The 54903-nt window shown below is 66.7% G+C and carries 60 protein-coding genes (2 of these 60 only partly in view); 23 read left to right on the forward strand and 37 right to left on the reverse strand.

What is annotated here, in order from left to right; translation table 11 throughout:
- The 4 genes from QQA13_RS10135 to QQA13_RS10150 form a co-directional block, all read left to right on the forward strand.
- Positions 1-82: the 3' end of an SAM-dependent methyltransferase gene (locus QQA13_RS10135; protein WP_234411370.1), read on the forward strand. The gene continues 677 nt to the left of window position 1, outside the view; the window shows 82 of its 759 coding nt (coding positions 678-759); its start codon lies beyond the left edge, outside the window; its stop codon occupies positions 80-82.
- Positions 83-150: 68 nt separating this feature from the next.
- Positions 151-444 (forward strand): hypothetical protein, encoded by a 294-nt coding sequence (locus QQA13_RS10140; protein WP_108472542.1) that lies wholly within the window; start codon positions 151-153, stop codon positions 442-444.
- A gap of 11 nt (positions 445-455) precedes the next feature.
- Positions 456-2228, forward strand: a complete 1773-nt coding sequence (locus tag QQA13_RS10145; RefSeq protein WP_108472541.1) for a GGDEF domain-containing protein — start codon at positions 456-458, stop codon at positions 2226-2228.
- A gap of 295 nt (positions 2229-2523) precedes the next feature.
- Positions 2524-2898 carry a hypothetical protein gene (locus tag QQA13_RS10150; protein ID WP_234411369.1) on the forward strand — a complete coding sequence of 125 codons (375 nt, stop codon included), beginning with the start codon at positions 2524-2526 and terminating at the stop codon, positions 2896-2898.
- A gap of 81 nt (positions 2899-2979) precedes the next feature.
- On the opposite strand, the gene QQA13_RS10155 is transcribed toward QQA13_RS10150, so the two are convergent.
- Positions 2980-3366 (reverse strand): hypothetical protein, encoded by a 387-nt coding sequence (locus QQA13_RS10155; protein ID WP_108472539.1) that lies wholly within the window; start codon positions 3364-3366, stop codon positions 2980-2982.
- Between the two features lie 282 nt (positions 3367-3648).
- Here QQA13_RS10155 and QQA13_RS10160 point away from each other — a divergent pair, with 282 nt between their 5' ends.
- The 3 genes from QQA13_RS10160 to QQA13_RS10170 all read left to right on the forward strand — a co-directional run bounded on the left by QQA13_RS10160 (position 3649) and on the right by QQA13_RS10170 (position 5709).
- Entirely contained in the window at positions 3649-4602 is a 954-nt protein-coding gene (locus QQA13_RS10160; protein ID WP_159082212.1) for a hypothetical protein, read from the forward strand.
- Between the two features lie 211 nt (positions 4603-4813).
- Positions 4814-5350 (forward strand): polymer-forming cytoskeletal protein, encoded by a 537-nt coding sequence (locus QQA13_RS16180; protein ID WP_108472537.1) that lies wholly within the window; start codon positions 4814-4816, stop codon positions 5348-5350.
- Positions 5347-5709 carry a hypothetical protein gene (locus QQA13_RS10170; protein ID WP_108472536.1) on the forward strand — a complete coding sequence of 121 codons (363 nt, stop codon included), beginning with the start codon at positions 5347-5349 and terminating at the stop codon, positions 5707-5709. The genes QQA13_RS16180 and QQA13_RS10170 overlap by 4 nt, the downstream gene beginning before the upstream one ends.
- 48 nt (positions 5710-5757) lie before the next feature.
- Here QQA13_RS10170 and QQA13_RS10175 read toward each other — a convergent pair whose 3' ends face one another.
- Genes QQA13_RS10175 through QQA13_RS10185 form a run of 3 tightly spaced genes read right to left on the reverse strand, consistent with a single transcriptional unit; the run spans position 5758 to position 8608 of the window.
- A complete protein-coding gene (locus QQA13_RS10175; RefSeq protein WP_108472535.1) occupies positions 5758-6948 on the reverse strand; it encodes an ABC transporter permease in 1191 nt (396 codons plus the stop codon).
- The gene (locus tag QQA13_RS10180; RefSeq protein ID WP_108472534.1) at positions 6948-7886 is read right to left on the reverse strand and encodes an efflux RND transporter periplasmic adaptor subunit; all 939 of its coding nucleotides are present in this window, start codon (positions 7884-7886) and stop codon (positions 6948-6950) included. The genes QQA13_RS10175 and QQA13_RS10180 overlap by 1 nt, the downstream gene beginning before the upstream one ends.
- Complete coding sequence (locus tag QQA13_RS10185; protein WP_108472533.1) at positions 7886-8608, reverse strand: ABC transporter ATP-binding protein; 723 nt, start codon at positions 8606-8608, stop codon at positions 7886-7888. The genes QQA13_RS10180 and QQA13_RS10185 overlap by 1 nt, the downstream gene beginning before the upstream one ends.
- A 147-nt stretch (positions 8609-8755) precedes the next feature.
- On the opposite strand from QQA13_RS10185, the gene QQA13_RS16185 reads away from it, so the two are divergent.
- Complete coding sequence (locus QQA13_RS16185) at positions 8756-8929, forward strand: hypothetical protein (RefSeq protein WP_199909867.1); 174 nt, start codon at positions 8756-8758, stop codon at positions 8927-8929.
- A gap of 46 nt (positions 8930-8975) precedes the next feature.
- On the opposite strand, the gene QQA13_RS10195 is transcribed toward QQA13_RS16185, so the two are convergent.
- From QQA13_RS10195 to QQA13_RS10250, 12 genes are all read right to left on the reverse strand, one after another.
- The gene (locus QQA13_RS10195) at positions 8976-9557 is read right to left on the reverse strand and encodes a hypothetical protein (RefSeq protein WP_199909866.1); all 582 of its coding nucleotides are present in this window, start codon (positions 9555-9557) and stop codon (positions 8976-8978) included.
- An 821-nt stretch (positions 9558-10378) separates the two neighbouring features.
- Positions 10379-11647 carry a glutamate-5-semialdehyde dehydrogenase gene (locus QQA13_RS10200; RefSeq protein WP_108472532.1) on the reverse strand — a complete coding sequence of 423 codons (1269 nt, stop codon included), beginning with the start codon at positions 11645-11647 and terminating at the stop codon, positions 10379-10381.
- The gene (gene proB, locus QQA13_RS10205) at positions 11644-12834 is read right to left on the reverse strand and encodes a glutamate 5-kinase (RefSeq protein WP_108472531.1); all 1191 of its coding nucleotides are present in this window, start codon (positions 12832-12834) and stop codon (positions 11644-11646) included. Before proB ends, QQA13_RS10200 begins: the two co-directional genes overlap by 4 nt.
- A gap of 15 nt (positions 12835-12849) precedes the next feature.
- On the reverse strand, positions 12850-14145 hold the full coding sequence (locus QQA13_RS10210) for an argininosuccinate lyase (RefSeq protein ID WP_108472530.1): 1296 nt from the start codon (positions 14143-14145) through the stop codon (positions 12850-12852).
- Between the two features lie 44 nt (positions 14146-14189).
- Entirely contained in the window at positions 14190-15092 is a 903-nt protein-coding gene (gene argC / locus QQA13_RS10215; protein ID WP_428998027.1) for an N-acetyl-gamma-glutamyl-phosphate reductase, read from the reverse strand.
- A gap of 220 nt (positions 15093-15312) precedes the next feature.
- Positions 15313-16632 (reverse strand): acetylglutamate kinase, encoded by a 1320-nt coding sequence (locus QQA13_RS10220; protein WP_108472529.1) that lies wholly within the window; start codon positions 16630-16632, stop codon positions 15313-15315.
- Positions 16619-17719, reverse strand: coding sequence for an acetylornithine deacetylase (locus QQA13_RS10225; RefSeq protein ID WP_199909865.1), 1101 nt, complete (start codon positions 17717-17719; stop codon positions 16619-16621). The genes QQA13_RS10220 and QQA13_RS10225 overlap by 14 nt, the downstream gene beginning before the upstream one ends.
- Positions 17716-18909: an argininosuccinate synthase gene (locus tag QQA13_RS10230; protein WP_108472528.1), complete on the reverse strand. Its 1194-nt coding sequence runs from the start codon at positions 18907-18909 to the stop codon at positions 17716-17718. The genes QQA13_RS10225 and QQA13_RS10230 overlap by 4 nt, the downstream gene beginning before the upstream one ends.
- 28 nt (positions 18910-18937) lie before the next feature.
- On the reverse strand, positions 18938-19411 hold the full coding sequence (locus QQA13_RS10235; RefSeq protein WP_108472527.1) for an OsmC family protein: 474 nt from the start codon (positions 19409-19411) through the stop codon (positions 18938-18940).
- Positions 19408-20031, reverse strand: coding sequence for an FMN-binding negative transcriptional regulator (locus QQA13_RS10240; RefSeq protein ID WP_108472526.1), 624 nt, complete (start codon positions 20029-20031; stop codon positions 19408-19410). The genes QQA13_RS10235 and QQA13_RS10240 overlap by 4 nt, the downstream gene beginning before the upstream one ends.
- Before the next feature lie 6 nt (positions 20032-20037).
- Entirely contained in the window at positions 20038-21045 is a 1008-nt protein-coding gene (locus tag QQA13_RS10245) for an N-acetylornithine carbamoyltransferase (protein WP_108472525.1), read from the reverse strand.
- Positions 21046-21415: 370 nt separating this feature from the next.
- A complete protein-coding gene (locus tag QQA13_RS10250) occupies positions 21416-21949 on the reverse strand; it encodes a glycine zipper 2TM domain-containing protein (RefSeq protein ID WP_108472642.1) in 534 nt (177 codons plus the stop codon).
- A gap of 190 nt (positions 21950-22139) precedes the next feature.
- On the opposite strand from QQA13_RS10250, the gene cysS reads away from it, so the two are divergent.
- The 3 genes from cysS (at position 22140) to QQA13_RS10265 (ending at position 26405) form a co-directional block, all read left to right on the forward strand.
- Positions 22140-23510 (forward strand): cysteine--tRNA ligase, encoded by a 1371-nt coding sequence (cysS, locus tag QQA13_RS10255; protein WP_108472641.1) that lies wholly within the window; start codon positions 22140-22142, stop codon positions 23508-23510.
- Positions 23511-23574: 64 nt separating this feature from the next.
- Entirely contained in the window at positions 23575-24009 is a 435-nt protein-coding gene (locus tag QQA13_RS10260) for a SufE family protein (protein ID WP_108472524.1), read from the forward strand.
- A gap of 299 nt (positions 24010-24308) precedes the next feature.
- On the forward strand, positions 24309-26405 hold the full coding sequence (locus QQA13_RS10265; protein ID WP_108472523.1) for a TonB-dependent receptor: 2097 nt from the start codon (positions 24309-24311) through the stop codon (positions 26403-26405).
- A gap of 111 nt (positions 26406-26516) precedes the next feature.
- Here QQA13_RS10265 and dksA read toward each other — a convergent pair whose 3' ends face one another.
- Complete coding sequence (gene dksA, locus QQA13_RS16210) at positions 26517-27701, reverse strand: RNA polymerase-binding protein DksA (protein WP_234411368.1); 1185 nt, start codon at positions 27699-27701, stop codon at positions 26517-26519.
- Positions 27702-27846: 145 nt separating this feature from the next.
- Between dksA and yidD the strand changes: the two genes are divergently transcribed.
- Positions 27847-28089, forward strand: coding sequence for a membrane protein insertion efficiency factor YidD (gene yidD / locus QQA13_RS10275; protein ID WP_211004307.1), 243 nt, complete (start codon positions 27847-27849; stop codon positions 28087-28089).
- A gap of 111 nt (positions 28090-28200) precedes the next feature.
- Here the strand turns inward: yidD and folE2 are convergent, their stop codons facing one another.
- The 7 genes from folE2 to efp form a co-directional block, all read right to left on the reverse strand.
- Positions 28201-29148 carry a GTP cyclohydrolase FolE2 gene (gene folE2, locus QQA13_RS10280; protein WP_108472521.1) on the reverse strand — a complete coding sequence of 316 codons (948 nt, stop codon included), beginning with the start codon at positions 29146-29148 and terminating at the stop codon, positions 28201-28203.
- A gap of 109 nt (positions 29149-29257) precedes the next feature.
- Positions 29258-30112 (reverse strand): phytoene synthase, encoded by an 855-nt coding sequence (locus QQA13_RS10285; protein ID WP_108472520.1) that lies wholly within the window; start codon positions 30110-30112, stop codon positions 29258-29260.
- Positions 30109-30789, reverse strand: a complete 681-nt coding sequence (gene gph / locus QQA13_RS10290; RefSeq protein ID WP_108472519.1) for a phosphoglycolate phosphatase — start codon at positions 30787-30789, stop codon at positions 30109-30111. The genes QQA13_RS10285 and gph overlap by 4 nt, the downstream gene beginning before the upstream one ends.
- Positions 30786-31490 (reverse strand): bifunctional 2-polyprenyl-6-hydroxyphenol methylase/3-demethylubiquinol 3-O-methyltransferase UbiG, encoded by a 705-nt coding sequence (gene ubiG / locus QQA13_RS10295; protein ID WP_108472639.1) that lies wholly within the window; start codon positions 31488-31490, stop codon positions 30786-30788. The genes gph and ubiG overlap by 4 nt, the downstream gene beginning before the upstream one ends.
- 163 nt (positions 31491-31653) lie before the next feature.
- Entirely contained in the window at positions 31654-31905 is a 252-nt protein-coding gene (locus tag QQA13_RS10300) for a YciI family protein (RefSeq protein WP_108472518.1), read from the reverse strand.
- 13 nt (positions 31906-31918) lie between these two features.
- Positions 31919-33250, reverse strand: coding sequence for a TRZ/ATZ family hydrolase (locus QQA13_RS10305; protein ID WP_108472517.1), 1332 nt, complete (start codon positions 33248-33250; stop codon positions 31919-31921).
- 136 nt (positions 33251-33386) lie between these two features.
- Positions 33387-33965 carry an elongation factor P gene (efp, locus tag QQA13_RS10310; RefSeq protein WP_108472516.1) on the reverse strand — a complete coding sequence of 193 codons (579 nt, stop codon included), beginning with the start codon at positions 33963-33965 and terminating at the stop codon, positions 33387-33389.
- Positions 33966-34052: 87 nt separating this feature from the next.
- On the opposite strand from efp, the gene epmB reads away from it, so the two are divergent.
- Positions 34053-35063 (forward strand): EF-P beta-lysylation protein EpmB, encoded by a 1011-nt coding sequence (epmB, locus tag QQA13_RS10315; protein WP_108472515.1) that lies wholly within the window; start codon positions 34053-34055, stop codon positions 35061-35063.
- A gap of 134 nt (positions 35064-35197) precedes the next feature.
- Positions 35198-37240 (forward strand): EAL domain-containing response regulator, encoded by a 2043-nt coding sequence (locus QQA13_RS10320; RefSeq protein ID WP_108472514.1) that lies wholly within the window; start codon positions 35198-35200, stop codon positions 37238-37240.
- A gap of 97 nt (positions 37241-37337) precedes the next feature.
- On the opposite strand, the gene rplS is transcribed toward QQA13_RS10320, so the two are convergent.
- The 5 genes from rplS to ffh all read right to left on the reverse strand — a co-directional run bounded on the left by rplS (position 37338) and on the right by ffh (position 40876).
- Entirely contained in the window at positions 37338-37739 is a 402-nt protein-coding gene (gene rplS / locus QQA13_RS10325) for a 50S ribosomal protein L19 (protein ID WP_056386474.1), read from the reverse strand.
- A gap of 30 nt (positions 37740-37769) precedes the next feature.
- Positions 37770-38555: a tRNA (guanosine(37)-N1)-methyltransferase TrmD gene (trmD, locus tag QQA13_RS10330; RefSeq protein ID WP_108472513.1), complete on the reverse strand. Its 786-nt coding sequence runs from the start codon at positions 38553-38555 to the stop codon at positions 37770-37772.
- Positions 38556-38588: 33 nt separating this feature from the next.
- Positions 38589-39104: a ribosome maturation factor RimM gene (rimM, locus tag QQA13_RS10335; RefSeq protein WP_108472512.1), complete on the reverse strand. Its 516-nt coding sequence runs from the start codon at positions 39102-39104 to the stop codon at positions 38589-38591.
- A gap of 3 nt (positions 39105-39107) precedes the next feature.
- Entirely contained in the window at positions 39108-39362 is a 255-nt protein-coding gene (rpsP, locus tag QQA13_RS10340; protein ID WP_108472511.1) for a 30S ribosomal protein S16, read from the reverse strand.
- Between the two features lie 134 nt (positions 39363-39496).
- On the reverse strand, positions 39497-40876 hold the full coding sequence (gene ffh, locus QQA13_RS10345) for a signal recognition particle protein (protein ID WP_108472510.1): 1380 nt from the start codon (positions 40874-40876) through the stop codon (positions 39497-39499).
- A 96-nt stretch (positions 40877-40972) separates the two neighbouring features.
- On the opposite strand from ffh, the gene QQA13_RS10350 reads away from it, so the two are divergent.
- Positions 40973-41770: a cytochrome C assembly family protein gene (locus QQA13_RS10350; RefSeq protein ID WP_108472509.1), complete on the forward strand. Its 798-nt coding sequence runs from the start codon at positions 40973-40975 to the stop codon at positions 41768-41770.
- An 8-nt stretch (positions 41771-41778) separates the two neighbouring features.
- Here the strand turns inward: QQA13_RS10350 and radA are convergent, their stop codons facing one another.
- The 6 genes from radA to QQA13_RS10380 form a co-directional block, all read right to left on the reverse strand.
- Entirely contained in the window at positions 41779-43164 is a 1386-nt protein-coding gene (radA, locus tag QQA13_RS10355; RefSeq protein WP_108472508.1) for a DNA repair protein RadA, read from the reverse strand.
- Positions 43165-43284: 120 nt separating this feature from the next.
- On the reverse strand, positions 43285-44679 hold the full coding sequence (locus tag QQA13_RS10360) for a replicative DNA helicase (RefSeq protein WP_108472507.1): 1395 nt from the start codon (positions 44677-44679) through the stop codon (positions 43285-43287).
- A gap of 219 nt (positions 44680-44898) precedes the next feature.
- The gene (gene rplI, locus QQA13_RS10365; RefSeq protein WP_108472506.1) at positions 44899-45348 is read right to left on the reverse strand and encodes a 50S ribosomal protein L9; all 450 of its coding nucleotides are present in this window, start codon (positions 45346-45348) and stop codon (positions 44899-44901) included.
- A 137-nt stretch (positions 45349-45485) separates the two neighbouring features.
- Entirely contained in the window at positions 45486-45716 is a 231-nt protein-coding gene (rpsR, locus tag QQA13_RS10370; RefSeq protein WP_007081973.1) for a 30S ribosomal protein S18, read from the reverse strand.
- Positions 45717-45730: 14 nt separating this feature from the next.
- Positions 45731-46159, reverse strand: a complete 429-nt coding sequence (gene rpsF, locus QQA13_RS10375) for a 30S ribosomal protein S6 (RefSeq protein ID WP_108472505.1) — start codon at positions 46157-46159, stop codon at positions 45731-45733.
- A gap of 235 nt (positions 46160-46394) precedes the next feature.
- Complete coding sequence (locus tag QQA13_RS10380; protein WP_108472504.1) at positions 46395-46721, reverse strand: HesB/IscA family protein; 327 nt, start codon at positions 46719-46721, stop codon at positions 46395-46397.
- A gap of 150 nt (positions 46722-46871) precedes the next feature.
- Here QQA13_RS10380 and asnS point away from each other — a divergent pair, with 150 nt between their 5' ends.
- From asnS to QQA13_RS10415, 7 genes are all read left to right on the forward strand, one after another.
- Positions 46872-48287, forward strand: coding sequence for an asparagine--tRNA ligase (gene asnS, locus QQA13_RS10385; protein ID WP_108472503.1), 1416 nt, complete (start codon positions 46872-46874; stop codon positions 48285-48287).
- A 14-nt stretch (positions 48288-48301) separates the two neighbouring features.
- Complete coding sequence (locus tag QQA13_RS10390; protein ID WP_108472502.1) at positions 48302-49126, forward strand: MalM family protein; 825 nt, start codon at positions 48302-48304, stop codon at positions 49124-49126.
- Positions 49123-49437, forward strand: coding sequence for a hypothetical protein (locus QQA13_RS10395; protein ID WP_108472501.1), 315 nt, complete (start codon positions 49123-49125; stop codon positions 49435-49437). Before QQA13_RS10390 ends, QQA13_RS10395 begins: the two co-directional genes overlap by 4 nt.
- Before the next feature lie 10 nt (positions 49438-49447).
- Positions 49448-50239 carry an SDR family oxidoreductase gene (locus QQA13_RS10400; RefSeq protein WP_108472500.1) on the forward strand — a complete coding sequence of 264 codons (792 nt, stop codon included), beginning with the start codon at positions 49448-49450 and terminating at the stop codon, positions 50237-50239.
- Positions 50240-50313: 74 nt separating this feature from the next.
- Positions 50314-51792 carry an aldehyde dehydrogenase gene (locus QQA13_RS10405; protein WP_199909864.1) on the forward strand — a complete coding sequence of 493 codons (1479 nt, stop codon included), beginning with the start codon at positions 50314-50316 and terminating at the stop codon, positions 51790-51792.
- 40 nt (positions 51793-51832) lie between these two features.
- On the forward strand, positions 51833-52498 hold the full coding sequence (gene can / locus QQA13_RS10410; protein ID WP_108472499.1) for a carbonate dehydratase: 666 nt from the start codon (positions 51833-51835) through the stop codon (positions 52496-52498).
- On the forward strand, positions 52495-52926 hold the full coding sequence (locus QQA13_RS10415; protein WP_108472498.1) for a RidA family protein: 432 nt from the start codon (positions 52495-52497) through the stop codon (positions 52924-52926). The genes can and QQA13_RS10415 overlap by 4 nt, the downstream gene beginning before the upstream one ends.
- 89 nt (positions 52927-53015) lie before the next feature.
- Here the strand turns inward: QQA13_RS10415 and QQA13_RS10420 are convergent, their stop codons facing one another.
- Both QQA13_RS10420 and hutG read right to left on the reverse strand, forming a co-directional pair.
- Complete coding sequence (locus QQA13_RS10420) at positions 53016-53279, reverse strand: hypothetical protein (RefSeq protein WP_199909863.1); 264 nt, start codon at positions 53277-53279, stop codon at positions 53016-53018.
- 188 nt (positions 53280-53467) lie between these two features.
- Positions 53468-54247: an N-formylglutamate deformylase gene (gene hutG / locus QQA13_RS10425; protein ID WP_108472497.1), complete on the reverse strand. Its 780-nt coding sequence runs from the start codon at positions 54245-54247 to the stop codon at positions 53468-53470.
- Positions 54248-54403: 156 nt separating this feature from the next.
- Between hutG and QQA13_RS10430 the strand changes: the two genes are divergently transcribed.
- Positions 54404-54903: the 5' end (the start) of a hypothetical protein gene (locus QQA13_RS10430; protein WP_234411367.1), read on the forward strand. 805 nt of this gene lie beyond the right edge of the window; 500 of the gene's 1305 nt are visible here — the first part of the coding sequence; its start codon is at positions 54404-54406; its stop codon lies off the right edge, out of view.

The following is a 54903-nucleotide window of genomic DNA, read 5'->3' on the forward strand; positions in this document are numbered from 1 at the left end:
ACCGCCCGCCGTGCCGTTGAAGCAGAATCAGGCCATGCGCGAGCGGCTGGCGGCGCTGGACAGGGAAACCGCGACCACCTGACACGTCAACGGTGATCGGCAGCACTCGCACAACGGATGCTTGGGGACCAAGGGAAACAGGGGGAAAACATGTCGGACACGATCGAACTTCTGGAAACCATCGGCCAGAACGCCGCACTGCGCCACGCCTCCGCCGACGAGCTTGCGCCCGTGCTCGAACAGGCAATGGCGTCCGGGGCTCTCCGGGCCGCCGTTGCCGCCGGCGATAGCTCGCTTCTGTTCAAGGAATTCGGGCACCAGCCGAATAAAGCACCGCAGATCACCAATGCACCAGGGCATGAGGAAGACGAGCCGGATCACGACGGTGACGACAAGCCGCACCATCCGCCCGAACCCGACCACCGCAAGCCACGCAGACAATAATTCCACACTCCATGCCCATCGGCTTGCAAGGCAGGGGAATGGGGGCCACCTTGGCGGCCCTGTTTCTCTGCGGCCTGATGCATGCAGGCCACGCCGCCCCTCCCAGGATCACCGACGCAAGCGCCTTCCTCGACCAGACCGAGGAGCTGCGCATCAAGGACCACCGGCAGTTCGCCGAACGGCTGGCGCAGATCCATCGCGAGTCACCCGCACTGACCACGGCCGAGCAATGGCGCCTGCGCTATCTCGACGCGCTCGAGTCTTCGCTTGAGGGCAACTACGCCGCTGCGGAGCAGCCGCTACGCGATGTGATCGGTCATTCAGGCGATCCGACACTTGCCACCAAGGCGTCGGCGCTGCTGATGAACAACCTGGCCGTCAGTCGCCGTTATAAAGACGCCTTCCAGCTGGCCCAGCAGCTCACGATCGACCTGCCCAGGATCCAGGACAAGGCAGTCCGCTTCCAGGTCCTCAGCTACCTGTCCCAGATGTTGAACCTGGCTGGGCAGACGGATCTGGCGATCAAGTACGCCCACCTGATGGAAAACGCTGTCCCCCCCGGCATGACCTTGTGCAACCCGCGCTCCAGACTGGTTGCCGCGCTCTGGAGTGCCAAGCGGCTGACCTCTTCCAGCCCGGAGCTGGAGCAGGCCGTCAAGACATGCGAAGCAGCTGGACAGCCGATCATGGCGACAACCATGCAGCTCATCCTCGGCACGCTCCACCTGGAAGAACACCAGCCAGTCAAGACATTGGCCCTGCTCGACCGGATAGCACCCGACATCCGGATCAATCATTACTACCCGCACACGCTGTCCGCGCAGGTGCAACGAGCCCAGGCGTACGCACAGCTGGGTAAAGATGATGACGCCCGGAAGGCGGCGCTCGCCGCCTTGGCCATGGCCGGCCCGAACGATGTCAACGACTACCTCAAAGATGCGTATGAAGTGCTCTACCAGGTTGCGAAGCGGCACGGCAACACAGCCGCCGCGCTTGCCTACTACGAACACTATGTCGCCCAGGACAAGGGCTCGCTCGATGATGCCACCGCACAGGCATTGGCCTATCAAACGGTCCAGCAGCAAGTCCTGACCCGCAAGCTGGAAACCGAAGAGCTCGGCAGGCAGAACAGCGTCCTCAAGCTGCAGCAGGCACTGGACACCAAGGCGGCGGAGACCAGCCGGCTCTACATCGCGCTGCTGATCGCCCTGCTGGCCGCCATCGTGCTGTGGCTGTACCGGCTCAAGCGATCGCAGCTTCGCTTCATGCGGTTGTCGCGCCGCGACGGACTCACCGGCATCCTGAACCACCAGCACTTCATCAGCGAGGCCGATCGCTTCTTGCGCCTGCTGGAGAAGAAACTCGGCCACGCCTGCCTGATCTCCATCGACCTGGACCACTTCAAGCAGGTCAACGACACCCATGGCCACGCCATGGGCGATGCCGTGCTGAAGCGGGCCGTGGCGATCTGCCAGCAGCACCTGCGCCCCAGCGACCTGTTCGGCCGGCTGGGCGGCGAGGAGTTCGGCATCCTGCTGCACGAGTGCTCCCGCGACCAGGGCCTGGACATCGCCGAGCGCATCCGGATCGCGATCGGCACGACGCCGATCGAGAAAGACGGGCAGCACATAGCGATTTCCGCCAGCGTCGGCCTGGCCTCCACCGACAGCTCCGGCTACGGGCTGCAACGGCTGTGCAAGGAGGCAGACGTCGCGCTGTACCGCGCCAAGCGCGCCGGACGCAACCGGGTCATCGCCGACGCCGGCAACCTGACCGAAGCCTGAAACCCCGCGCCGGAACAGCGGCATCGACGTGCGTGAAAGCCTGCCACCAGGCGGGGCACTCACGTTCCGACCCCGCACCCCTTCAGGAAACCGGCGCCGTGCCGATGACCGTAGCAAACCTGAAGGACCCATCGATGCCACGCCACGCCCAGATGCCCTCTAGCGCAACGACGCCACCTGCGGGAAACGGGGGCCGCCGGCCACGACCCGACGCGCCGGGCGCGCATTGCCGGCACCCGGGCGAACGTGGCGGATCCCGCCACGCCAGCGGTGCCCGCCCCGGCGGATGGCCGCAATGATGGTCGACCGCAGCAACCCCACCCGTGCAAGCAACCGCGTCGACTGGAGCGATCCCCAGTTGCAGAAGCTGCTGAGCAAGATCGAGGACTGGGACCTGGACAACCGCGAGAACTTCCCGCGGGAAGAAGTACAGGTGCAGATCGGCTGGAGCGCGGGCGGCGGGCGGACGGCAGTGCTGGTATGGAAGCGCGACAAGGTCATGGTGCTGGAAGCCGGCTTCCCGATTCCCACCGGTGAATACGTACGCGTGGACCGCTTCTACGGTGACGGCATGCGCAGCGTATGGGGGGTGCTGGTCGAAGGCCGCGCCGGCAGGCGTGCGGAAGACTGCAGCAACGGCGTGAGCATCTACTGGCTGCACGAGTGCTGACCGCTGGCGCTGCTCGCGCGATGGCGCCAGACCGGGACCGGGTACCGCCCGTGAGCGCGCACGGCGCGTGCCGCCCTGCCTTCAGCCGATGCGCAACTTGTTCAGGAACAGGCCGTGCTCGCGATCCTCGACTCGGTAACCCTCGCGTCCCTCGACGATCCAGCCCCACACGCTGCGCATGCCTTCCACATGCTGGCTATCCACGCGCACGTGATCGCCTTGCGCAACCGGAAACCGGGTCACCAGCACCATGGTCTGCTCATCCATCGAAATCAGCTGCGCCGGCTTGCTGACGACCGAATTGGCCGTCCATCCGGAGCTGACTTGGATCTGCACTTCCTGCAACGGCTGGCCACTGCGGTTGTCGAGCTTCCAGCCGTCGACTTTCTGCAGCAGTGCGTCCAGGTTCGGGTCACTCCAGTCGACGGCGCCGACTGAAACGCTCGAGCGTGACTTGTCGTGGCCCATGGGGCTGACCTCCCGCCGGATAGATGCGAATGGATAGGCAAACGCGTTCCCCGCAGCCAACATAGCAGAACTCCCGCCCGGCGGCCTGGCCCGGTAGCCACAAACCGCGCCACCGCGCGCGCCCGGCGCCGCGGGCTGCGCGGCAGTTGCATCGGGCACGGCTGGCAGCCTTCATCCATCGTGGCATGGGGCCGGGAAAGATGCCTGGAAAAGAGGCCACCTCACGCTGACTCCGTCAGCTTCCCTTTCCGGCACCGGTTCTGTCGGCTTCCCCCACCCGCTATGCTCGGCATTCACGGCGCGGGGAGCGCCGATCATCAGGGGAGTGACACCATGACGACACGATCCAGGGGGCCGCTGGCCGGCTTTGGCTGGCTGATGCGCGGCATCAACGTGGGCTACCGCCACCCGAAGCCACTGCTCGGTGGAGCAGCCTTCCTGTTGCTGGCGGCCTTCCTGCCGGCGCTGATCACGCTGCCGATGCAATTCCGCATGCAGCTGGCGGGCGTGCAGCCGAGCCCGGCCACTTTCGGCTGGATCATGGCGGGTTCCCTGTTGTTCGCCCTGCTGGTCGTGCCGCTCTACGCGGGCTATCTGCAGGTGGTCGACGCGGCCGAGCGCGGGCTGCCGGCCCGCGCACTCGACATCTTCAGGCCTTATCGACAAGGCGAGGCCTTGCGCCTGATCGGCTACGGGCTGGCGATGATCGTGGTCTACGTTGCCTTGCTCGGCGTCGTCATCGCAGCGACTGGCCGCGGGGTCGCCAGCTGGTACGCGCAAGTACTGGCGGCGCAGGCCAGCCACCAGCCGCCGCCGACGGCGTTGCCCGATGGCTTCGGGATCACCATGGCGCTGTTGATGCTGGTCGGTCTTTTCATGATGGGCTTCTATGCAATCAGCCTTGGCCAGGTCGCGTTGCGCGGCCGCAACGTGTTCGGCGCGATCGGCGACGGCATGGTCGGCGCGCTGAAGAACCTGCTGCCGCTGCTCGTGTTTGCACTGAGCGCCCTCCTTGCCTGGATCGTCGTGATCATTGCCCTGATGATCGCGGGCGCCCTGCTCGCCCTGCTCGCCAAACTCATCAGCCCGTGGCTGGTGCTCGTGGTGATCGTTCCGCTTTATATCGCCCTGCTCCTGGCGCTGTTCTCGATGATGTTCGGGGTGATGTATCACCTGTGGCGTGATGTGTGTGGCGACGACGTCGTGACCGACATGGATGCGGCGATCGCCGCCTGATCGTCGTCATCCGCTTCAATGCGAAGGCGGCCACGGCCGCCTTCGCCATTTGTGCCCAACCTGCAGCGACTTGCCGGACCCGGCGCAACCCGGGCTGGTGGATCTGGTGGGGCGGGCCAGCGCAACCTGAACCTTCCCGGTTTGCGCCTGTTCCCATCGCGGTCGCTTGAGGGGTACCCTCGACCTCCTTCTGACCAAAGTGGAGTCCCCCATGGCCCTGTGGAAAGAACCCGTCAAGACCGCCGCCACCTCAACGCCCGAAGCGGCGGAGCTGGCGCACCTCGGCACTCCGGAGCACAAGCCGGAGATCAGGCCAGAAGCGGAAAAGCCGGTGCAGCCCGCATTTCGTCCCACGCCCGCGCCGGGCAAGGCCGTGACCGAATCCCTGATCGCGCCCGACATCACCATCGAGGGCAAGATCGAAGGTGCGGGCCATGTGCGCATCGCTGGCAGCTTCAAGGGTGACGTCAATGTGCGCGGCGACGTCACCATCGAGCCCAATGCCAAGGTGACCGGCAGCATGCGCGCCGAGAAGGTGACCATCGCGGGCGAACTGATCGGCAACATCGAATCCGCGGTGCATGTGGAACTGCTGCAAACCGGTGCGCTGACCGGCGACCTGAAGGCCGGATCGCTGAGCGTGGCAGCCGGTTCGCGCATGCGCGGTCAGGTCGAGTTCGGCTGGGATGAGGTCAGGGATGGCCACAGCGCCCACAAGGCCAACCCGGGCAACGGCACAACTTCGTGACCACCGCACCCTCGGGCACGGCCGGGGCGACCCGCACCTGTCCGCACTGCCGCGAGACGATCCTGGAAAGTGCGGAAGTGTGTCCCGCGTGCCGCCACAAGCTGCGCTTCAGCGATTCAACCGGCGCGGTCACCACGCCGGCGTCCATACCACTGCGCGTGGAAGGCAGCTTCCGCAACCCGGTCGACAGCGGTGCGTGGGAATACTCGATGGTATTGACCATCCGCAACGAACGCGGCGAGGAGATCGCGCGCAAGCTGGTGGGCGTCGGCGCCATGAAGCCGGACGAACAACGCACCTTCACCCTGAGCGTCGAGATGAACCCGGCGGCTGCGGGTGGCAAGCGCACATGGCACTGATCAAGACAGTCCGGAGCCACTTCCGCCGGCGCGGCGCACGCCTTCGGCTCACCTCCCGGCAAACACCACCGCTGGCTGCAGCTTCACCACCGGCCGCACGCTGATCAGCGCGGCCGCCACGCTCACCAGCACGACGCCGAGCAGCCCCGCCAGCGGGGTGAACCACATCATCCGGAACGGGAAGCCCAGCCGCAGCACGACCTCGCCGGCGATGCCGCACAGCCCCAAGCCCATGCCGGTGCCCAGCAGGGCGCACATCGCGGCCTGCGCCAGCACCATCGCGGTCAGCGTTCCCGACGGCGTGCCCAGCGCCTTGAGCACGGCGTACTGGCTCTGGTGCTCGTAGGTGAACATGTAGAGCATGACGCCGGTGACGCCGAAACCCATGGTCATCGCCAGCGTGAGCATCGCCGCGATGTCGCCGACGTCCTCGGAGTTGACCAGGAACCAGCGCACCGTGTCGGACTTGAAATCCGCCGTGGTGCGCGCGCGCAAGCCGGTGCGCTGCTCGATGCGCGTGGCCACCTCGCTCGGCGAGGTACCCGGCACGGTCCGCACCATCACGAAGGTCAGTGTGTGCGGCTCCACCGGCAGGATGCGCAGCGCGTTGGACAGCGTGGTGTAGACCAGCGGCCGCGCCGGGTAGCGCGGCACGGTCGAGGACTGGCCCAGCACGCGCACCAGGTGCTCATTGACCAGCAGCTCGTCGCCGCCGCGCAGCTCGCGCGTCGGCGCATCCAGGTGCGCGCCGTCGTGCGGCCACTGGTCCCGCGCCAGCGCCGGCGTCTCCAGCTTGCCGCTGGTGCCGCCGGCGTCGACGATCACTGCATCGCGCGCGCGCAGCTCCTCCGGCTTGTGCCCGGGCACTGCTGGCGCGCCGGCCAGCGAGGCGTCGTCCACGCCGATCACCTGGAAGGTCTGGAACTGTCCGTTGGGAAAACGCACGTCTGCGTTGCCCAGCGCCAGCGGCACCGCGCGGCTGACGCCCTCGACGCTGCGCACCCGGTCCAGCGCGGAGGCCGGCATGTTGATGGTCTGCTCCACCGACTCCACCGCCGGGTCCATCACCCACACGTCGGTGGCGCCATTCTCGGAGATCAGCGCGAAGCCGTTGGTCATGAAGCCGCAGAAATACGAGGCGGCGAAGGTAACCAGGAAGGAAGTGAAGGCGATGCCGAACAGCAGCCCGATGAACTTTGCACGATCCGCCGCCAGCATCTTCAGCGCGATGCGGAACATCAGCGCTTTCCGCCCGCCGGCTGGCCCGGCGCGGGCGGCACCTCGATGAAGGCGTCCATCTGCTGGCCGAGATACACCGGCAGCGTGCCGCGCTCGAAGCTGTAGATCACCTGCAGCACGCGCACGTCGGTGCGCTCCGTGCTCAACCCGGTCAGCGAGGTCTTGGGCGTGATGTACGGCTCGATGTACTCGAAGCGCAGCGGGATGGACAGGCGGGGGTTGCCGCGCACGAACGCGCGCGCATGGGTGCGCGGGCGCACGCGCCACGCGTCGTTCTCGTCGATGTTCACGCGCAGGTACATGCGCTGGTCCTGGCCGATCAGCACCAGTGGCTTGGTCACCTCGCCTGCCGGCGCAAACTCACCCACCCGCAGGTTGACCTGCAGCACGCGCCCGGCAACGGGGGCATGCACCACCGCGCGGGCGATGTCGACCTCGATCTGCTGCTCGGTCGCCGCAGCCGTGTCCACCGCGGAGGCGGCCGCCTCCATGTCGTCCTTCGCGTTGGTCAGCGCCTCGACGCTGAGCGCGGCCTTGTCGAGCTGCCGCAGGTGGCTGAGGTAATCCAGCCGGTGCGCGGGCTTGGCCAGCGCCGCCCGGGACAGCCGGACATTGGCCTTCGCCACGCCGAGGCGCGCCTGCAGGTCGCGGTCGTCGATGCTGAAGAGTGGCGCGCCCGCCTCGACCTCGTCGCCCGGCCGCACATCGATCGCGCTGACCACGCCCGCCACGGCGGTGCCGACCGACACGTTACCCAGCCCGGTTTCGGTGATGCCGGTGCCCACCACGTAATCGGCGAACGGCACCTGCTCGACCGGTGCCGGCGAGGTCGTCGTCACCGACGATTCGCCGGAGCGCAATACCACCGCCACGGCGATGACCACGCCGATCAGCGCCAGGCCGACCAGCAGGTAGATCCGTTTCTCGAAGGACGCCATCACGTCGCCCCTCCCTGCCGCCCGCCCTCGCCGACCTCGACGATGCGCCCGTCCTCCATGCGCGCCATGCGGTCGGCGTAATCGAAGGTGCGGTTGTCGTGCGTGACCACGATGAGCGCCCGGTCGGGCGCACGGGCCACGCCGCGCAGGATGTCCATCATCTCGTGCCCCGTCTTCGCATCCAGGTTGCTGGTCGGCTCGTCGCACACCACCAGTTTCGGATCGTGCACCAGCGCGCGCCCGATGGCGACGCGCTGCTGCTGGCCGCCGCTGAGCTTGCGCGGCAGCGCATCGGCGCGCGCCCCCAGCCCGACTTCCTCAAGCACGGACCTGGCACGCTGCTCAGCCACCTCCCGCGCCACGCCGGACACCAGCAGCGGCACCGACACGTTCTCCAGCGCCGTGAGCGCAGGCAGCAGGTTGAAGGCCTGGAAGACGAAACCGACGGACTTGCCGCGAAAACGCGTGCGCTCGTCCTCCGTCATGCGGCCGATGTCGCGGCCCAGTACCGCGCAGCTACCGCCATCCTGGTCGAGGATCGTGGTGATGATCGAGATCAGCGTGGTCTTGCCGCAACCCGACGGCCCCACCAGCATCAGCAATTCCCCGCTGCGCACCTCGAGATCGACGCCGCGCAGCGCATCCACGCGCTCGTTGCCCGAACCGTAGTGCTTGGTCAGACCGCGGCAGCGCACGGCGGGTTGCTGGTCTGCGCCTGTCATCGATGGCCGCCGCCTTCAGGAGTATCAAGGCCGGATTGTAGCCCTCGACCATGAACGCGGAAGTCATGGGCCGCGCAAGAAATCTCGCGCAGCCACCGCGGCCGGCGACTCTCCAGCACGCCGATTCCTGCACTGGCGCCGCTGCGCATGGCGCTGCGGATCTTCCGCCGCGCCGGCATGGCGCAACTGCGCGAAAAGCTTCTTCAGCTCATCCGTGTGAGCGCTGGTCACGAGCGCGGCCGCGTCCTGTTCGACTGCAGTCTGACCGCCGACGCGCTCAACGCCAGACCAAGAAAAAGACTGAACTACCGAGCGCCCTAGGAGGGCTTCGATGAAGGCTGATCAGCCGTGCAGTTCAAACTTGATGCTACGCATGACTGCCCTCACTCCGCTCGATGACGACATAAGGGCAGGCGACGAAATTCTTTGCTCGGTCTGCGTACCACATGACGCGGGCCAAGCAGACGACAGGAATGCCGATGTTCACCTTCAGCACCTCCGATGCCGTGAGCATGCGCGCGAAGCCGGCGGAAAAGTAGGTCTCGTTCGCCAAGAAGACTGTTCTTTCTTCGCCCTTCTTCAGCTGGAAGAACTCATACCCAGGTTCTTGAGCTTCCGCTTTGCGCCATTCTCCCAGAGTCAGGTCGCCCGACATCCAAACCAGCTTCGTCCCGTTGTAGTTTTCGAAGCCTTCAAACTTCGGATAATCAGCTTCCAGCTGCTTCCATAGCGCATGAAGCATCTGACGGGAAGTGATGGAGTACGTCCGAGATTCCTGTGTCGAAACGCCTGCGTTTGCAAAATAGGCTGATATACCTGCGTTCCCGCCGCGTTGCTTTGTGATCTTCGCTTGCGGATCGGTTCCGAACTTCTCCTCATACTTGCGGGAGACGAAGTCGAGATCAAGGTATACGACGCAATCATCATTCAGACCGGGATCGGCGGGCACAGCTATCTCCCTAGTGGCTAACGCTGGAGTTAAGCAGCGGCAAAGCCGTCCGCCTTGAACGAACAGCTAGATTTCGCCGGTAGGTAGCCCGGAGACCTCTGCAAGTTTGCGCAAGACTACCCGGCAAGCATCAAGAAGTGCGGGTGTTTTGTCTTGTCCAAGGTATGTGCACTCGTGGACTAGCAGATTGCGATAGTGGACGGCGTGGCCAAATAGCTCCCAGACGCCAATCCCAAGAACCATTTCCGGGGTAGATGCGCATTTGACCTGAAAGTAAGCCTCCACCAGCGCGGTGGGGCCAGATTGGCGGAAAAGGTCATAAAAACTGAGCGAATCAGACTGCACTGAAGCTAGGTGATGTACCAGTAACGATCTGGCTAAAGCTTCCACCGCAGAAACGCGCGTGACTAATAGGTTTGGATCATGGTCAGCGTTGCTAATGCGCTGCAGCGCAACGCCCAAGCGCTGGCGCGGCGTGGACTGAACGTAAATGTCCCGAAGCTCTGCCCGGTGCTGTTCGAACCCGTCTGCAGTCATGGCTGTGAGATCTAACCCTCAGTAGACCCCAGATCGGGGTATATGCGCCCGATGTTCAGCCTTCGAACATCGGCCGTCAAGGACGGTGGAACTTACGTTGATTCAAGACGATGGCTGCCGATGCAGAGCAGTTCTGCTGCGTCGTTGCCGCGTTGTATATCTCATGAATCGCGGCGCTATGTCTTATCGCCCACAATTCGCGATGATAAAAACAGTCGTTCTGGCTTGTTTGCAGGATTTGGCGGCAGCAGGCGTTCAGCCAAGCCGCAGCCCAAAGCGGACATTCAACCCTGCGCCCGGCTCTGCGGATGCCGCACCTGCCCCTCCCCGCGCACCACGAAGCGCTCGATGGTCAGCGCCTCGGCGCCCATCGGCCCATAGGCGTGCAGGCGCGTGGTGGAGATGCCGATCTCGGCGCCGAGGCCGAGTTCGCCACCGTCGCTGAAGCGAGAGGAGGCGTTGACCATCACCACGGCGGAGCGGATCGCCTGCACGAAGCGTTGCGCGGCGGCTTGGTCGGCAGTGGCGATGACTTCGGTGTGGTCGGAGCCGTAGCGGCGGATATGGGCGATCGCTGCGTCGAGGTCATCGACCACGCGCACGGCGAGGATCAGGTCGAGAAATTCGGCGGCGTAGTCGTCATCGGTCGCCGCGTGCATGGCGGGCACCAGCGCGCGACTGCGCTCGTCGCCGCGCAGCTCGACGCCGCGTTCGCGCAGCGCCTGCGCCGCGCGGGGCAGGAAGGCAGCGGCCACGTCGCGATGCACCAGCAGGGTCTCCAGCGCGTTGCACACGCCGGGGCGCGAGGTCTTTCCGTCGATCAGCAGGCCCAGCGCCAGATCGAGGTCGGCGGCGCGGTCCACGTACAGGTGGCACACGCCCTTGTAGTGCTTGATCACCGGCACGCGTGCGTGTTCGGTGACGAAGCGGATCAAGCCTTCGCCGCCGCGCGGGATGGCCAGGTCGATGAGGTCGCCGAGTTGCAGCAGTTCGACCATCGCCTCGCGGCTCAGGTCGTCGAGCACGGTGACGGCGGCCTCGGGCACGCCATGCGCGCGCAGCGCCGCGTGCAGCGCGGTCGCGATGGCGAGGTTGGAATGGATCGCCTCGGAGCCGCCGCGCAGGATCACCGCATTGCCGGCCATCAGGCACAGCGCCGCAGCGTCGGCGGTGACGTTGGGGCGCGCCTCGTAGATCATCGCGATCACGCCGAGCGGGATGCGCACGCGTTCGATCGACAAGCCATTCGGGCGCATCTCGCGGCGGGTCGTCACACCTACCGGATCGGGCAACTCGGCCACTTCGCGCAGCGCGTCGGCGATCCCTGCGATGCGCGGCTCATCCAGTCGCAGCCGGTCGAGCATCGCGCCCTGCACGCCTTTCGCCGTGGCCTGGCGCATATCGATCGCGTTGGCGGCGAGTACGGCATCGGCGTGTGCCTGCAGGCTTGCAGCCATGTCACGCAGGAGTGCGCGCTTGGCATCGCTGCCCAACGCGCCAACGACAAGCGCGGCATCGCGACAGGCCAGCGCCTGCTGGCGAATGGTGCTCATGCGGAAATCTCCGTGGACGAACTGACGGGCGACTCGATGGTGGTGGCGAGGTCATCGCGATGCACTACCTCGTCGCCATGGCTGTAACCGAGCACGCCATCGATCTCGCGACTGTGCCGCCCGGCCAGCCGACGTATCTCGTCCGCGCCGTACTGACTGAGACCACGTGCAATCACGCTGCCGGCCGTGTCGACGATCTCGACCAGGTCGCCACGACGAAATTCGCCACTTGCTTCCAGCACTCCGCCCGGCAACAGCGAAACGCGACCACCAGCCAGCGCCTTCGCGGCCCCCGCATCGATGCGAATATGCCCCGGTTCGGCAGGCACATGCCGCAGCCAGTACTTGCGCGCCTGCATGCGACTGGAGGACGCATCGACCAGGGTGCCGCGCAGGCGGCCCTGCTCCAGTGCCTGCACCGTCGCCGTGTCGCGACCACTGAACAAGGCAGTGGGAATACCGGCGGCAAACGCCTTGGTCGCGGCCTGCAGCTTGGTCCGCATGCCGCCGGTGCCTACCGTGCTACTGCTGTCGCCGGCCATCTCCAGAATCGCTGGCGTCAGCTTGGCGACGTGCGTGATCGGCACCGCTGTCGAATCGCGCCGCGGATCGGCGCTGTACAGCGCATCGACGTCGGAGGCGATCAGCAGCAGATCGGCATCGACCAACGCCGCCACGATCGCGGCGAGGTTGTCGTTGTCGCCGAGTTTCAATTCGTCTACCGAGACGGTGTCGTTCTCGTTCACCACCGGCAGCACGCCGAGCTGAAGCAGTTCGCGCAGGGTGGCGCGCGCGTTGAGGTAGCGGCGGCGGTTGCGCAGGTCGTCGTGGGTCAGCAGCACCTGCGCCACTGGCCGCGCGGTCAGCGACTGCCACAGCGCGATCATCGGCGCCTGGCCCAGCGCGGCCAGCGCCTGTCGCGCGGCAAGATCGCCGCCAGCTGGCGCATGTTCGCGCAGCAGCGCACGCCCCGCCGCCACCGCGCCGGAAGACACCAGCACGACCTGGCGGCCCTCCGCGTGGCTGGCGGCGACGAAGGCGGCCAGGGCTTCGGCATAACGCGGCGTGAGGCCACCGCCATCGGCGGCGAGCAGGTTGCTGCCCACCTTCAGCACGGCGCGACGCCAGGGTGGCAGCGCCTGTGCGGACAGCTCGGTGTGCGTGTTCCCGGTGTCGATCGCCGCCATGCCCGTGTCTCCGCTTCAATCGTCGAGTGCGCGCAATCGCGCGTGCAGTTCATCCAGCCGCAGGTCGTTGCCGGCGCCCGGCGACACGCGCGCGGCGAGGCTGCCTTCCGGCGTGCGCCCCTGCCCTGCAGACGCCGCGGTTTCCGCCGCGGCACGGTAGGCGTCGCGGAACGGCACGCCGGCAGCAGCCTGCTCGATCGCCACGTCGGTGGCATACATCGCCGGCTCGATCGCGGCGCGCATCGCGCCCTCGTTCCACGCAAACCGCGCCAACAGGTCGGGCACCAGCTCAAGCGCCATCAGGCCATGACGCACGCCGTGGAAGATCGAGCCCTTGGAGAACTGCAGGTCGCGCTGGTAGCCGGACGGCAGCGACAGCAGCTGCTCGATCTCGGTACGCGCGGCGGCCACGCTGGCATAGCTGGCGCGCAGCAGTTCGATCACGTCAGGGTTGCGCTTGTTCGGCATGATCGAGCTGCCGGTGGTGTACTCGGCCGGCAGCTTGACGAAATCGAACTCGGCGGTGGTGAACAGCGACAGGTCCCAGGCCAGCCGGCGCAGATCGAGCAGCGCACCGCCGATCGCCTCCAGCGCCGCCATCTCGAACTTGCCGCGCGACAGCTGCGCGTAGATCGGGCTGAGCTGCATGCGTGCGAAGCCGAGTGCCTGCGTGGTGTGTTCGCGGTCCAGCTTCAGGTTCACGCCGTAGCCGGCGGCCGTGCCGAGCGGGTTGGCGTCGATCAGCGCCATCGTCTGGCGGGCGCGCAAGGCGTTGTCGATGAAGCCCTCGGCGAAACCGGCGAACCACATCGCTGTGGACGACACCACCGCACGCTGCAGGTGGGTGTAGCCCGGCAGCGGCACGGCCGGCTGCGCGGCGCGGTCGAGGCAGACGTGGGCGATGGAGCGGCAATGCACTTCCAGCGCAGCCAGCTTGTCCTTCAGCCACAAGCGGGTGGCGACCAGGATCTGGTCGTTGCGGCTGCGCCCGGTGTGCACGCGGCGGCCGGCGTCGCCGAGGCGCTCGGTAAGCCGCGCCTCGATCGCCGAATGGCCGTCCTCAAAGTGCTCGTCCAGCACGAACGCGCCGCTGGCGAAATCGTCGGCCAGCGCATCCAGCTCGCGCTTCAGCGCGGCCGCTTCACCGGCATCGACCACGCCGATGTTGGCCAGCCCCTCTACGTGCGCCTTGCTGGCGGTGATGTCGTGCAGGAAGAACTCGCGGTCCAGCAGCACGTCGTCACCGGCGAGGAAGCGCATGATCTTCGCGTCGATCTGGATGCCGGATTTTTGCCAGAGGGGTTGGGTCATGGTGGTGTCCTGGTTCTTTCATGCAGGAGCCCGCTGGCGGGTTCCTACGGCAAGGGGATGGCGGTGTACTCGTCCACGCCGATCGCGCGGTTGATGTTCTGCATGGCTTGCGTGGCGGCGCCCTTGAGCAGGTTGTCCAGCGTGGCCACGATCACCACGCGCTTGCCGTCGGCCGACACCGCGAAGCCGCCGATCTCGGTGTGGTGCTTGTGCGCGATGCGGCTGACCCACGGCGCCTCGTCCAGCACCGATACCAGCTTCTCGCGGTCGTAGGCATGCCGGAAACGCTGCAGCACTTCCTCGCGCTTCAGCTGACGACTGAGGTAGAGATTGCTGGTGACGGTAAGCCCGCGAAAGTGTGGCGCCACGTGCGGCATGAACTCCACCGGGATGCCGAGCCGGAAGCTGGCTTCCTTCTCGTGCATGTGGCCGGTGAGCGCGTACGGCATCAGGTTGTCGCGCAGCTTGTCCGGGTCGTTCTTGTCCGACGGCGTGGTGCCGGCGCCGGAATAGCCGGAGACGCCGAAGCACACCGGCGGCGCGGCGAGCAGGTCCTTCAGCGGCGCGATCGACAGCTGCATCGCGGTGGCGTAGCAGCCGGGGTTGCTGATCCTTTTTTCGCCGCGCCACTGTCCACGGGTGAGTTCGGGCAGGCCGTAGTACCACGACGGATCGAAACGGTAGTCGGCGGAAAGATCGAGGACCAGCGTGTCCGGCTTCACCGCGTCGATCGCCGCCACGTACGGCGCCGCCTTGCCGTTCGGCAGCGCCAGGATCACTACGTCGGCGCGCTTGGCGGCCACGGCCTCGGGATCGAGGTTCTCGTAGTGCAGTTCGCCGGCGAAGCCGTCAACCTGGTCGGCCACGCGCTGGCCATCCAGCTCACGCGAGGAGACGAAAGCCAGCTCCAGCGCAGGATGTGCCGCGATCAGGCGGATCAGCTCCATGCCGGTATGCCCGCGTGCGCCGACGATGCCGATGGTCTTCTTGTCGTGTGTCACCAATTCACTCCTGCGATTTTTTTACTCCTCCCCCTGCACAGCAGGGGGAGGTCGGGAGGGGGTGGCTTTTGATCTTCCACCGAGATCAAGAGCGACCCCTCACCTAAAGGACTCCCTTCGGTCGCCCCACCCTCCCCTGCTTCGCAGGGGAGGGCGTTGGTTTTGCTCAATCCACCAGCGTCGGCTGGCGTTGCGCGCAATGCGCCACGCAGCGGGCGATGGTGTCGAAGTTGCCGTCCAGGCCGTACCAGAACACTTTCCAGCGCGGCTGCTTGATGCAGCCGTCCGACTCGGCGTAGTAGAAAATGTTGACCTGGTTGCCATGGCGCGAGCGCCAGAACAACTGCGGGTTTTCCTCGCGCATCACCTGCCACACCGCGCGGCCCAGGCCTTCGCCCTGCGCGTCGTCGAGCACGGCGAACTTGTCCAGGTACGGCAGGCCGCCTTCCATGGTGAGGATCATCGCGGCGCGGTAGTTCTCGCTGACGTAGATGCGGAACGGTTTCGTGCGCTCGAAATAATCCGGCACCAGGGTGCGGCCGAAGCTGGATTCGATCAGGCCGCGCATGCGCTCGCGGTCCACGCCCTCCCAGGAGTCGAAGCGCAGCACCTTTTCGCCACGCCGCACCAGGGTGCCCGAGCCCTTGTGGGTGAACAGTTCCTTGGCCAGCTCGGACGGCCGGGTGATCGACACCGACGAGGTCAGCGGCAGGTCGGCCAGCAGGTCGGCGATCTGCTCGATCTTCAGGCGCATGCCGCCGTTGATCCACGGCTGCGCCATCAGGTGCTCGAACTCGGTACTGAGGTTGATCGAATCGATCACCTTGCCCTCGCCGTCGAGCAGGCCGCCGGTGCCGGTGAGGAACACGATCTTGTACGGTTGCAGTGCGCGCACCAGTTCGTTGGCGGCGATATCGGCGTTGACGTTGAGGATCTGCCCCTCGTCGGTCTCACCCAGACTGGCGATCACCGGGATCGAATTCGCACGCAGGCTGGCCTCGATCGGCGCCAGGTTGATGCTCTCCACCTTGCCGACCAGCCCCAGGGTCTCGCGGTCGAGGTAGCTGGCCATGAACACGCCCGACGGCACCGCGGTGGCGCGGGTGTCCATCGACTGCAGCGCCTCGACCAGCTTCAGGTTCTGCTGCATGAATACGCGCCGCACGATGCCCAGCGCCTTCGGCGAGGTCACGCGCAGACCGCCCACCGTCTGCTTCACGATGCCGGCGGCAGCCAGCTCCTCGTCGAGTTGCGGGCCGGCGCCGTGCAGCACGATCGGGGTCAACCCCACCTGCTGCAGGAAGGTCAGCGACGAGGCCAGGTCGGCCAGCTCGTCGCGCAGCACGGCACCACCGACCTTCACCACGGCGAAGCGCTTGGCGTCCACCTCGGAGAAGCGCTTCAGGTACTGCTGGATTTCCTTCGCGCTGCCCATGCTCGAAAGCAGGCGCACGATGGTCTTGCGGGTGTGCTTATGCGTTTCCATTGTTGACGATCCGGAATATCGTTTCTGCGTAATGCTGCAATTGCTCCAGCGCGACCCACTCGTCGGCGCTGTGCGCCTGGGCGATGTCGCCGGGGCCGTAGACGAAGGCGGTGTAGCCGGCAGCGGAGAACAGGGCCGCCTCGGTCCAGAAGTCCACTGCGTTGCCGACCGGGATGCCCAGCTCGTCGGCGAGGTCGCGTGCGACCAGCCGGTTCGCCTCGGCATTGGCGGTATCGCCGGCCGGCAGCGAGGCACCACGAAAAGTCTCGGCGAACTCCACTGGCTGCGGCTCCACCAGATTGCGGAAACGGATCAGCAGGTGATCCGGATTCATCGTGGGCAGTGGGCGCATGCCGAAACGCACCTCGGCACTCGGTGCAATCATGTTCGCCTTGATGCCACCTTCGATGCGGCCGATATTGAAACGCAGGCCGGTGAGCCCGCCGAAGCGTTCATGCGATTGCGCCGCCACGAAATCCAGTGCGGCGTTGCCCCAGCGCACGGCTTGGTGCAGCGCGCTGTCGCTGGGCTGCTGCTCGCCCGACGCATGCCCGGCGTGGCCGGCGAAGCGCATCAGCACCGACTGGATGCCGCGATGCGCCAGCACCGCCTCGCCCCGGGTGGGCTCGGCCACGATCACCGCCTCGTAGGGCTTCGGCTCGCGCAGAAAGCCAGCAATGCAGCGCGCATCGTTGGCTTCCTCGTCGGTCGTGAACAGCAGCGCCAGTGGGCCGTCGCTGGCCTTCGCCACCGCCAGCAGCGCAGCTGCCGCGCCCTTGATGTCGCAGGCACCGAGGCCGATCGCGCGATCGGCGGTGACCCGCAGCGTGTGCGGATCGGCCGTCCAGGCCGGCGAATCCGGCACCGTATCCAGATGCACGTTGAACAGGTACTTCGGTTCGCCGCGCACGGCGTGCAGCGCCACCGCGCCGGCACCGAAATCGGTCACCGTCACCGTGAAGCCAGGCAGCTGTGCGCGCAGGTAGTCGAAAATGCCACCGGTGTCGATCGCACGCGGCGGGTTGCGCGTGTCGAAACCGACCAGCGCCGCCAGGTGTTTCAACGTGGCATCGAGCAGTGCGCTCATCCGCGGTTGACCTCGGCCCACAGCGTGCTGCTCATGCCGAACAGCTTGATGAAGCCCTCGGCTTCCTCGACGCCCCAGTCGGCCGACTGCGCGTAGGTGGCACCCTTGGCGTTGAGGATGTGCTTGGACTCTACCGCCACCGCACCGACGCTGCCGCCGTTCGTCTCCAGCGTCACCGTGCCGTTGACGGTGGACTGGCTGGAGGCCAGGAACGCTTCCAGGTCGGTCTTCAGCGGATCGTGGAAGAAACCCTCGTAGACCAGCTCCACCCACTTGCGCGCCACCTCCGGCTTGAAGCGGTTCTGCTGCTTGCTGAGCACCGCCTCTTCCAGCGCGCGATGCGCGGCGAGCAGCGCGGTGAGGCCCGGCGCCTCGAAGATGATGCGACCCTTCAGGCCGATCGTGGTGTCGCCGGTGTAGAGGCCGCGGCCCACTCCATAGGCGGCGAACAGGCCGTTCAACTTCGCCAGCATCGTGTGCCCGGCGATCTTTTCTCCGTCCAGCGTCACCGCCTCGCCATTGACGAAGCCGATCTTCACCTGCAGCGGCTTGGACGGCCATTCAGCGCGCGGCTTGCACCAGCCCACCGCACCGGCGCCGGGCGCCTGCCACTTGTCGATCTCGCCGCCGGACATGGTCAGGCCGAGCAGGTTCTCGTTGATGGTGTAGGCCTGCTGCTTGGCGCGCACGCCGAAGCCGCGTTCTTCCAGGAACTTCTGTTCGTAGGCGCGCGTCTGCGTGTGTTCCTTCTGGATCTCGCGGATCGGCGCCACGATCTGGTAGTCGCCCAGCGCCTTCACCGCCAGGTCGAAACGCACCTGGTCATTGCCCATGCCGGTGCAGCCGTGCGCGATCGCCTTCGTGCCCAGTTCGGCGGCGCGCTTCAGCGCGGCTTCGACGATCAGGTAACGGTCGGATACCAGCAGCGGGTACTGGCCCTGGTAGCCCTCGCCCGCCCACACGAACGGCTTGACGAAACCGTTCCAGATGGCCGGGCCGCCGTCCACAGTGACGTGGCTGGCCACGCCCAGTTCCTTCGCGCGGCTCTCGATGAAGGCGCGCTCCTCGGCATCGACACCGCCGGTGTCGGCAAACACGGTGTGCACGGCCCAGCCGCGCTCCTGCAGATAAGGCACGCAGAAGCTGGTGTCGAGGCCGCCGGAGAAGGCGAGGACGATGTCTTTGCTCATGGCTTGCAGATCCTGGAAAGAAGTTGGGTCAGGCGGATTCGACAACGATGCGCGGCTCGCAGCGCACCGGGAAATTTACGGAATTGGCGATGAAGCAGGCGTGGTGCGCGGTTTCGTGCGCCGCCTCGGCCCTGGCCGGATCGCTGGCGGCGCTGATCGTCACCACCGGGTGCAGCACCACTTCGGCGAAGCGGCCACCGTCGCCTTCGGTGACCATCGTGCCTTCGGCGGCGTCGGTGTAGGCCGTCACCACCACGCCGGCTACGGTGGCCATGTGCAGGTAGGACAACATGTGACAGGTCGACAGCGCGGTCACCAGCATGTCCTCCGGATTGTGCCGGGTGGCGTCGCCGCGGAACGACGGATCGGACGAGCCGGCCAGCTCGGCTTTCCCCGCGATGCGGATCACATGGTCGCGGCTGTAGTTGCGATAGCCGTCCGTGCCCGTGCCGAGGTTGCCGGTCCACTCCACGTCGACGCGATAACGATGCTGATGGTTCACGGTGCCGACTCCTGCTGGCTGGACATCAGTGTGGCAAGTTCCGCGTCGCCATCGCCGTCGCGCTCGCGCAGGCCGGCGATCACGCCGGCACGGTTGCGCGCGGGATGGTTCTGGCTCAGCTTGAACTTGCCTTCGATGCGCTCGATCGCAACTTCGAGGCCGACGATCGCGCGCAGCGACTTCTCGATATAGTCGTCCGGCGCATCCGTAATCTTCCACGGCTGCGGCTGGCCGGCCTCATGGTGATCGGTCAAGGTTTCCAGCAGGCGACGCAGCCAGGCCGCGTCGTCGATCACCCGCAGGCGGCCATGCACGTGCACCACCGCGTAGTTCCAGGTCGGCACCTCGCGCCCGGTCTCGTGCTTGCTCGGGTACCAGTTCGGACTGATATAGCCGTCCGGCCCCTGGAACACCAGCAGTACCTCCGCGCCATCCTGTTGGGCCAGTTCGTTGCCGCGGGCGACATGGCCGTGCAGCACGTCGCCGACCAGCTCGAACGGCAGGTGGTTCGCGCCCAGCCCGTTCGCGGTGCGGGTCACCACGGTGGCGAACGGGTACGCACGGATCAGTCCGTGCAGGATTTCCAGGCGGGTTTCCGCAAAATACTTCGGCGTATACACGAGCGCTCAGCCCTGCCCGATCAACGACGCCATCACCGCCTTCTGCACGTGCAGGCGGTTCTCGGCCTCGTCGATGGCGATGCAATACGGTGCATCCATCACCGCGTCGGTGGCCTTGATGTTCCGGCGCAGCGGCAGGCAGTGGCTGAACAGGCCGTGGTTGGTCAGCGCCATCTTCGCCTCGTCCACGATGAAATGCTTGCTGGCTTCGCGTACGGGCTTCTCCTGCTCCCACTTGCCGAAGAACGGCAGCGCGCCCCAGCTCTTGGCGTAGACCACGTCGGCTCCGGCGTAGGCTTCCTCGATGTTGTGGCTGACCTTCAGCGAGCCGCCGTTCTCCTTCGCGTTCTGGTAGCCGAACTGCATGTAGCGCTCGTCCAGCACGTAGTCCGGCGTGGGGCACAGCAGGGTCACGTCCATGCCCATCTTGGTGGCGATCAGCAACGCGGAGTTCGCCACTGCGGTGTTCAGCGGCTTCGGATGATAGGTCCAGGTCAGCACGTATTTCTTCTTCGTGAGGTCACCCAGGTGCTCCTTCAGCGCCAGCGCGTGGGCCAGCTCCTGGCAGGGGTGGGTGATCGTCTCCATGTTGATCACCGGCACCGTGGCGTACTGCGCGAAGGCCTTGATCACCTTGTCCTGCCGGTCCACCGCCCAGTCCTGGAACTTCGGGAACGCGCGCACCGCGATCAGGTCGACGTAGCGCGAAAGCACCCGCGCCACCTCGGCGATGTGCTCCTCGGTGTCGCCGTCCATCACGCTGCCGACCTCGAACTCGATCGGCCACGCGTCCTTGCCCGGCGACAGCACGATCGCATGCCCGCCGAGGTGGAACGCGCCCAGCTCGAAGCTGGTACGGGTGCGCATCGACGGATTGAAGAACAGCAGCGCGATGGATTTGCCAGCCAGTTGCTGGCCGCGCGGTGAGCGCTTGAACGCGGCGGCCTGCTCCAGCAGTGCGTCGATCTCGGCGCGGCTGTAATCCTGGGTGGTGATGAAGTGGCGAATGGTCATGGAGTCAGGCCCTTGCTCTTCTTTGACTGGATCCGGCCATGGATGCCGGAATTTAGTGGATGTACCCGCGTGAAAAACCAACAAAAAACCCGGCGCGATGGCCGGGTTTTTCGTCGATGCACAAGAAACGCGTGCGACTGCCTACCCGGCCGAATATCCATCCAGCGGTCGGCGCGCACGCGACGTCATGCCAGCAGCCGCGCGGGCGCTGGTCAGTACGGTGGCGGTATAGACGGCTGAAGACATGCAGATTCCAGGTGACGAGTGCACATGATGGCGGCAATTTCGCTGCCATGCAACAAAAAAATCAGATCCGGAAACGACAGTGCCGTCCACCGGTGGGCGGCACTGCTGAGCGGCGAGGGCGTCCTCAGTCGGCCGGGTCGACCCTGACGCGTACGCGCAGGCGCTCGCCCGGGTCGTAGCTCAGGCGCGAGGTGTAGACCTCGCCGCGGTAGCGGTATTCCACGTCGTAGCCGATGATCCGGCGCTGCTCGCTGACCGAGTTGACCTGGCGGCAGTCGGTCTGGGTGCTCTCGTATTCGCTGCCACGGCTGGACACCCGGTTGCCCACCGCGCCGCCAGCCACGGCACCCACGACGGTGGCGGCCTTGCGCCCGTCACCCTTGCCCACGGTGTTGCCCAGCACGCCGCCGATCACGGCACCCAGCACCGTGCCGGCCGTGCTGTTGCCGCCCTCGCGACGCACCACCGGCTGCTCGTAGCATTCCTGCCGTGGCACTTCGGTGCGGGTAACGCCTTGCACCGGGTCGGCCCGCAGCACGTCGGCCCAGCCGTAGTGGGTGTTGTCATCGGCATTGGCATTGGCGTAACGCCCATCCTGGGCGTAGGCGCCTGTGGCCATCACGGCGAGTACCAGTGCGGAAAGCCATGGCTTGGTCATGGCGACCTCCAAAAATTCAGGACTGCGGGCGCGCTTGCGCGCGTACTGGCAGCATTCCAGCAAATTAACGCTGAATACACGCTTAGAACCCGCCCCGGCAGGGCTTGCAGGACTCGGCCACTTACACCTTGTTAAGATGCCGGGCTGGCTGCGCCCTGCCCTGCGCAGCCCCAAGCCGCGGATTCCATCGATGCCGATATCGCTCTACAACAGCCTGACCCGCCGCACCGAACCGTTCGCCCCGCTCGACCCCGAGCGCGTGACGATGTACCTGTGCGGCCCCACCGTCTACAACTACGTGCATATCGGCAACGCGCGCGGGCCGGTGGTGTTCGACGTGCTGGTGCGGCTGCTGCGCCGGCATTACCCGCAGGTGCGGTACGCCCGCAACATCACCGACGTCGACGACAAGATCAACACTGCCGCTCAGCAACAGGGTGTGCCGATCGGTGCGATCACCGAACGCTTCGCGCAGGCGTACCGTGAGGACATGGCCGGGCTCGGCGTAGCGCCGCCGGATGTCGAGCCGCACGCCACCACCCACATCGGCCCGATCATCACCATGATCGAAAATCTGCTGGACGGCGGGCACGCCTACACCGCCGAAGGCCACGTGCTGTTCGACGTCGGCTCGTTCCCGGCCTACGGCGAGCTGTCCGGTCGCAACCCTGAGGAACTGATCGCCGGTGCCCGCGTCGAGGTGGCACCGTACAAGCGCAACGCCGGCGATTTCGTGCTGTGGAAACCATCCACGCCCGAACTGCCCGGCTGGGACAGCCCGTGGGGCCGCGGCCGTCCGGGCTGGCACATCGAGTGTTCGGCGATGAGCGCGGCACACCTGGGCGACACCATCGACATCCATGCCGGCGGCATCGACCTGCTGTTCCCGCACCACGAGAACGAGATCGCCCAGTCCACCTGCGCGCACGGCGGCAAGGTGTTCGCGCGCTGGTGGATGCACAACGGCATGCTCACCTTCGATGGCCGCAAGATGTCCAAGTCGCTGGGTAACGTGCTGCTGGTGCATGAGCTGCTGCAGCTGTACCCGCCCGAGGCACTGCGCCTGCGCCTGCTGAGCGGCCACTACCGGCAGCCGCTGGACTGGTCGGAAGCCGCAATCACCCAGGCAGGCAGCACGCTGGACGGCTGGTATCGCGTGCTGCGCGACCTGGCCGCGGTCGAGCTGCCGGCTGGCGAACTGCCGGTACCAGAGCGCATCGAGGCAGCCCTGTGCGACGACCTCAACACGCCGCAGGCGCTGGCCGAGCTGTCCGTGCTGGCGGACGCGGCGCGCCAGTCCGGCAGCGCCGAGGCGAAAGCCGACCTGCTCGGCGGCGGCGCCCTGCTCGGCCTGCTGCAACAGGATCCGCAAGCCTGGTTCCGGCGCGGCGAGGACACGGTCGACGCGGCTTACGTCGAGGATCTGCTGCAACAGCGCCAGGCTGCCCGCGCCGCCCGCGATTTCGCCCGCGCCGATGCGATCCGCGACGAACTGGCGGCCATGCACATCGCGATCGAGGACGGTGCCCAGGGCACGCGCTGGAGCATCGCCAAGCCGTGACGCAAATGCAGGAGCGCACCCTGCGCATTTCATTTCCCGCCCCGCCCCGCGCGATAATGAGTGCATGAACGCCACCGCCACTACCAGCGCCGAGCAGGTGCAGCAGGAGATCGCCGAGGAATTCGCCTTCCTCGGTGACTGGACTGAACGCTACCAGTACCTGATCGATCTCGGCCGGCAGCTGCCGCCGCTCCCGGACGAGTACAAGACCGAGGCGTACCGTGTGCACGGCTGCCAGTCGATGGTCTGGCTGGTGCCCAGTGGCGATGCGTCGAAGATGCACTTCGAGGCGATCAGCGATTCGGCGATCGTGTCCGGCCTGATCGCCCTGGTGTTGCGTGTCTATTCCGACCGCCCCGCGGCAGAGATTCTCGCCACCGAGCCGGCCTTCATCGGCACGATCGGCCTGGCCAAGCATCTCTCGCCGACCCGCTCGAACGGTTTGGCCGCGATGCTGGCCAAGCTGAAGGGCTACGCCGCCGCGGCAGGCACAAGCTGACCGCACGAAGCCGAAACGCCACGCGCCTTTCGACCTCTTCGCAGCTGCCTGCAAACCGCAACGGTGCCCGCCGCGCACCGCACGGCGTCAATTCAGTGCAGTGTTGACACTTTACGTTCAAATGAGAATAATTCTCAACATCGTTGCTGACCATTCCCGGCCAGCAACGATGAAAGCGCTCCATCCGTTCGCCGCGGCCTGATCCCGCCAGCGCCACGCCGGCCCGGCGCCATCCCTTGTGTGCTCGTCGCGTCCCCCGCGAGGGATGTGCGTGGCCCACTGTTGCCCAGGATTCCTCCATGCGCCTGCTGCCTCTCTCCCTCGCCCTGCTCGCCATCCTGGGCTCGCCCCGGGCCTTTGCCGACGCTTCCGCCGACCAGGCCAAACTGCTGCCCGGCGTCAACGTGCAGGCCACGCATCCCGGCGATTACCGCGTGCCGGACGCCACCAGCGCCACCAGGATCGACGCCGCCCTGCGCGACGTGCCGCAGACGGTGAACGTGGTGCCGGCCAGCGTGCTGCGCGACCAGCACGCCACGTCGATCCAGGATGCACTGAAGAACGTGCCCGGCGTCGGTTTCTCGACCGGTGACGGCCAGCGCGACCAGGTTTCCATCCGCGGCTTCACCGCCATCGCGGACCAGTTTGTCGACGGCCTGCGCGACGACGCGTTGTACTTCCGCGACCTCTCCAACATCGAGCGCATCGAGGTGCTGAAGGGGCCGGCGTCGGTGCTGTACGGACGCGGCTCGTCGGGCGGCCTGATCAATCGCATCACCCGGCAGCCGGGCACCGATGGCGGCCAGCTCGCACTCAGCTATGGCAGCTGGGCCGATCGTCGCGGCGAGCTGGACATCGGCCGGCGCTTCGGCGACGCCGGCAGCGCGTGGCGCCTCACCGGCGCGATCGAGGATGCCAACGGCTATCGCGACCCGCAGTTCCTCAATCGCCGCGCCGTGGCTCCCTCGGTGCTGCTGCGTCCCGGCAGCAACACCACGCTGCTGCTGCAGGCCGATTACCTGAAGGACCGCCGCGTCACCGATTTCGGCATTCCGGCCTGGCACGGGCGCCCGGTCGACGTGCCGAGGGGAACCTACTACGGCGCGGCCAATGCGCGCGATGTCGACACCAGCGAGTCGACGGTGAGCTCGACCACGGCGACCCTGACCCACGCCTTCAGCGACGACCTGACGCTGCGCAACGCCACGCGCTGGTACGACTACAAGCTCGACCGCAACAACACGCTGCCGGGCAGCGTCAACGAGAACGCGCGAACCGTTTCGCTCAACCGCTCCAACGTGGACCGACACGAGCACGGCTGGTTCAACCAGACCGAACTCAGCCAGCATCTGGCCGGCGACACGCTCAGCCATGAGCTGCTCTACGGCCTGGAGCTGGGGCGGCAGGACAAGGCCCAGCTCAATCGCAGCGCCAGTGGCGTGGCCATGGTCGACCTGTTCCATCCGGTGCTGCCGGTACTGCCGCTGCAGGTGGCTCGCGCGCCGGCTGCCGACAACCTCGGCATCTTCGACACCAGCGCCGTCTACCTGCAGGATCTGCTGAGCCTGGGCTCGCAGTGGAAAGCCCTGCTGGGCGTGCGCTACGACCGCTTCCGCCAACGGACGGAAAACCATCTGCCGGGCCAGCGGAACCTCGCGCGCACCGACAAGGTACTGAGTCCGCGCGTGGGCGTGGTCTGGCAGCCTTCGGCCATGCAGTCCTACTACGTGTCCTGGAGTCGTTCGTTCCAGCCGTCCGGCGAGGCGTTCGCTCTCGCGGCGAGCAATGCGGACATCGCCCCCGAGCGCACGCACAACACCGAGGTCGGGGCGAAATACGACCTGCTGGACGGGCGCGTCACCTTCAACGCCGCGATCTTCGAGCTGGAGCGCAGCGGCATCAAGGCCACCGATCCGGTCACGCAGAAAGTGCTGCCGATCGGCACGCAACGCACGCGTGGCGTCGAGCTCAGCGCTGCCGCGGACCTGACGGATGGCTGGCGCCTGCTCGCCGGCTACGCCTTGCTGGATGCACGCGTCACCCGTTCCGTGGCGATGGACGCCGGGCGCCCTGTGCAGGGCAAGCGCGCCACCCTCACTCCCCGCAACAGCGGCAACCTGTGGGTCACCCGCGCGTTCGCGGAGCACTGGCAGCTGGGCGGCGGCCTGAACCTGGTCGGTGCGCGACAGGCCAACCCGGGCAACACGGTGACCCTGCCCGGCTACGTGACCGCCGACCTCATGGCGCAGTACCGCACCGGGCCGCTCTCGCTGCAGCTCAACCTGACCAACCTGTTCGACACGCGCTACATCGTGTCCGCCCACGGCACCAGCCCGAACCTCAACCTGCCGGGCGCACCGCGTGGCGCGAACCTCACCCTGCACTACCAGTTCTAGCGTCGAGCCCGCCCGAAAAAAACAAAACCCCCGAGCCACGAGGCGCGGGGGTTTTGTTGATGGTAGATGCGGACAACGACGCCGTCCCCGGCCGCAGGGATGGCGCTTCGCTCAGTCGCCCATCTGCTTCTGCAGGTGCTCGCGACGCTCCTGCGCATCCAGCGACAGCGTGGCGATCGGGCGCGCGTCGAGGCGGTCGACGCCGATTTCCTCGTCGGTCTCCTCGCAAAAGCCGTAGCTGCCCTCCTCGATCCGGCGCAGCGCCTTGTCGATCTTGGAGATCAGCTTGCGGTAGCGGTCACGGGTGCGCAGCTCCAGCGAATTCTCGGTTTCGCGGGTGGCGCGCTCGGCCTCGTCGCCGACGTCGCGCACTTCCTCGCGCAGGTTGTCCATGGTCTGGCGCGACTCTTCCACCAGCTGGTCGCGCCAGTCACGCAGCTTGTTGCGGAAGTAGGCCAGGTGCATCGGGTTCATGTACTCCTCGCTCGGCGAGGGGTGATAACCCTTGGGCAACGTGATGTTGCTGGTGGACGGCAGCGCATATCGCCCGTCTTCGCGGGTGATGCCGTTGTCGAGTTTCTTTGCAGCGGATTTATTCATTGAGGACGACGAGTTTTTCTGATTTTTGTGGGAAGAGGCATGGCCCGCGGCGGCTGGGGCTGCGCGCGGTATCACCATGGCGGTGGCACTCGCCACCTTGCCCTTGAACAGGGCGCTGGCGGGTGCCGGGGATACGCTTTTGACGACCACCGCTGCCGGCTTGGCAACGGGTTTCGACGCCAGCCTGGCTGCTGGTTTGGCGGCCGGCGGGGTCGGCCTGGCCGTCGGCTTCGCGGCATGCTTCGCCACGTGTTTGGCCGGTGCTGCTTTTTTGGCGACCACCCTGGTCACTGGCTTCGCTGCCGGTTTCGCGGCGGCACCACTCCTGGGTTTGGTGTTCTTGACGGCAGCCTTCTTGACGGCAGCCTTCTTCACGATGGCCTTCTTCGGTACGGGCTTCTTCGCGGCGACTTTCCTGGACGCCACCTTTTTCACGGCGGCTTTCTTCACAACTACCTTCTTCACGGTGGGCTTCTTCACGGGCGACTTGGCGACGACTTTCTTGGCCGCGGGCCTGGCGACTGGCCTCCTTGCAGCGGCCTGCTTGGCGACAGCCTTTTTCGGCGCAGCCTTGCCGACACTCTTCACGATCCGCCCCCTGCCGCCAGCCGCCTTCACCTTGGCGGCCTTGATCCCTGCCGGAGACTTGCCTTTCTGCGCCTTGGCAGCGGTCGAACTACGCGTCGTTTTCGCCATATCCCTTCACCGTTTTTGGCCGTGGCGGCCGGGTGTTATAGCCCATGTGTCCTACACCAGCAAGCTCGCTTCTGGAATACTTGTACCACTACCCGCCGCAAGCCGTTCCGGCACCGTGAATGTCCTGACCCGATTGATACTGTGGATGCTGCGTTTGTACAAGCGCTGGCTCAGTCCCCTGCTTGGTCCACACTGCCGCTTCCACCCTACCTGCTCCGATTATGCACGGATTGCGGTCACCCGCTTCGGTCCGTGGCGCGGCAGCCTGCTGACCAGCTGGCGGCTGCTGCGCTGCCAGCCGTTGTGCGATGGTGGCGAGGATCCGGTGCCCGAACACTTTCATTTTTCCCGCTGTCGCCACCGCGGAGATTCCCCCGAGGCACATTGACCGTTCTGGAATGCGGACCCGTCGCCACAAGGCCGCCGCCCCTGTCTCGCGTGAAACGCGGTTACCTCGGGATGGTCGCCAACGCCGGGCCGGCGCAAGGGGTAGCGATGGTCACGGCGTGGAGCCGTAGCCGCCTTCCACGCCCTTGCTCGCGTATGCCACCGCGTCGTGCGGGTGCAGGCTTTCCTGGTGCTCGACGCGGATGTGGAAGTCACCCAGCGCGGCATCGGCGTCGAGCGCCTTCTGAATGCGCCGGGCGGCATCCTCGCAGAACATCAGGTTGCCGCCGTTGGCCAGCGCGAAAGCCTGCTCGTCCTCTCGCTTCACCGCGGTCTGCACCGGTGTGCCGAGCGCACGCTCGACGCAGTCGACCAGGCCGATCAGGTGGAAGCCCGCGCCGATCACCGGGCGGATGCGCAGCCGCGCCACGCTGCGCTGGGCATGCGGCGTGGCGACGATGCCTTTCTCGCTGCCGAGCCAGGCCAGCACCGCCGCGTGGTCGAGCGGCTTGCCGGCGTCGAAGTCGCTGGCAAACTGGTCCTGGATCAGCTGGCGCGACAACGCGGCGGAAGCCGGGCAAGTGGAGGAATAGACCACCTCGGTGCCGAACTCGAGCAGGAACTCGTCACCGGTGAGGCTGGCCTCGATGCACACCGGGTACGCGCGCCAGCCGCTGTTGGCGCTTTTCAGCGCGGGGCGGCGCACCAGGTGTTCGAAATGGATGCTGAGGCAGGCGCGGTCGGACAGATCCTTGTGCGATTCGAGGAAACCGCGCAGCAGTGCATGCAGCATCGGCGCATTCAGCGTCTGCGTGCTCAGCGCCTGTTCGACCTGCAGGTACAGCCGCGACATGTGGATGCCGCGCTTGTCCGGCCGGTTGAGGTTGACGAAGGCGCCGACCCGGGCGCTGGAACGCTGCGGCTGGCCATCGCCGGCGTCGAACAACACCGGCACCTGGATGTCGGCCATGCCGACCCAGTCCAGCGCACCGGCAAGATGCGGCTGCGCGTGCACGGCGACATCGGGCAACAGGCGGGCGGTATTTTCCTGGTTCGGCATGGCGGGGAATCCTGGCATCGGCGAGCGGTCGCCGTGAAGCAGACAATCTTGGGGCAGGCAGGCGGCCGCGCAATAGTGGCGCGATGGAAACGCTGCGTCCGTGGCCGTTTTACGCCACGTGGCGGCGCCATGCACGCGCGGCCTGCCAGGCCTGCAGTGCGGTGGTCAGCGCGGTACGCGACTGGCCGGCCTGCAGCACCGCCAGCGCGTCGGCGGCGCGCGCCGCACGGCGCGCCAGGCTGCTGGCGTGGCGCGACTCCAGCGCGCGGAATACGCTGAGCGGCCCGGCCAGCGTGGCCGACTCCTGCCAGCTGGCCAGCAGGTCGTCCAGTTGCGCCTTGATCGCCTGCTGCCGCGCCGCGCCGTGGCTGCGCAATTGCACGCGGCTCAGGCCATGCCGCGCCAGCCGCGCCATCGGCAGCGGCAGGCGATCGCGCTCGACATCCTGCTGCAGCCGCAGCAGCGCATACAGCAGGTGGTTCAATACGGCGACCCGCGATGCCCGTGCCGGCGACGCATCAGTGCCATACCACCAGGCGGTTTCCAGTGCGGCCAGCGCACCGTGCAGCGGCAACGCTGCCTCGATCTGCGCGGGGAAGTCGGTGGCAGTGCCCTGCTCCAGTTGCGCCATCGCAGCCAGCACCGGCGCCAGCCACAGCTCGCTGGCGATGGCATGCGCGCGCTCGTCGTCGAACAGCACCTGGCTCAATGGATGGCGCCCGCCGCTGGCTGGCGCGCCGGCCAGTTCCTCGGCCCACCAGTTGAGCTTGGCGGTGGCCACCTGCGGCTCGCGGATGCCATAGGCAGCGCCGAGCAGTTCCTGCTCCAGCGCGGCCAGCGCGATGTGGCCGGGGTAACGCCGGCCATCGACGAAGGCCAGCGCCACGCGCTGCTGTGGCTGCACCGCCAGCCACTTGTCGATGAAGCCCTGCAGCACCGCGTTCTGTTCGACCAGTTCGATCATGCCGGTACCGGTTGCAATTGCAGCAGTTCGGCCAGCTCGGCCGGGTGATCCAGCACAGCATCGGCGCCCCAAGTGTGCGGATCGCCGCCATCGAGGTAGCCCCAGCTCACCGCCACCGTGTACAGGCCGGCGGCCGCCCCGGCCTGCACGTCGCGGCGGTCGTCGCCGACGAACAGGCTGTGCGCGGGCGCCACGCCGGCGCGTTCGCAGGCCAGCAGCACCGGTGCCGGATCGGGCTTCTTCACCGCCAGGGTATCGCCGCAGACCACGGCGCCAGCGCGCCCGGCCCAGCCGATGCGGGCAACCAGTTCGTCGGTAAGGAAACCCGCCTTGTTGGTGACGATGCCCCAGCGCAGGCCGTGCGCCTCGATCCGCGCCAGCAACTCGTCGACGCCGTCGAACGCGTGCGTCTGCTGTGCCATCACGTCCTGGTACAGCTGCAGGTAGCGCGGCACCAGCGCTTCCAGCGCAGGCTCGCCGCGATCGGCAAACGCGCAGCGCAGCACCGCACGCGCACCGCGCGAGACTACCTCGCGCACCGGTGCGTACGGTGGCGGCGGCACACCCTCTTCCGCACACTGCGCCTGCAGGGCTGCGTACAGGTCGGGCGCGCTGTCGAGCAAGGTGCCGTCCAGGTCGAACAACACGCCCTGGATGTTTCCGGGCAAGGGCTTCATGTCGGTTTGTGTGCGCTGAGCACGTAGTTGACCGCGGTGATCGAACTCAACCGGGCCTTGCGGTTGAGCGGGTTGTAGGCCAACCCGGAGACGTCTTCCAGCTCCAGCCCGGCGTGGCGCAGCAGGCGGCCCAGCTCAGACGGCTTGAGGAACTGCGCGTAGTGATGGGTGCCGCGCGGCAGCAGGCGCATCACGTATTCCGCACCCACGATCGCCGCGCCGAACGCGGCCGGCGTGCGGTTGAGGGTGGACATGAACAGCCGCCCGCCCGGCTTCAGCATCGCAGCCAGGTCGTTCACCAGCGCTGCCGGGTCGGGTACGTGCTCGATCAGTTCCATGCAGCACACCGCGTCGAAAACTCCCGGCTCGGTCGCCGCCAACTCTGCGGAGGACTGCACGCGGTAGTCGACACTGAGGTCGGATTCATGCAGGTGCAGTTTCGCGACCTCGATCACCTTGTCACCCAGGTCGATGCCGGTGACCTTCGCGCCGGCACGCGCCAGCGCCTCGCTGAGCAGGCCGCCGCCGCAACCGACGTCGGCAACCTTCGCCCCGCGCAGCTCGATGCGCGCCGCGACATAGGCCACGCGCACCGGATTGAGGTCGTGCAGCGGACGCGACTCGCCGTCGGGGTCCCACCAGCGCGCCGCCAGGCTGTCGAAGCGGGCGATTTCCTCGGGGTTGACGTTGGCGGCGATCATGTTCGAGTCCACGGTGAGTACATGAGTTTATTGAAAGTGCGGCCATGGATGGCCGCCGCCTGATTTTCGCACTCTATTGACGAGCACAAGCCTCTTTGATTGAAGAGTGCGGCCAAGGATGGCCGTCTTTTGATCTCTAGCGCTCACGGATGAGCGCAAAAGTTCATGTCTGCCACTCGTACACCGTGATGTCCCAGCCGCCGCTGACGTGGGCCGGGTCGTTCTGCACGATCGCGGTCGCCTCGGCGAGGTCGGCCGCGTGCAGCAGGTAGGCGCCGCCGGACTTGTCGCTGAAGCCGCCGGAGAGTTCCACCCGGCCGTCTGCACGCAAGCCTTGCAGGAACGCCAGGTGCAGCGGCACCACGGCCGGGTCGAGGTGTGGCCGGCGGATCAGCAGGATCAGGTAACGGTTCATCGGGGACTTCGGTTCAGGCCGCGGCGATGCGTTCACGCCAGGCGCGCGTGCGCTCGAGGATCGCGGCAGTATCCATGCCGACCAGCTCGCGCCCGGCCAGTTTGCGCCTGCCGGCGATCCACACGTCGCTGACCTGGTGGCGGCCGGTGGCGTAGACCAGCTGCGAGATCACGTGGAACAGCGGCTGGGTCTCCAGGTCGCTCAAGCGCACGGCGGCGAAATCGGCCTGCTTGCCCACCTCGATCGAGCCGATCCTCGCCTCCAACCCGATCGCCTTCGCGCCGTTGAGCGTGGCCGCGCGCAGCGCAAACGCCGCGTCGAATGCGGCCGCATCGCCAGCCACCGCCTTGGCCAGCAGCGCGGCGGTGCGCATCTCGCCGAACATGTCCAGGTCGTTGTTGGAGGCGCAGCCGTCGGTGCCCAGCGCCACGTTGACGCCGGCCAGGCGCAGCTTCTCCGCCGGGCAGAAGCCGGAGGCCAGCTTCAGGTTGGACTCCGGGCAATGCACCACCGACACGCCGGCAGCGGCGCAGGCAGCGATCTCGCCGTCGGTCAGCTGGGTCATGTGCACGGCGATCAGGCGGTCGTTGACCAGGCCCAGCTTCTGCAGCCGCTGGAACGGGCGCAGCCCGCTCCTGGCCTTCTCGTCCTCGACTTCGTGCGCGGTCTCGTGCGTATGCAGGTGCACCGGGATGTCGAGCTGGTCGGACAGCACGCGGATGCGCTCGAAGCTCTCGTCCGACACGGTATACGGCGCATGCGGCGCAAACGCGGTGCTGATCAGGTGGTCGCCGCGGAAGCTGTCGTGCACCGCGCCGGCACGCTCGAAGTATTCGTCCTGGGTCTTCGCCCACGCGGTGGGGAACTCGATCACCGGCAGACCGACCACCGCGCGGAAACCCAGCTTGCGGTAGGTGGCGCCGATCACGTCGGGGAAGAAGTAGTTCTCGTTGGCGCAGGTGGTGCCGCCGCGCAGCATCTCGGCCACCGCCAGCTCGACGCCGTCGCGCACGAACTCGGTGCCCATCACCTTCGCCTCGGCCGGCCAGATGTGCTGCTGCAGCCACACCATCAGCGGCAGGTCGTCGGCGAGGCCGCGCAGCAGGGTCATCGGGTTGTGCGTGTGGCTGTTGACCAGGCCGGGGATCAGCGCGTGCTCGCCCAGTTCGACGCGCTCGCGCGGCGCGTAGGCGAGCCGCGCGTCGGCGATCGGCAGCACGGCCACGACGCGCTCGTCCTGCACCACCACCGCATGGTTCTCCAGCACCACCGCATGCGGCTCGACCGGCACGACCCAGCGTGCCTCGATCATCAGGTCGACGGGCTGTGGGGGCATCTGGCTCATCGCTCACTCACTCTGCAAAGGTATGGATACGAGATGGGGCGGCACGCCTTGCGGCGCCCGCCCCATGTTCGCGATCCCCGCTTCAGCAGGGACTGCACGCCGGCAAGGACGTGAGGTTCGCCCACGCGCCGGCGCCTCACTTCACGCGACTGTCGTACTCACCGGTGCGGGTATCGACCTTGATGACTTCGTCCTGGTTGACGAACAGCGGCACGCGCACCACGGCGCCGGTCTCCAGCGTGGCCGGCTTGCCGCCGCCGCCCGAGGTGTCGCCGCGTACGCCCGGGTCGGTCTCGGTGATCTTCAACTCGACGAACTTCGGCGGCTGCACGGCGACGATGCCGCCGTTGAACAGCGTGATCACGCACTCTTCCTCGCCCTTGAGCCACTTCCATGCATCACCCATCGCGGCCAGCGTCGCCGGCACCATCTCGAAGGTTTCCATGTTCATGAAGTGCCACAGCCGATCCTTGCCGAGGCCATCGATGAAGGAAAGCTGCATGTCGGTATCGGTGACATCGGCTTCCTCGAACGAGTCGCTGGACTTCAGCGTCTGCTCGGTGGTGCGGCCGTCCTTCAGGTTGCGGATGCGGATACGGGTGAACGCCTGCCCCTTGCCCGGCTTGACGAAGTCGGCCTCGGTGATGATCCACGGATCACCGTTGTGGAGGATCTTCTTGCCCGTTTTGACGTCATTGAGGCCAAGGGTCGCCATGCGTTGTCTGCTCCGGAGGTAAAACCGCCCGTCGGGCGGTTAAAATGGGTATCTGCCGCGGGCATCATGGCCCGCTCAAGGCCCGACATGATAACCGCAAGCCCCAGCGCCCGCCTATCTTCACCCGCCGCAGACTGGCGCGAACTGTGGCGGGATGCCATCACCGACGCCGCCGAGCTGCTTCAGGCCGTGGGCCTGGGCGACCGCCCCGACCTCATTCCTGCCGACGATGCCGGCTTTGCCCTGCGCGTCCCGCGCGGGTTTGTCGCCAGGATGCGCCAGGGTGACCCCTTCGACCCCCTGCTGCTGCAGGTGCTCCCGCAGCGGGCCGAGCACGATCGCGTCGAGGGCTTCACGACCGACGCGGTGGGCGACATGGCCTCCCGCGCCGGGCACGGCCTGCTGCACAAGTACGACGGACGCGCGCTGCTGATCGCCAGCGGCAGCTGTGCGGTGAATTGCCGCTACTGCTTCCGCCGGCACTTCCCCTACGGCGAGGAGATCGCCGCAGCCGGGCAATGGCGCGAGGCGCTGGCCCACGTGCAGGAGGATCCTTCAATCCGCGAGCTGATCCTCTCCGGCGGCGACCCACTGGCGCTGGCGACGCACAAGCTCGACGAACTGACCCGGGGCCTGGCCGAACTGCCGCAGGTCATCCGGCTGCGCATCCACACCCGCCTACCGGTGGTGCTGCCGGAGCGCATCGACGACGCCTTCATCGCCTGGCTGGCGGCCCTGTCGCTGCAGAAGGTGGTGGTGCTGCACGCCAACCACGCCAACGAGATCGACGCCAGTGTCGACGCCGCCTGCGCCCGCCTGCGCGCGGCCGGCGCCACCATGCTCAACCAGTCCGTGCTGTTGCGTGGGGTCAACGACGACGCCGACGCACTGGCCGAACTGTCCGAGCGGCTGTTCGCCGCCGGCGTGCTGCCGTACTACCTGCACCAGCTCGATCGCGTGCAGGGGGCCGCGCATTTCGAGGTCAGCGACAGTCGTGCCCTGGCGCTGATGGAGGCGCTGCGTGCCCGCCTGCCGGGCTACCTGGTGCCCCGGCTGGTACGCGAGGTGGGCGGCGATGCATCCAAACGCCCCCTGTGAACCGGGCAGCGGTCATCATTGGATGATTTTCCCGCTGGCGGCTGTGGACGGAATCCGCTACAAACACTGACTGCGGCTGACCGCGGCACCCGCCCAGCGTCGCCTGCGATGATCAACGGACAGCACCACGCCCCATGAAAAAAGATTTCGTCATCAAGATCCTCTTTGTCGAAAGTTCGCTGGAAGAGGCCGAACAGATCATCAGCCTGCTGCGCAATACCGGCATCGCCGTGCGCCCGGCCCGTGCCACCAACGCGGAGCAGATGCAGGCCGCGGTGAACGAGCTGGAACCGGACGTGGTGATGTTCGACCCGGCGATCACCAGCATCAGCCTGGAGGACGCCGTCAAGGTGCTCGATGCGTACGGCCGCGATTACTCGCTGCTGGGCCTGGTCAACGCGATCGACAATCAGATCGTGGCGGACCTGTTCGTGCACGGCGCCCGCGGCGTCGCCTCGCGCAGCCAGCCGAAGCAGCTGATCGCGGTGCTGCAGCGCGAATTCGAGTCGCTGCAGACACGACGCCAGGTGCGCCGTCTGGAGACCTCGCTGCGCGAATCGGAGCGACGCTGCGACGCACTGCTCGACTCGTCCACCGACGCGATCGCCTACGTGCACGAGGGCATGCACGTGCGCGCCAACCAGGCTTACCTGGAGACCTTCGGCTACGACAGCTTCGACGACCTGCTCGGGCTGCCGGTGCTGGACATGATCGACTCGGCCCATGCCGACGAGTTCAAGACCCTGCTGCGCGGCCACGCACGGCAGGAAAAAACGCCGTCCCAGCTCACCCTGCACGCGCGCCGCGCCGACGGCAGCCAGTTCGACGCCACGGTGGAGTTCGCACCAGCCACGTTCGAGGGCGAACCCTGCCTGCAGATCGTGTTCCGCCGGCAGCAGGTCGACCAGGCCATGCTGCAGCAACTGCAGCGCGACCCGGTCACCGGCCTGTTCAATCGCGCCCGCATGCTGGAATCCATCGACGACGCCGTCACTGCGGCGGCCAAGGGCAAGAAAGGCCAGTCGCTGCTGCTGATCGAACCGGACAACTGGGCCTCGCTGGTGGGCGGCATCGGCCTGGGCAAGGCCGACGAACTGCTGGCCGGCTTCGCCGACCGTATCCGCATGCTGCTCGGCGCCGACGATGTCGCCGGCATGCTCGCCGAGCACACCCTCGGCGTGGTGCTGGACACGCGCGCGGACGAGGCCATCAAGGAGTGGATCGCCAAGCTACAGCACAGCGTCAGCAACGAGATCTTCGACGCCGGTTCGCGCTCGATCACGGTCACCGCCAGCATCGGCGGCAGCCTGCTCGGCGAGAAGAACGCCAACACCGAACTGCTGCTCAACCAGGCCAGCCAGGCCCTGCGCACGGCGCAAAGCCTGGGCGGCAGCCAGGTCGAGCTGCACGACCCGGCCGCACGCGAGAAGGCCGACGAGGAACGCGAGCGCTACTGGCTGGAGCTGCTGCGCAAGGCGCTCACCGGCGAAGGCCTGGTGCTGTACCACCAGCAGACCATCAGCCTGCAGGACGCCGAAGGCGACTATTCGGAGATCCTGCTGCGCATGAATGGCCCGCAGGGCGAGGTGTTGCCCGGCTTCTTCATGCCGATCGCCGAAAAGCACGGCCTCACCGGCGCGATCGACCGCTGGGTATTCGGCCAAGCCATCAAGGCGCTGCAGGATCGTGAAGGCCAGGGCCAGCAGACCACGTTCTTCGTCAAGCTCACTGCCGCATCGCTGCAGGACGACAGCCTGCTGGCGTGGCTGGGCGATCGGCTGAAGCAGGCTGGACTGAAGCGCGGCCAGCTGGTGCTGGAGATGACCGAGAGCAAGGTGATGACCCTGCTGCGCCCGGCGCAGGAGTTCGTCAACGGCTGGAAGAAGCTGGGTGGCCGCTTCGCGCTGGAGCAGTTCGGCTCGGGCCTGAACTCGTTCCAGTTGCTCAACCACATCGACGCGGACTACCTGAAGATCGACCGCAGCTACATGGCCGACCTGCCGCAGCACCCCGAAAGCCAGAAAAAGGTCACCGAGATCTGCCAGCAGGCCCACGAGCTGAAGCGCCAGACCATCGCCGAATGGGTCGAGGATGCCACCAGCACCTCGTTGCTGTTCGCCTGCGGTGTGGATTTCGTGCAGGGCAACTTCCTGCAGCAGCCGCAGCGGCTGGAGTAAGTCTCTCCGGCAAATCGCGCCACGGCCCTTGTTCCGGCCACAAAAAACCCGCGGATCGCTCCGCGGGTTTTTCATGCTGCAGCAACTGCGGAGCGGATTACTCGGCAGCAGCAGCCGCGGCGGCCTTCGCGTTCGCCTTGGCGGCGGCAGCGGCGGCGATGTCTTCCTTGATGCGGGCGGCCTTGCCTTCCAGGCCACGCAGGTAATACAGCTTGGCGCCGCGCACCTTGCCCTTGCGCTTCACGGTCACCGAGTCGATGGCCGGGCTGTGTGCCTGGAACACGCGCTCCACGCCGGTACCATGCGAGATCTTGCGCACGGTGAAGGCCGAATGCAGGCCGCGGCTGCGCTTGGCGATGACGATGCCCTCGAACGCCTGAACGCGCTCGCGGTTGCCTTCCTTCACCTTGACGTTGACCACCACGGTGTCGCCGGGGCCGAAGTCCGGCAGCTGGCGGGTGATCTGCTCGGATTCGAACTGTTCAATGATCTTGTTCATGGCGCACCTGTCGGTTCACGTAAATCGATATCAATGTTGCGGCCACTCGGCCACACCGTCTTGCCGTGTCTGCTCTTGCGAGACATGTTCGCGGCGGAATTCGTCCAGCAGTGCACGGGATGCCGCATCCAGCCCACGCTGTGACAACAAGTCCGGGCGGCGCAACCAGGTTCGTCCCAGCGATTGCTTGAGGCGCCAGCGGGCAATCGCCGCGTGGTCACCGGACAGCAATACTTCCGGTACATCACCCAGCGCATCGTGCACCGGTTTTCCATAATGCGGACAATCCAGCAGGCCATCCGAGAATGAATCCTGCTCGGCCGACTGCGCGTCGTTCAACGCGCCGTCCTGCAAACGCCCCACCGCGTCGATGATCACCGCGGCGGCGAGTTCGCCGCCAGACAGCACATAGTCGCCGATGGAGAGCTCCTCGTCGACCTCGTGCGCCAGCAGGCGCTCGTCCACACCTTCGTAACGCCCACAAAGCAGGGCGATGCGCGGCAACTTCGCCAGCGCTTCCACCCTGCCCTGCGTCAGCCGCGCTCCCTGCGGACTGAGATAAACCAGATGCACCGGCTCCGGTGCCGCCGCACGTATGGCCACCAGGGTCGTGCGCAACGGCTCGATCATCATCACCATGCCCGGACCGCCGCCATATGTGCCGCTGTCCACGCTGCGGTGCTTGTCGGTGGCGTAGTCGCGCGGGTTCCAGGTTTCCACCTGCAGCAGCTCGCGTTGCTGCGCGCGTCCCACGACTCCGACGGCGGCACACTGGCGCACGAAGTCGGGAAACAGGCTGACGACATCGATGCGCATGATCCTTGATCCTCTGCCCACAAGCCGGCGACGTCAGAATTCGGGATCCCAGTCCACCACCATGCGCCCTGCGGACAAGTCCACCGAACGCACATACGAACCCTGGATGAAGGGAACCAGCCGCTCGCGCGCCCCGTCCCTGACCACCACCACGTCGTTGGCACCGGTGGCGAACAGGTGACTGACCCGCCCCAGCTTCACGTCTTCCGTGGTGACGACCTCAAGTCCTTCGAGATCGACCCAGTAATACTCGCCTTCCGCCGGCGGTGGCAGTTGCTCGCGGGCGACATGGATGTCGGTACCGATCAGCGCTGCCGCCTGCTCCCGGTCGTTCACCCCGGGCAATTGGGCCACCATGCCCTTGCCCTGCGCACGACCCTTCACCCCGCTGACCTGCGTCTCCATGCCGGGCGCTGCACCGAGCAGCCACGGCTGGTAGTCGAAGATCCGCATGCGCGGCTCGGCCCAGGATTCGATCTTGAGCCAGCCCTGCACGCCGTACAGCCCGACGATGCGCCCGATCGGGACGCGCCGACCGGCTGCAGCCATGACTCAGGCAGCCTGCTGCTTGCCGGCTTCCTTGACCAGGGCGGCGACCTTGTCGGTCAGCTGGGCACCCTTGCCGACCCACTCCTGCACGCGGGCGACGTTCAGCTCAAGGCGCTTGTCCTTGCCCGACGCGACCGGGTTGTAGAAGCCCACGTTCTCGATATTGCGGCCGTCGCGCTTGTTGCGCTGATCGGTCACGACGACGTGGTAGAACGGACGGCCCTTGGCGCCACCGCGCGAAAGACGAATCTTGACCATGGTAAAACTCCAGAATTGCCGAACCGGCGGCAGGCACACGAGAGCCGTGCGCGGTAAACGGGGTATTTTAGGGGCGTAATCGGGAAAAGGGAATAGGGAATCGGAAAAGCAGCCTCGCGCCGCGCCCCCCGCCCTCAGCGCATCGGCGGCAAACCACCCATGCCACCCATGCCCTTCATGGCGCCGCGCATCTGCCGCATCAGGCCCTTGGTGCCGCCCTTGGACAGCTTGGACATCATCTTTTCCATCTGCATGTACTGCTTGAGCAGGCGATTGACGTCGGCCGGCTGGGTGCCGGAACCACGCGCCACGCGGGCGCGACGCGAGCCATTCAGCAGATCCGGATGGCGGCGCTCTTTCTTCGTCATCGAGCAGATGATCGCGATCATCCGGTTCATCTCGCCATCGTTGACCTTGGATTTCACGCTGTCCGGCAGGCTGGACACGCCGGGCAGCTTGTCCATCAGGCCGGCCAGGCCACCCATGTTGCCCATCTGCTCCAGCTGGTCCTTCATGTCGTTGAGGTCGAAGCGCTTGCCCTTCATCACCTTCTGGGCCAGCTTCTGCGCCTTGTCCTGGTCGACCTTGCGCTCGACCTCCTCCACCAGCGACAGCACGTCGCCCATGCCGAGGATGCGCTGGGCCAGGCGGTCGGGATGGAACGGCTCCAGCGCATCGCTCTTCTCGCCGGCGCCGAGGAACTTGATCGGCTTGCCGGTGACGTAGCGCACCGACAGCGCCGCGCCGCCGCGGGCGTCGCCATCGGTCTTGGTCAGGATCACGCCGGTCAGCGGCAGCGCCTCGTTGAACGCCTTGGCCGTGTTGGCCGCGTCCTGGCCGGTCATCGAGTCGACCACGAACAGGGTCTCGATCGGCGTGATCGCGGCGTGCAGGGCCTTGATCTCGGCCATCATCGCCTCGTCCACGTGCAGGCGACCGGCGGTATCGACGATCAGCACGTCGACCACCTCGCGGCGCGCGGCGGCGATCGCATCCTTCGCGATCTGCACCGGATCCTGGCCCGCCGCCGACGGGAAGAACTTCACCCCGACCTGCTCGGCCAGCGTGCGCAGCTGCTCGATCGCGGCCGGACGGTAGACGTCGCAGCTGACCACCATCACCTTTTTCTTCTTGCGCTCGGCCAACAGCCGCGCCAGCTTGGCCACCGTGGTGGTCTTGCCGGCGCCCTGCAGGCCGGCCATCAGCACTACCGCCGGCGGCTGCTGGGCCAGATTCAGTTCGGTATTGGCGGTGCCCATCACCACGGTCAGCTCGTCGCTGACCACCTTCACCAGCGCCTGGCCCGGCGACAGGCTCTTGATCACGTCCTGGCCGACCGCGCGCACCTTGATCCGCTGGATCAGCGCCTGCACCACCGGCAGCGCGACATCTGCCTCCAGCAGCGCGATGCGCACCTCGCGCAGGGCCTCGCGGATGTTCTCCTCGGTCAGCCGGCCGCGACCGCGCAGGCGATTGACGGTGATGGAAAGACGTTGGCTGAGCGACTCGAACATGACGGGACCGGCAAACAGGGAAGTGCACGATTATAGCGGACGGACCGCCCCGCTTCGCATGCAAGCCGGCATGGCCCTGTGCGACACTGCGCGGCTATGACCATCCACGTCCTGGCCCTGATCGCCATCGTGCTCTACCTTGCCGCCGCCGCCGGCCTGGCGCGCCCGCTGCTGAGCGGCGGTCAACCGCTGAACCGGCTGGCGCTGGCGCTGGCCGGCAGCGCCGTACTGATCCACGCCGGCATCCTGCTTGGCATGCATCGGGGCGCACTGGACCTGCACTTCTTCGCGACGCTCTCGCTGGTCGCGTTCGTCGTCTCGGCGCTGACCCTGCTGGTGAACGCTTCGCGTCCGGTCGCCGCACTCGGCGTGATCGTGTTCCCGCTGACCGCCGCGCTGCTCGCGGTGGACAGCTTCCTGGCGCCACCCACCCTGCCGCAGCCGATGGACTGGCAGATCAAGCTGCACGTGACGGTGGCCCTGCTCGCGTTCGGCGTACTGTCGATCGCCGCCGCGCTGGCGATCCTGCTGGCGCTCCAGGAGCGGGCGTTGCGCCATCGCCAGTTCGGCCGCTGGCTGCGCGCGCTGCCCCCGCTGACCCTGACCGAGACCCTACTGTTCCGCCTGATCAGCGCCGGTTTCGTGCTGCTCACGCTGACCCTGCTCACCGGCGTGCTGTTCGTCGACAACCTGTTCGGCCAGCACCTGGCGCACAAGACCGTGCTGTCAATCGTGGCCTGGCTGGTGTTCGGCGTGCTGCTGTACGGCCGCTGGCGGCACGGCTGGCGCGGCGTGCGCGCGGTCAACCTGACCCTGATTGGCATGGCCGTGCTGGTGCTGGCGTTCTTCGGCAGCAAGGCGGTGCTGGAACTGGTCCTGCACCGGGGCATGTAGCCGCACGTTCAGCGGCAGGCGTCGATCGCCTCGCTCAAGCGCTCCACCCCGACCACCTCCATCTCGCCGACCTTGCCCTTCTTCGGTGCGTTCGCCTTCGGCACGATCGCGCGGCGGAAGCCGTGGTGAGCAGCCTCCTTCAGGCGCTCCTCGCCGTTCGGCACCGGGCGGATCTCGCCCGACAGGCCGACCTCGCCGAAGGTCACCATGTGCTCCGGCAATGGCCGGTCGCGCAGCGACGACAGCACCGCCAGCAGCACCGGCAAGTCCGCTGCCGTCTCCTGCACGCGGATGCCGCCGACCACGTTGACGAACACGTCCTGGTCGTACGCCGCCACGCCGCCGTGCCGGTGCAGCACGGCCAGCAGCATCGCCAGCCGGTTCTGTTCCAGGCCCAGGGTGACCCGCCGCGGATTGCCCAGCGAGGACTGGTCCACCAGCGCCTGCACCTCCACCAGCAGCGGGCGGGTGCCTTCGCGGGTGACCATCACCGCACTGCCCGACGTTGGCCCCGCGTGCGTGGACAGGAAGATCGCCGACGGGTTCGGCACTTCGCGCAGGCCCTTGTCCGACATCGCAAACACGCCCAGCTCGTTGACCGCGCCGAAGCGGTTCTTGAACGCGCGCAGCACACGGAAACGCGAACCGGATTCACCCTCGAAATACAGCACCGCGTCGACCATGTGCTCGAGCACACGCGGGCCGGCGATGCCGCCTTCCTTGGTGACGTGGCCGACCAGGAACACCGAGGTACCGGTCTCCTTGGCAAAGCGCGTGAGCTTGGCCGCCGACTCGCGCACCTGCGACACCGAACCCGGCGCGGCGGTGAGCAGTTCGGTCCAGATGGTCTGGATCGAGTCGATCACCAGCACTCGCGGGCGCGTCGCCATCGCCTGCTCGAGGATGCGCTCGATGCAGGTCTCGGCCAACGCCTGCAGCGGCTCCAACGGCAGGCCCAGGCGCTGCGCCCGTGAAGCCACCTGCGCCAGCGACTCTTCGCCGGTGACGTAGACACTGGGCAACTGCCCGCCCAGCGTGCCCAGCATCTGCAGCAGCAGGGTCGATTTGCCGATACCCGGATCGCCGCCGATCAGCACCACCGAGCCCTCGACCAGGCCACCACCGAGTACCCGGTCCAGCTCGCCGATACCGGTCAGCGTGCGCGCCTCGGTGGTCAGCGCCACCGCGGTCAGCGGCGTGATGCGCGGCGCGCCGGCGGCCGTGCCGGCGTAGCTGGAACGCTGCGCGCCCACCGACGGCTTCGCCGCCGAAGCCGGCGCCAGCACGATCTCGCTGAGCGTGTTCCATGCGCCACACTCGGCGCACGAACCCTGCCACTTCGGATGTTCGGCACCGCAATCGGTGCAGACATAGGCGGTCTTGGCTTTGGCCATGCGGGGTTGTCCGGCTGGATACGTGGAAGATGCGAGCTTAGCCCGCGATCATCGCAGGCGGCGAGATGCATCGACCCGTGAAGCTGTCAGCTTTCGCCGTCGGCAGCGCGATCCCTGCGGTCAGTCGAACGACCCCACGAACGAATCCGACGCGTAGTTCACGAACTGGGTGTAGTGGCCGAGGAAGGTGAGCTTGCAGGTGTCGGTGGGACCGTTGCGCTGCTTGCCGATGATGATCTCGGCGACGCCCTTGTCCGGCGATTCCTTGTTGTAGTACTCGTCGCGGTAGATGAACATGATCACGTCGGCGTCCTGCTCGATGGCGCCGGACTCGCGCAGGTCGGACATCATCGGGCGCTTGTCGGCGCGCTGCTCCAGCGAGCGGTTGAGCTGCGACAGGGCGATCACCGGCACGTTCAGTTCCTTGGCCAGACCCTTCAGCGAACGCGAGATTTCCGAGATCTCGGTGGCGCGGTTTTCCTTGTTGCCGGGCACCTGCATCAGCTGCAGGTAATCGATCACGATCAGGCCCAGCCCGCCGTGCTCGCGGTGCAGCCGGCGTGCGCGCGAACGCAGTTCCACCGGCGACAGGCTGGGCGTGTCGTCGATGAAGATCTTCGCCTCGGACAACAGCGCGATCGCGTTGGAGACGCGCGGCCAGTCCTCTTCTTCGAGGGTGCCGTTGCGCAGGTGCTGCTGGTGGATGCGGCCGACCGAGGAGATCAGGCGGAACGCCAGCTGCGAGGAGGACATTTCCATCGAGAACACCACCACCGCCTTCTTGCCACCCAGCGCGGCGGCCTCGGCAATGTTCAGCGCAAAGGCGGTCTTGCCCATCGACGGGCGCGCCGCCACGATGATCAGGTCCGACGGTTGCAGGCCGGAGGTGAGCGCATCCAGGTCGGTGAAGCCGGTGCTGACGCCGGTGAGCTGGCCGCGGTTCTCGTAGCGCTCGGTGAGCAGGCGGAACGCGTCCTTCACCGCCTCGCGCATCGAGACGGAATCTTTCTTGCCGCGCGCGCCGGATTCGGCGATGTGGAACACGCGCTGCTCGGCGCTTTCCAGCACTTCGTGCACGCTCTTGCCCTCGGGCCGGTAGCCGTCCTCGGTGATCGAGGTGCCGGCGTCGATCAGCTGGCGCAGCACCGATTTCTCGCGCACGATCTCGGCGTAGGCAGCGATGTTGGCCGCACTGGGCGTGCTGTTGGCCAGCTCGATCAGGTAGCCGGCGCCACCGACCATCTCGGCCATGCCGTTGCTCTCGAACCAGTCGCCCAGGGTCACCGCGTCGCACGGCATGCCCTTGTTCGCCAGCTCGTTGATCGCCCGCCAGATCAGCCGGTGATCCTTGCGGTAGAAGTCATCCTCGGCGAGCCGGTCGGCCACCTTGTCCAGCGCATCCGGTGCCAGCATCAGGCCACCCAGCACCGCCTGCTCGGCATCGATGGAGTGCGGTGGTATCCGCAACGCCTCGATGGCGGGAGAGGAAGGTTTGCGTTCGGGCACGAAGGACATCGACTTACCTCGGAAAATTGCCCCACAATCGGCACGTCATGCGCCGACATTTCGCGGGTAGCCACACGGACACCATGATGCGCGGCGGCGTCTCAACCGTCGAGACAACAAACCTGTGGATAAGCTGTGGGTTGGTGGGGATAAAACCGGGCCACTGCCCGAATCCCGAAAAACAAACGGGCGCCTTGCGGCGCCCGAACGTTTCCGATGAGCTGGAGCTTACTTGTCGCCGACCACGATCACCTTGACGGTGGTGTGGACGTCGGCATGCAGGTGCAGCGCCACGTCGTACTCGCCGGTGTTGCGCAGCGGACCCTCGCCCAGGATCACCTCGCCCTTGTGCACGGCGTGACCGACAGCGGCCAGGGCTTCGGCGATATCGCGCGGGCCGACCGAGCCGAACAGCTTGCCTTCCGCACTGGCGTGCGCGGAGATGGTGACCGACGCATCAGCCAGCTTGACCTTGCGTGCCTCGGCATCGGCCAGCGCCGTGTTGGCCTTCGCCTCGTACTCGGCGCGACGCCGCTCGAACGCAGCCAGATTGGCGGCGTTGACGCGCACGGCCTTGCCCTGCGGCAGGAGGAAATTGCGGCCATAGCCGGGCTTCACGACGACCTTGTCGCCGAGCGTGCCCAGACCGCGGACTTTCTGCAGAAGAATGAGTTCCATGATGCTTCCTTTTCGTTAGCGCCGGTGTGGCCCGACGCAGCCAGAGGACGGTTGTCCGAAGGTTTTAGCTGAAAAGCCAAGCCCGGCCTTGGCCGGGCGAGACACTGACCGCAGCACGGGGCCGCGGCCAGTCACGATCAGACGTCGTGGTTGTCGGTGTACGGCAGCAGCGACAGGAAGCGCGCGCGCTTGATCGCGGTCGCCAACTGGCGCTGGTAGCGCGCCTTGGTGCCAGTGATGCGGCTCGGCACGATCTTGCCGTTCTCGGTGACGTACTGGCGCAGGGTGTTGAGATCCTTGTAGTCGATCTCCTTCACGTCTTCGGCAGTGAAGCGGCAGAACTTGCGGCGGCGGAAAAACTTGGACATGGCTGTGCTCCTGATCAGTCGTCGCTGTCGCGATCGTTGTCGCGGTCGTCACGACCGCCGCGGCCTTCGCCATCACCCTCGTCGTCGCGACGACGGGTGGACTTGGCATCATCCTTTTCCTTCGACTTCAGGATGAAGGACGGCTCGGTGTCGGCTTCGTCACGACGGACCACCAGATGGCGCAGCACCGCGTCGTTGAAGCGGAAGCCCGACTCCAGCTCGTTCAGCGCACTCTGGCTGACTTCGATGTTGAGCAGCACGTAGTGTGCCTTGGCCAGGTTGACGATCGGGTACGCCAGCTGACGGCGGCCCCAGTCTTCCAGACGGTGGATCTTGCCGCCGTCGGTCTCGATCAGCGCCTTGTAGCGCTCGAGCATCGCGGGGACCTGCTCGCTCTGGTCCGGATGGACCATGAACACAACTTCGTAATGACGCAGGGTCATTGTGGGTTGACTCCTTGTGGATGCGGCCTTGCGGCCTCGCAGCCTCCCGCCGATGCGGTGAGGCAAGTGTCCTGTCGGCCCCGGTTGGTGCGGACAGAAGCGGAATTGTACGGCGCCGGCGAAGGTCGGCGCAAGTCATTGATGAAACAGGGGCCCGGCAAGGCGGGCGACGGCCTCCCGGGCCTGCCTCGGGATCGCCCTTCCCGCCTGCCAGCGAATGCCCTGCCGGCCCAGCTCAGCTGACCGTGAAACTCTCGCCACAGCCGCAGGCGCCGGTGGCGTTCGGGTTGTGGAACACGAAGCTGGCATTCAGGCCCTGCCGCTGGAAGTCGATCACGGTGCCGTCGACCAGCGCGAGGCTCTTGTCATCGACGATCAATGGCAAACCGTCCACCTCGACCACCCGATCGCCCTCACCCATCACCTCGGCCAGGTCCACCACATAGGCGAAGCCGGAGCAGCCGGTGCGCTTGACGCCGAAGCGCACGCCGGCGGCGGTCGGGGTGGACGCCAGGAAGTGGCGCATGCGCTCGTTGGCGGCGGAAGTGATGGTGATGCTCATGACGGCAGATCGAACCTCGGAGATGACCCGGAAAGTCGCAGCACGGGCGGCAGCTACATTATCATGATGGTTTGCTCCCATGCGCTGGCGCGCAGGGAACACTCATCCATTACACGTCCAGATGCGGCGTGGCAGCAGGAGTTTCAACCGATGGCCGTGGTCAGTCCGACGCTATGCAGCGTGAAGCAGGCTCTTTCCGGCAAGCTCGACGCCGGCAGCACGGTGACGGTACGTGGCTGGGTGCGCACGCGCCGCGATTCCAAGGCCGGCCTGTCCTTCGTCAACGTCACCGACGGCTCCTGCTTCGATCCGATCCAGGCCGTGGTACCAGCCACCCTGGGCAACTACGAAAGCGAAGTGAAGCACCTCACCGCCGGTGCCGGTGTGGTCGTCAGCGGCACCCTGGTGGCCTCGCAGGGCAAGGGCCAGGCGTTCGAGATCCAGGCGAACGAGGTGATCGTCACCGGCCTGGTCGACGACCCGGAAACCTACCCGATCCAGCCCAAGCAGCACTCGATGGAATTCCTGCGCGAGGTCGCCCACCTGCGCCCGCGCACCAACCTGTTCGGCGCGATCACCCGGGTGCGCCACACCATGATGACGGCGATCCACCGCCATCTCACCGAACAGGGTTTCTTCTGGATCAACACCCCGATCATCACCACCTCCGACGCCGAGGGCGCGGGCGACATGTTCCGCCTGTCCACGCTGGACCTGGCCAACCTGCCGCGCCTGCCCGACGGCAAGATCGACTTCCGCAAGGATTTCTTCGGCCGCGAGGCGTTCCTCACCGTGTCCGGCCAGCTCAACGTCGAGGCGTACGCGCTGGCGATGAGCAAGGTCTACACCTTCGGCCCGACCTTCCGCGCCGAGAACTCCAACACGCCACGCCACCTGGCCGAGTTCTGGATGGTCGAGCCGGAGATTGCGTTCGCCGACCTGGCCGCCGATGCGGACTGTGCCGAAGCGTTCCTCAAGGCGATCTTCAAGGCCGTGCTGGACGAACGCCCCGACGACATGGCGTTCTTTGCCGAACGCGTGCAACCGGACGCGATCACCCGCATGGAGGCGTTCATCGCCAAGCCCTTTGAGCGCATCGACTACACCGACGCGATCGAGATCCTGAAGAAGTCCGGTGAGAAGTTCGAATACCCGGTGGCCTGGGGCATCGACCTGCAGACCGAGCACGAACGCTACCTGGCCGAGAAACATATCGGCCGCCCGGTGGTCGTGATGAACTACCCCGAGGCGATCAAGGCGTTCTACATGCGTCTGAACGATGACGAGAAGACCGTTGCGGCGATGGACGTGCTGGCGCCGGGCATCGGCGAGATCATCGGTGGCAGCCAGCGCGAGGAGCGGCTGGACTACCTCGACCGCCGCATGGTCCAGTTCGGCCTCGACCCTGCCGCCTATGGCTGGTACCGCGACCTGCGCCGTTATGGCACGGTGCCGCATGCCGGCTTCGGCCTCGGCTTCGAACGGCTGCTGGTCTACATCTGCGGCCTGTCCAACATCCGCGACGCCATCCCCTATCCCCGTGCCGCCGGAACGGCCGAATTCTGAGCAATCCAACTGCCATGTCGCTTCGACTCCCTGTCATCGCCGCCGTACTGGCCTTCGCCGCCCTGCTGGGCGGCTGCCATAACGCCAAGGCCTTGCTGCCGCCGAACCTGCGCCCGCCGTCGGAAAACACCGGCGACGCGCTGAAGCTCGCCCAGTTGCAGCTGATGCAGGCCTCGCCGTGCTGCAGCAGCTTCGCCGACTTCTCCTATCGCAGCATGCTGCCGTGGCAACCGGAGAAGTTCGTACTGGGCAGCGGCAGCATGGTCGCCAACCTCAACGGCACGCAAAGCTACTTCCTCGCCTTCCGCCTGCCGACCGGCGTGAAACTGCCGTACAAGGTCGCCATGAAGTCGGAATTGAACGGTCGCTGGCTGCACGCCAGCTACCTGTTCGCGCCTACCATCGTGCTGCTGGACGAGGGTTTCCAGCCGATCCGTTCCGAGGATATCGGGCTGTGTGAGCACATGGGCTGGGGTGACGAGACCACCGGTGCCTTCGGCAGCCTGAGCATCGACAGCGCACAGGCGCACTACCTGCTGGTCTACAGCTCGGCCGAACAACAGTCGGGCAAGACCTACTGGGAGCAGTCGCCAGCCTCGTTCTCCAGCTCCAGCGCAGCATCCCTGAAGATGAATTCCGCCGGCAGCTTCAGCATCCCGCACGGCCCGGACGGCACACTGTGGGTCGGCATGATGAACAAGACCTACGAGAAGGCGCTCGGCAACGCGATCTGCAAGAAGGCCGCGAAGGGCGATGGCGTGCTGAACACCCTGCGCACCGCACTGCCGCTGCCCTGGAGCAGCGGTAACGGTGGCAAGACCGGCCACAGCCCGCCATGATCGCCCTCTATCTTGCGCTGCTGGCGAGCGGCGTCAGCCTGTTCGTGCTGTCGTACGTGGCGCCGTTCCGGGTTGCCGCGCTGCTGCGCAGCCGTTATCCGCAACATTGGCAGACCATCGCCACAGCCGCGCAAGGCCGGCTTTCCGGATTCCGCATCTGGGTCAGCATGCAGCAGGTGCTGCGCTCTCCAGCGCTACCTGCACTGGGCGATCCGGCGATCGACCGCTGGCGTCTGGTCTGGCGTTACAGCCAGTGGCTGGGCTGGCTGTGCTGGCTCGCCGCGCTGGCGATGCGGCTGTGGCTGCACTGAGGGAACAAGCATGCAACTGGATCTGGGTGGACGTCACGCGCTGGTCTGCGGCGCCTCGCAAGGCATCGGCCGCGCCTGCGCGATCGAGCTGGCCGAGCTTGGCGCCAGCGTCACCCTGCTGGCGCGCTCGGCCGACAAGCTCAGGGACGTCGCCGAAAGCCTGCCACGCATGCATTCCGGGCAGCGGCACGACTGGCGCTGCGTCGACATGCTGGACACCGCCGGCCTGCGGGCAACCGCGGCCGGGATCGCCGCCGATGCTGCAGTACACATCCTGATCAATAACACCGGCGGCCCGCCGGGCGGCCCCGCCTACAGCGCGGAACCGGAAGCGTACGAAACGGCGTTCCGCCAGCATCTGCTGGCCGGCCAGGTCCTGCTGCAGGCGCTGCTTCCCGGCATGCGCGCCAGCGGCTACGGTCGCCTCGTCAACGTGATCTCCACCTCGGTGAAGGAGCCGATCGCCGGCTTGGGCGTATCCAATACCGTGCGCGCCGCCGTCGCCGGCTGGGCCAAGACCCTGTCCGCCGAACTGGCCGCCGACGGCATCACCGTCAACAACGTGCTGCCGGGCTACACCCGCACCCAGCGCCTCGACGGGTTGCTCGCCGCGCAGGCCGCCGCCAGCGGACGCAACGAGGACGCGATCGCCCAGGCCATGCTCGCCTCGGTGCCGGCCCGCCGCTTCGGCGAAGCCGGCGAAGTGGCCGCAGTGATCGCGTTCCTGTGCACGCCCGCCGCCGCCTACGTCAACGGCGTCAGCATCGCGGTGGATGGCGGCCGCACCCGCGCGTTGAGCTGAGCCGCTCGTCCCGCACCTGCCGCATACGCCGGCGTCCGGTGCAATTGCGGCACGCTGGTTTTAAGCTTGCACGGATGCCTACCCCGCGCCTAGCCAACCTGATCGACGGCCACCTGCTGGCGCCGCAACACGATGCATGGCTGGAAGTGCACGAGCCGGCCACCGGCCGGGTGTTCACTCATTGCCCCGACTCCGATGCAACGGATGTCGCCGCCGCGGTCGCTGCCGCCCACCGCGCCACGCCCGGCTGGGCCGGCACGCCGATCGAGCAACGCGCACGCCTGCTGCAGCGACTGGCCGACCTGGTCGAGGCGCGACTGGAGGAGTTCGCGGCACTGGAATCGCGCGACAGCGGCAAGCCGCTGGGTCTCGCGCGCCGGCTCGACATCCCGCGTGCGGTCAGCAACCTGCGTTACTTCGCCGCCGCGATCCTCGGCTGGGGCAGCGAGTCGCACGCGATGGAAGCCGGCGCCACCGGCACCGGCGCGATCAACTACACCTTGCGTCAGCCACTCGGCGTGGTCGGCTGCATCAGCCCGTGGAACCTGCCGCTGTACCTGTTCACCTGGAAGATCGCGCCCGCCCTGGCCGCCGGCAACACGGTGGTGGCCAAGCCGTCGGAAGTGACGCCGTGCACCGCCGCCTTGCTCGGCGAATTGAGCATCGAGGCAGGCTTTCCGCCCGGCGTGCTGAACATCGTGCAGGGCCGCGGCCCCGACGTGGGCCAGGCGATCGTGGAGCATCCCGAGGTCAAGGCGATCTCCTTCACCGGCAGCACCGCCACCGGCGCGCGCATCGCCAGCACGGCTGCGGCACAGTTCAAGAAAGTCTCGCTGGAGATGGGCGGCAAGAATCCGGCGATCGTGTTCGCCGACGCCGATCTTTCCGACGCGAACCTGGACACCATCGTGCGCTCGGGCTTCGCCAACCAGGGCGAAATCTGCCTGTGCGGTTCGCGCCTGCTGGTGCAGCGCTCGATCTACGAAACCTTTCGCGAACGCTACCTGGCGCGCGTGCAGGCGCTGCGCGTGGGCGACCCGCACGACGCCAGCAGCGATCTCGGCGCGATGGTCTCGCAGACGCACTACGCCAAGGTGCTCGGCTGCATCGAACAGGCCCGCGCCGAGGGTGGCCACGTGCTGTGCGGCGGCGAAGCGATCCAGTTGACCGGCCGCTGCGCCAAGGGCTGGTTCATCGCGCCGACCGTGATCGAAGGGTTGCCGTCCGCGGCGCAGACCAACCAGCAGGAAATTTTCGGGCCGGTAGTCTGCCTGATTCCGTTCGAGGACGAAGCAGAGGCACTGGCGATCGCCAACGACAGCCGCTACGGACTGGCCGCCTCGCTGTGGACGCAGGACCTCGCCCGCGCGCACCGGCTCGCCGGCCGGCTCGAATTCGGCATCGTGTGGATCAATTGCTGGCTGCTGCGCGACCTGCGCACGCCGTTCGGCGGCGTCAAGCAGTCCGGGCTCGGCCGCGAAGGCGGCAACGAGGCGCTGCACTTCTTCACCGAGCCAAAAAACATCTGCATCGCCTACGCCCCTACACCGTAGCGCGCTGCGCCGCTTGCCCATCCGAGGACCTGGAATTTCGATGAACTCACTGAAAGATCTGCTTGCCAACAACCGGCGCTGGGCTGCCCAAGTCACTGCGCAGGACCCGACCTTTTTCGAGCAACTCTCGCAGCAGCAGGCGCCGCGCTACCTGTGGATCGGCTGCTCGGATTCGCGCGTGCCGGCCACCCAGATCGTCGACCTGCCGCCGGGCGAGATCTTCGTGCATCGCAACGTCGCCAACGTGGTGGTGCACACCGACCTCAACGCGCTCAGCACCATCCAGTTCGCGGTCGACGTGCTGCAGGTGAAGCACATCCTGGTAGTGGGCCATTACGGCTGCGGCGGCGTCGGCGCGGTGCTGAAGGAAAGCCGCCTGGGCCTGATCGACAACTGGCTGCGGCACATCACCGACATCGCCATGAAGCACGCCGACAAGCTCGATCCGGCACAGTCGTTCGCGATGCGCCACGCCCACCTGTGCGAACTGAACGCGCTGGAGCAGGCGCTCAACGTGTGCCACACCACGGTGGTGCGCGAGGCGTGGGAGCGCGGCCAGCAGCTGGCCGTGCACGCATGGATCTACGGGCTGGACGATGGCCACATCCACGACCTGGGCCTGGACGTGCGCAGCCGCGAGCAATTGCCCGAGGCCTACCACCAGGCGATAACCCAGCTCACCCGTCGCTGGGAAGGCGCGGAGTGAGCAGCGACAGCATCCGCACTGACACCGCCCCCGCGCCGGTCGGCGCCTATCCGCACGCGCGACGTGTCGGCAACCTGCTGTTCCTGTCCGGCGTGGGCCCGCGCCAGCCCGGCAGCAACGCGATCCCCGGCAACGTGCATGACGTGGATGGGCGACTGGTCGGCTACGACATCGAGGCGCAATGCCGGCAGGTGTTTGCCAACGTGCGCGCGGTGCTCGAAGCCAGCGGCGCACACTGGGAGGACCTGGTCGACGTCACCGTGTTCCTCACCGACATGCAGCGCGACTTCGCCACCTACAACCGCCTCTACGCCGAACACTTCGCAGGCGTCGACGCCTGCCGCACCACGCTGGGCATCAGCGCGCTGCCCACGCCGATCGCGATCGAGCTGAAGTGCATCGCGGCTTGGCCGACGTCGTCGCGCTGAGTCCCTGGAGCGGCGCGCAGACAAAAAACGCGCACATGAAAAACCCCGCCGGACTGTGTCCGGCGGGGCCTCGATCCACTACGACACGATCAACCCGCCGTCGACGCCGCCGCCGGCGCTGCTTCTGCAGCAGCCGCCTTCTTGTGGCTCTTGTGATGATGGGACTTGTGGTGCGACTTGTGGTGCATGGTTGTCTTCGGCGCAGTGTCCGCCGCCGCCGCGGGAGCCGCAGCCGGGGCTGCCTGCGCCGCAGGAGCGGCCGCCTGCGATGCAGGGGCAGCCTGGGCCAACACGGAACCGGAAAGCACAACGCCAGCCACAAGCAGGGAAGCGATCAGAAGTTTACGCATCATGATGTCGAGCCTCGGACGATTAAGGTATCGCGAACCCGGCCGGAACCCGGCAACTCGGGTGGCGCGACAAACCGACGATGCGACGGTAAAGGCATACCAAAGCTGAACGGAACGCGCGGCTTCCTGCCCGATGCACGCAGCGGATCTTGACTTTCACCGCATCCGATCGAAATCGCATTTACTTGCGATCAGGCCAGGCAGACCTCCAGCATCCGGCCGATCAGCTCCTGTACCGCAGGTGCTTGCGCCTCGTCGTACGCGAAGCTTTCCTCGTCCATGTAATTGAGCTGCGCCAGTTCCAGTTGTATCGCCTGCACGCCGGTCGCGGGCGTGCCGTAATGACGCGTGATGTAGCCGCCCTTGAAGCGGCCGTTGACGGCGAAGCTGAAACGCGACTGCGACTCCAGGCAAGCCTGCAAGCGGGCCTGCAGCGCCGGGGTGCAGCTTGCCCCAGCCGCCGTGCCGAGATTGAAATCCGGCAGCCGCCCCTCGAACAGCATGGGCACCCAGCTGCGGATCGAATGCCCCTCCCACAACACCGCCTGGCCATGCTCCGCACACAGCCGCGCAAGTTCCTGCGCGATGGCCTCGTGGTAGGGCCGCCAGGCATCGTTTATCCGCCGTTGGATTTCGGCTTCATCCGGCTGATGGCCATCCCGGTACAGGGGCTTCCCATCGAAGCCGATCAGTGGCACCAGGCCGGTCTCGCGCTGCCCCGGATACAGCGCATGGCCATCGGCGGGGCGGTTCAGGTCGATGACATAGCGCGACGCCGCCGGCTTCAGCACGCTGGCGCCCAGCGCCCGGGCCAGCGGCTCGTACAGCCGGGCCACGTGCCAGTCGGTGTCCGGCGCGCGGCGCGCGGCCGGATGCATCCGTGCGGCGATGCCATCAGGGATGAAACTGCCATCGTGCGGCAGGCTGATCAACAGCGGCGCACGGCCGCGCTGCAAGGTGAACGTGGTCATCGGCACATTGTAGCCAGTCCATCGACCCACTCCTTTCGTCGGGCGCGGGCGGAGCTTGCCTGCCGCGGTCTGCGCAGGCACGCTAGCCATGAATCATCCAGGGGATTGTGCATGCCGGCCAGAGTGCTTTTCCGAGTGATTTCCGTGGCGCTTTGCATGGCCGCGCCCCTGGCCTCGTCGGCGCTGGCGCAGGATTTCAGCCCTGCCGCCATCGAGATGTTCCATGCGCTGCGGCAGCAGCCCAACGACCTGGCCCGCTATGTCTTCCTGGTCAAGACCGTGCAGGAGCTTCCCGCCGCCGACCGGCCGCTCGGGATGCAGATGTTCGCCTCGGTCGAGAACGAACTGGGCCTTTACAACGAGGCGCTGCGCGACTTCCCGTTGAAGAGCCACGTGGCCGTGGACATGACCATCCCCACGGCGACACAGTGGAAAGCCGCCGATGCCGTCGACGTCATCGCCCGACAGGCTGCCGACCGCCGCATCGCGCTGATCAACGAGGCGCACCACGACGCCCACACCCGGCAGCTCACGCTGGCCCTGCTGCCTCGCCTGCGCGCGCTCGGATTCGACCATTTCGCGGCCGAGGCGTTGCTCGACAAGGATGCCAGCCTGATGAGCCGGGGTTATCCGATCACGACCAGCGGCAGCGAATA

It is taken from the genome of Rhodanobacter thiooxydans, from assembly GCF_030291135.1.
Taxonomy (GTDB): domain Bacteria; phylum Pseudomonadota; class Gammaproteobacteria; order Xanthomonadales; family Rhodanobacteraceae; genus Rhodanobacter; species Rhodanobacter thiooxydans_A.

Coding starts and splice junctions, on each gene's coding strand:
- radA (WP_108472508.1), bottom strand. CDS start 43,164: ATGGCCAAAGCCAAGACCGCCTATGTCTGCACCGATTGCGGTGCCGAA.
- QQA13_RS10225 (WP_199909865.1), bottom strand. CDS start 17,719: ATGAGCGCACTGCTCGATGCCACGTTGAAACACCTGGCGGCGCTGGTC.
- trmD (WP_108472513.1), bottom strand. CDS start 38,555: ATGCGCATCGATGTCGTCAGCCTGTTTCCCGACTTCGTGCGCCAGTGT.
- QQA13_RS10395 (WP_108472501.1), top strand. CDS start 49,123: ATGATCGCCCTCTATCTTGCGCTGCTGGCGAGCGGCGTCAGCCTGTTC.
- QQA13_RS10200 (WP_108472532.1), bottom strand. CDS start 11,647: ATGAGCACCATTCGCCAGCAGGCGCTGGCCTGTCGCGATGCCGCGCTT.
- QQA13_RS10260 (WP_108472524.1), top strand. CDS start 23,575: ATGAACGCCACCGCCACTACCAGCGCCGAGCAGGTGCAGCAGGAGATC.
- QQA13_RS10360 (WP_108472507.1), bottom strand. CDS start 44,679: ATGTCCTTCGTGCCCGAACGCAAACCTTCCTCTCCCGCCATCGAGGCG.
- ffh (WP_108472510.1), bottom strand. CDS start 40,876: ATGTTCGAGTCGCTCAGCCAACGTCTTTCCATCACCGTCAATCGCCTG.
- asnS (WP_108472503.1), top strand. CDS start 46,872: ATGGCCGTGGTCAGTCCGACGCTATGCAGCGTGAAGCAGGCTCTTTCC.
- QQA13_RS16180 (WP_108472537.1), top strand. CDS start 4,814: ATGGCCCTGTGGAAAGAACCCGTCAAGACCGCCGCCACCTCAACGCCC.
- rpsF (WP_108472505.1), bottom strand. CDS start 46,159: ATGACCCTGCGTCATTACGAAGTTGTGTTCATGGTCCATCCGGACCAG.
- argC (WP_428998027.1), bottom strand. CDS start 15,092: ATGGAGCTGATCCGCCTGATCGCGGCACATCCTGCGCTGGAGCTGGCT.
- folE2 (WP_108472521.1), bottom strand. CDS start 29,148: ATGCCGAACCAGGAAAATACCGCCCGCCTGTTGCCCGATGTCGCCGTG.
- QQA13_RS10300 (WP_108472518.1), bottom strand. CDS start 31,905: ATGAACCGTTACCTGATCCTGCTGATCCGCCGGCCACACCTCGACCCG.
- QQA13_RS10150 (WP_234411369.1), top strand. CDS start 2,524: ATGATGGTCGACCGCAGCAACCCCACCCGTGCAAGCAACCGCGTCGAC.
- QQA13_RS10185 (WP_108472533.1), bottom strand. CDS start 8,608: ATGACAGGCGCAGACCAGCAACCCGCCGTGCGCTGCCGCGGTCTGACC.
- QQA13_RS10145 (WP_108472541.1), top strand. CDS start 456: ATGCCCATCGGCTTGCAAGGCAGGGGAATGGGGGCCACCTTGGCGGCC.
- QQA13_RS10380 (WP_108472504.1), bottom strand. CDS start 46,721: ATGAGCATCACCATCACTTCCGCCGCCAACGAGCGCATGCGCCACTTC.
- QQA13_RS10230 (WP_108472528.1), bottom strand. CDS start 18,909: ATGAGCAAAGACATCGTCCTCGCCTTCTCCGGCGGCCTCGACACCAGC.
- rpsP (WP_108472511.1), bottom strand. CDS start 39,362: ATGGTCAAGATTCGTCTTTCGCGCGGTGGCGCCAAGGGCCGTCCGTTC.
- QQA13_RS10220 (WP_108472529.1), bottom strand. CDS start 16,632: ATGGAAACGCATAAGCACACCCGCAAGACCATCGTGCGCCTGCTTTCG.
- can (WP_108472499.1), top strand. CDS start 51,833: ATGAACTCACTGAAAGATCTGCTTGCCAACAACCGGCGCTGGGCTGCC.
- dksA (WP_234411368.1), bottom strand. CDS start 27,701: ATGGCGAAAACGACGCGTAGTTCGACCGCTGCCAAGGCGCAGAAAGGC.
- rplI (WP_108472506.1), bottom strand. CDS start 45,348: ATGGAACTCATTCTTCTGCAGAAAGTCCGCGGTCTGGGCACGCTCGGC.
- QQA13_RS10285 (WP_108472520.1), bottom strand. CDS start 30,112: ATGATCGAACTGGTCGAACAGAACGCGGTGCTGCAGGGCTTCATCGAC.
- QQA13_RS10155 (WP_108472539.1), bottom strand. CDS start 3,366: ATGGGCCACGACAAGTCACGCTCGAGCGTTTCAGTCGGCGCCGTCGAC.
- hutG (WP_108472497.1), bottom strand. CDS start 54,247: ATGACCACGTTCACCTTGCAGCGCGGCCGTGCGCCGCTGTTGATCAGC.
- QQA13_RS10420 (WP_199909863.1), bottom strand. CDS start 53,279: ATGATGCGTAAACTTCTGATCGCTTCCCTGCTTGTGGCTGGCGTTGTG.
- yidD (WP_211004307.1), top strand. CDS start 27,847: ATGCTGCGTTTGTACAAGCGCTGGCTCAGTCCCCTGCTTGGTCCACAC.
- QQA13_RS10350 (WP_108472509.1), top strand. CDS start 40,973: ATGACCATCCACGTCCTGGCCCTGATCGCCATCGTGCTCTACCTTGCC.
- QQA13_RS10180 (WP_108472534.1), bottom strand. CDS start 7,886: ATGGCGTCCTTCGAGAAACGGATCTACCTGCTGGTCGGCCTGGCGCTG.
- QQA13_RS10140 (WP_108472542.1), top strand. CDS start 151: ATGTCGGACACGATCGAACTTCTGGAAACCATCGGCCAGAACGCCGCA.
- QQA13_RS10305 (WP_108472517.1), bottom strand. CDS start 33,250: ATGAGCCAGATGCCCCCACAGCCCGTCGACCTGATGATCGAGGCACGC.
- rplS (WP_056386474.1), bottom strand. CDS start 37,739: ATGAACAAGATCATTGAACAGTTCGAATCCGAGCAGATCACCCGCCAG.
- QQA13_RS10160 (WP_159082212.1), top strand. CDS start 3,649: ATGCTCGGCATTCACGGCGCGGGGAGCGCCGATCATCAGGGGAGTGAC.
- proB (WP_108472531.1), bottom strand. CDS start 12,834: ATGGCGGCGATCGACACCGGGAACACGCACACCGAGCTGTCCGCACAG.
- rimM (WP_108472512.1), bottom strand. CDS start 39,104: ATGGCTGCAGCCGGTCGGCGCGTCCCGATCGGGCGCATCGTCGGGCTG.
- epmB (WP_108472515.1), top strand. CDS start 34,053: ATGATAACCGCAAGCCCCAGCGCCCGCCTATCTTCACCCGCCGCAGAC.
- cysS (WP_108472641.1), top strand. CDS start 22,140: ATGCCGATATCGCTCTACAACAGCCTGACCCGCCGCACCGAACCGTTC.
- QQA13_RS10400 (WP_108472500.1), top strand. CDS start 49,448: ATGCAACTGGATCTGGGTGGACGTCACGCGCTGGTCTGCGGCGCCTCG.
- gph (WP_108472519.1), bottom strand. CDS start 30,789: ATGAAGCCCTTGCCCGGAAACATCCAGGGCGTGTTGTTCGACCTGGAC.
- QQA13_RS10250 (WP_108472642.1), bottom strand. CDS start 21,949: ATGACCAAGCCATGGCTTTCCGCACTGGTACTCGCCGTGATGGCCACA.
- QQA13_RS10210 (WP_108472530.1), bottom strand. CDS start 14,145: ATGACCCAACCCCTCTGGCAAAAATCCGGCATCCAGATCGACGCGAAG.
- ubiG (WP_108472639.1), bottom strand. CDS start 31,490: ATGATCGCCGCCAACGTCAACCCCGAGGAAATCGCCCGCTTCGACAGC.
- rpsR (WP_007081973.1), bottom strand. CDS start 45,716: ATGTCCAAGTTTTTCCGCCGCCGCAAGTTCTGCCGCTTCACTGCCGAA.
- QQA13_RS16185 (WP_199909867.1), top strand. CDS start 8,756: ATGGCGCTGCGGATCTTCCGCCGCGCCGGCATGGCGCAACTGCGCGAA.
- QQA13_RS10405 (WP_199909864.1), top strand. CDS start 50,314: ATGCCTACCCCGCGCCTAGCCAACCTGATCGACGGCCACCTGCTGGCG.
- QQA13_RS10390 (WP_108472502.1), top strand. CDS start 48,302: ATGTCGCTTCGACTCCCTGTCATCGCCGCCGTACTGGCCTTCGCCGCC.
- QQA13_RS10175 (WP_108472535.1), bottom strand. CDS start 6,948: ATGTTCCGCATCGCGCTGAAGATGCTGGCGGCGGATCGTGCAAAGTTC.
- QQA13_RS10245 (WP_108472525.1), bottom strand. CDS start 21,045: ATGACCATTCGCCACTTCATCACCACCCAGGATTACAGCCGCGCCGAG.
- QQA13_RS10265 (WP_108472523.1), top strand. CDS start 24,309: ATGCGCCTGCTGCCTCTCTCCCTCGCCCTGCTCGCCATCCTGGGCTCG.
- efp (WP_108472516.1), bottom strand. CDS start 33,965: ATGGCGACCCTTGGCCTCAATGACGTCAAAACGGGCAAGAAGATCCTC.
- QQA13_RS10320 (WP_108472514.1), top strand. CDS start 35,198: ATGAAAAAAGATTTCGTCATCAAGATCCTCTTTGTCGAAAGTTCGCTG.